Raw genomic sequence first — 57,671 nt, 5'->3', positions numbered from 1 at the left:
AGTTGTCCCAGTTGCCGTTGGGACAGGCGCTGCGGCTGAAGACGGACCAGTCGGCGTTCCTACCCGAGAGTTCACCCGGATTACCCGCCGGCGAGTAACCGGCGTTCGGCCAGAAGCAGAAATTGCCCGAACCGCATCCGGAAGGTGCCGCGGCGACCTTCACCGACTTGAATGCCGTCGCGGTCACCTGATTCCGCTCCTCGGAACTGTTCGCCGAGTTGTTCGCGGAACTGGCCGCCGAGGTGCCGGCCATAGCGCCGAGCAGGAGAACCACTCCCGCGATCATGGCCAATATGCGTCTCATCTTTCCCCTTTACCGCTCGATTTGGTCTCCTTCACTATTGCCACCGCCCGTCCCGCCTGGCCATGCTGTGTCGCCAGGAGGAAAAAGCCGTGGTCGCAAGGGGGAACGGCGTGCTCCGAATTCACTTCACAGATGCCGACCTGGCGAGAACCCGGATGGCCACGGCACCTGACGCGCTCTGGGAGGTGGCCGCGAGTCTGCACCGCTTTCAGACCCGCGCGGGCCGTTGGGCATATGCCGGGTGGTACCGGACCACCCACGCCCGACTACGTGAGCAGAGACTCGACCGCGTCGTGCGCGAAGTGCTTCTGCCACTGTTTCCGAGAGCCCGGTACTTTCCTGATTTCCTGACGCCCGACCGGTCGAGCTGTGCCGACGAGGGACTGGACGCCGCACTCGACGCCATCGTGTCCACACCCTCCGGCCGGGTGAACTGTGAACTGGCCATGCTCTACCGGCACGTCCGAGCTCCGGCGTGGGTGCGACGGCTGACCGACACACAGGAACGCCGGGACTTCGTGGCCACGATCCGCTCGTACCACGAGGTCGCCGTACGCCCGTTCGCCGACCAGATCCATGCCCACCTGGAAGCGGGGCGGTCGTCGTCCTGCCGCGAACTGCTCCATGGAGGTATCCAGGGGATGCTGGCCGGACTCGGACCGGCCATGCGCTGGCAGCCCCCGGTCCTCCATGTCCGCTACGCCGTGGACCGGGACCTGCACCTGGGCGGCCGGGGCATCCGGCTCGTACCGTCCTACTTCTGCTGGGACAACCCGGTCAGCCTGGCCGACCCCCGGCTGCCGCCCGTGCTGATCTACCCCTTGCTGCACGAACCGGTCGCGGCGACCCCGTCCACCTCGCCCACCCCGTTGACCGCACTGCTCGGACGCACCCGGACGACCGTGCTGCGCGTCGCGGCGTCGGGAGCGGGCGCCACCACCGGGGAGATCGCCCGCGCGACGGGGATCTCCCCGTCCTCCGTCAGCAAACACACCGGGGTACTACGCGGCGCGGGCCTGCTGATCAGCAGCCGACACGGCGGAAACGTCCTGCACACCCTCACCCCGGCCGGCGCGTCCATGCTCCGCACCGACAGCTGAGCCTCAACGCGTCCATGAACTCCGGTCGCCATGCCCCGGATCCGCAGGAGTCTGCCGGATCAGACGACCACCGCCCCGAACAGGCATTCTCTTCTACCCCTTCCGTGAGACGGAAGAGGTGTTGCGCCCCGGTGGCGCCCTTCCGGACGATGTCGCCATCGCCCAACGACGGGAGCCGCAAAGATGCCGCACACCACCGCCTTCGCCAGGAACCAGTGGTACGTAGCCGCCTACGCCCATGAGGTCGGGCGGGAGTTGTTCGGGCGGACCGTGCTCGGTGAACCGCTCGTCTTCTATCGGACCGAGGACGACGGGCGGCCCGTCGCGTTGCACGACCGGTGTGTGCACCGCCGTTATCCGCTGTCCGCCAGCGGGCTCGACGGCGACCGGATCGTCTGCGGGTACCACGGGTTCACGTACGACACGACGGGTGCCTGCGTGTACGTGCCGGGTCAGAAACGGGTGCCGCGTACCGCCCGGGTCGCCTCCTACCCGGTGGTCGAGCAGGACTCCCTGATCTGGGTGTGGATAGGTGACCCCGCCCTCGCCGACCCGGAGGTCATTCCGCGGGCCAGGCATCTCGACTCCCCCGGCTGGGTCACCGTCAGCGGGATGGAGCCGATCGACGCCGACTACGGCCTCCTCGTGGACAACCTCCTCGACCTGTCCCACGAGACGTATCTGCACGGCGGTTACATCGGTACCCCCGAGGTCGCCGAGACACCCATCACCACCGAGGTCGACGAGGGCGCGGGCATCGTGCGGGTGAGCCGGCACATGGACGACGCCGAGTGCCCGCCCTTCTACGCCAGGTCGACCGGTATCGAGGGCCGGATCACCCGCTGGCAGGACATCGAGTACCACGCCCCGTGTCTGTATCTGCTGCACAGCCGGATCGCGCCGGTCGGTGTCGTGCCCGAGCCGGACGGCAGCGACCCGAACGGCTTCCACACGGAGATCACGTACGCCATCACCCCGTCCGCCGACGGCGCGGTGTACGACTTCTGGATGGTCTCGCGCGACTGGGCGACCGACGACGCCGAGGTGACGGAGTTCCTGCGGGCCAACAACCACACGGTCGTGATGCAGGACGTCGACGCGCTCAACCTGCTGCAGCGCACGCTCGGCACGGAGCGCAGCGGCTACCAGGAGCTGAGCATCAACATCGACACCGGTGGTCTGGCCGCCCGCCGCATCCTCGCCCGGCTGGTCGAGGAGGGCGAGAAGCCCGTGGAGAAGGTCCTGTGAGCAGCTCCACCGGTGAGGTCTACCGCATCGACTGGCTGCCGGGCACCGACGTGCTCCACGGCACCTGTCACTGCGGGGCCGAGCACACCGCCGAGGACCCGGTCGAGATGTGGGAGTGGATGCTCGGTCACCCCGAAGGACACACACCTCAGGGACACCGCTCATGAGCACGTACGAAGCCGAACTCGTCGTCGCGCACAGGGACTTGGCTGCCGATGGCGTACTCGCGCTCACTCTCCGCCATCCGCTCGGCGACGCGCTGCCCGGCTGGGCGCCCGGGGCCCATGTCGATGTGGTCCTGGGGCCGGGTCTGGAGCGGCAGTACTCGCTGTGCGGCGATCCGGCCGACCTGCGCGAGTGGCGTGTCGCGGTGCTGCGGGAGCCCGAGGGCCGCGGCGGATCCGCCCATGTGCACGGGCAGTTGGAGGTGGGCGACAAGGTCCGCGTGCGCGGTCCGCGCAATCACTTCGCCCTCCTGCCGTCGCCCCGCTATCTGTTCGTCGCGGGCGGTATCGGCATCACCCCGATCCTGCCGATGCTGGCCGCGGCCGAGGCGGCGGGCGCGGACTGGACCCTGTTGTACGGGGGCCGGACGCGCGAATCCATGGCGTTCAAGGAGGAGTTGGCGGCGTACGGGGAGAAGGTCCGGCTCGTCCCGCAGGACGAGTGCGGGCTGCTCGACCTCGCCTCCGCACTCGGCACCCCGCGACCGGACACCCTCGTCTACTGCTGTGGGCCCGGTCCGCTGCTGGACGCCGTGGAGGAGCGGTGCGCGCGGTGGCCGAGCGGCGCGCTGCACGTCGAGCGCTTCCAGCCCAAGGCGCCGGACGTCCAGGACCCGGGCGGGGAAGGGGAGTTCGAGGTGGTGCTGGAGCGGTCGGGACGCACCCTCACCGTGCCCGCCGACGCCACCGTGCTCGACACCGTGCGCGCGGCGGGTGTCGAGGTGCTCTTCTCCTGCACCGAGGGCACCTGCGGGACCTGTGAGACGGACGTCCTCGACGGCACGCCCGACCACCGGGACTCGGTGCTCACGGACGAGGAGCGGGAGGCCGGCGAGACCATGCTCATCTGTGTGTCCCGGTGCCTCGGGAAGCGCCTCGTGCTCGACCTGTGATCCGCAGGTCCGCCTCGATCCGGGCGACCGTGGCCAGCAGATGGGGCAGCAGGTCACGGCGTACGGACTCCACCGAGTTGCGGCTGGCGTGCACGGGGACGTTGACCGCCGCCACCACCTCGCCGTCCCGGTCCCGCACCGGGACGGCGACCGAGCGCAGTCCCTCCTCCAGTTCCTGGTCGACGATCGCGTACCCCTGACGGCGTACCCGGCGCAGTTCGGTGCGCAGCAGTTCGGCCGAGACGATCGTGCGGGCCGTCAGGGGGATCAGGTCCGCGCGGGACAGCCGGGTGTCGATCTCCTCGTCGGGCAGCTGGGCGAGCAACACCCGTCCCACCGAAGTGACATGGGCCGGAAAGCGGCTGCCGACGGTGATGGTCGCGGTCATGATGCGGTGCGTCGGTACGCGGGCGGCGTACACGATGTCGTCGCCGTCGAGGACGCACAGGGACGACGACTCCCTTATCTGCGTGACGAGTTGCTCCAGATGCGGCTCGGCGATCTCCGGCAGGGTGAAACTGGACAGGTAGGAGTATCCGAGTTCCAGGACGCGCGGGGTGAGCCGGAACATCCGGCCGTCCGTCTGCACGTATCCCAGGTCGAAGAGCGTCAGCAGGAAGCGGCGGGCCGCCGCGCGGGTCAGGTCGGTGACCCGCGCCACCTCGCTGAGCGTCAGCTCCGGATGGTCGGCGTCGAACGCGCGGATGACGGCGAGGCCGCGCTCGAAGGAACGGACGAAATGCGGTTCGCGGGCTCCAGCAGGCATCGTCGCCTCCACGGGACGCACGGGGGTGCGCTCTGCGCACGCTAGGAGCACACTTCGGCAACTGTCAACGACCTTGCGCGTCAAGGGCATTGACCTGTTCCACGGCCAGGTTCTACGTTCCCGCTGAGCACTTCTGTGCGGTCTGCGCACAGCCTGTCGAAGAACTGTCCCAAAAGTTTCCATAGGGGGAGTGATGCGTCGTCTGCTCATCGGCCTCGTGACCGGCGCAACGTTCGTCGCCGCGACGGCCTGCGGTTCGTCCGACTCCCCCGGGTCGGACGACAACGACAAGGCTTCCGGCGGTACCACCACGGTCAAGGTCGGCGTCATCCCCATCATCGACGTCGCCCCCATGTACCTGGGCCAGAAGAAGGGCTTCTACAGCGAGCGGGGCATCAAGTTGTCCCTGACGAGCGCGCAGGGCGGTGCGGCGATCGTGCCCGGTGTGGTCTCGGGCCAGTTCGACTTCGGCTTCAGTAACATGACGTCCCTGCTGGTCGCCCAGTCCAAGAACGTACCGGTCGAGGCCGTGGTGAACGGTGTCGCGTCCACCGGCAAGAAGGGCGCCGACTTCGCCGAGCTCGCCGTGAAGAAGGGCAGCCCCCTGAAGTCCGCCAAGGACGTCGAGGGCAAGAAGGTCGCCGCCAACACGCTCAACAACATCTGCGACACCTCGACCAGGGAGTCGGTCCGCAAGGACGGCGGCGACCCGTCCAAGGTGAAGTTCGTGGAGATGCCCTTCGACCAGATGCCGGCCGCGCTCGAAGGCGGTCAGGTGGACGCGGCCTGTGTCGTGGAACCGGCGCTCGCGAGCATCAAGGCGCAGGGCGGCACCTCCATCGCGTCACTCTTCGTCGACGTGTCACCCGACCTGACCGTGGCCATGTTCTTCTCCTCGCAGAGTTACGTGCAGAAGAACCCGGAGCTGGTGAAGAAGTTCCAGGCGGCGACCATCGAGTCCCTGGAGTACGCGGACAGCCACCCGGAGGAGGTCCGCGACATCATCACCACCTACACGAAGATCCCGCAGCCGCTGGTGGAGTCGCTGGTCCTGCCGCGGTGGCCCGCCGAGCCGGACCGTCGCTCCATCGAGAGGCTGGCCGAACTGGGCCAGCAGGACGGCCTGTTCGAGAAGGAGCCGGACCTGGACAAGCTGCTGCCGTGAAAGCCGCGACAGCAGAGAAGGCCGAGAAGGCGAGAAGGCCGTGACAGCCGTGAAGGGCACCAACGCCCTGCTGGGCGCCTGCGGGCTCGCGGCCTTCCTCGCCCTGGGCGAGGTGGTGCCGCGGCTCGGTCTCGTCGACGAGGACTACTTCCCGCCGACCAGCCGCATCGCCGACGCGCTCGCCACCGAGCTGGCCGACGACGCGTTCTGGACCGCGCTCGGGGACACCCTCACCGGCTGGGCGATCGGCCTCGTGATCGCCGTGAGCGCGGGCATCGTCGCGGGCGTCCTGATCTCGGTCACGCCGTACCTCCGGGAGGCGACCGCCTCGACGATCGAGTTCCTGCGCCCGATCCCGTCGGTCGCGCTGATCCCGCTCGCCGTGCTGCTGTACGGCACCGAACTGCGCTCGGTGCTCGTGCTGGTCGTCTACGCGTCGTTCTGGCAGGTCCTCGTACAGGTCATGTACGGCGTCCAGGACGTCGACCCGGTCGCCGAGGAGACCGCCCGCTCGTACGGCCTCGGCACCTGGGCGCGGGTCCGCCATGTGCTGTGGCCCACGGCCCTCCCGTACGTCATGACGGGGGTGCGGCTGGCCGCGGCGGTGGCGCTGATCCTCGCCGTGACGGCCGAACTCGTGATCGGCGCACCGGGGTTGGGCGCGCGGATCGCCGTCGCCCAGACCTCCCAGGCGGTACCGGAGATGTACGCGCTCGTGGTGGTCACCGGTGTGCTCGGGCTGCTCATCAACGTGGGCGCGCGGACCGTCGAACGGCGGGCGCTGGCCTGGCACCAGTCCGTGCGCGGGGAGGTGGCGGTGTGAAGGACCTGGAACGTGCCCTGCTGCGGCTGTTCCTCGTCGTGGCGCTGCCCGCGCTGCTCGTCGTGGCGTGGTGGTACGCGTCGGACGGCAGCACGGACATCTACTGGCCGCCGCTGCGCACCATCCTCACCACGTTCCCGGACGTGTGGACCGGTGAGCGGCTGCGCGAGGACGTCCTGCCGAGTGTGCTGCGGCTGAGCGCCGGCTACGCGTGCGCGGCCGTCGCGGGCGTGGCGCTGGGCACGGTGATCGGCTCGTACCGCCGGGTGCGGGCGGTGTGCGAACCGGTCCTCGAGTTCCTGCGGGCGGTACCGCCGCCCGTGCTCGTCCCGGTCATCATGCTGTTCGCGGGCATCGGCGACACCATGAAGATCGCGGTGATCGCGAGCGGCTGCGTCTGGCCGATCCTGCTCAACACCGTCGAAGGCGTACGGGCGGTCGACTCGGTGATGTCCGAGACGGCCCGCTCCTACGGCATCACGGGCGTCGCGCGGCTGCGGCACCTGGTGCTGCCCGCGGCGAGCCCGCAGATCTTCGCGGGGCTGCGCCAGGCCCTGTCCATCGGGATCATCCTGATGGTCATCAGCGAGATGTTCGCCGCCAGCAACGGGCTCGGTTTCACCATCGTCCAGTTCCAGCGCGGCTTCGCCATCCCCGACATGTGGACCGGGATCCTGCTGCTCGGTCTGCTCGGGTTCGTCCTGTCGGTTGTCTTCCGGCTCGTCGAGCGCCGTGCGCTCGGCTGGTACCACGGTGCGCGCGACGCTTCCCGGCGGTCGTCGTGAACCTCGCGAAAGGGCGGTCCATGCTCGACGTACGCGGCCTGAAGAAGGTCTACGAGGGATCGGGCCGGCGGGTGGAGGCGGTGCGCGACCTCACCTTCACGGTGGACGCCGGTGAACTGGTCTGCCTGGTCGGGCCGTCCGGCTGCGGCAAGACGACCCTGCTGAAGTGCGTGGGCGGCCTGCTCACACCCACAGCGGGCGAGGTGCTGGTAGGGGGCCGCCGGGTGACCGGTCCGCCACCGGACATGGCGGTCGTCTTCCAGGAGTACGGGCGCAGCCTGTTCCCCTGGATGAGGGTGCGCGAGAACGTCGAACTGCCGCTCAAGCAGAAGAAGTCGAGCAGCGCCAGGCGGCGTGAGCTGGTCGCCGACGCGCTGGCTTCCGTGGGTCTCACTGACGCGGCCGGCGCGTACCCGTGGCAGTTGTCCGGCGGTATGCAGCAGCGGGTGGCGATCGCCCGCGCCCTCGCGTACGAGCCGGACGTGCTGCTGATGGACGAGCCGTTCGCGGCGGTGGACGCCCAGACCCGGGCCGATCTGGAGGATCTGGTGCGCGGGCTGTGGCGGCAGCGGGGCATCACGATCCTGTTCGTGACGCACGACATCGACGAGGCCGTCTATCTCGGCGAGCGGGTGCTGATCCTGTCCTCCTCGCCGACCGTCGTCCAGGAACAGCTGAAAATCGATCTTCCCGCCGACCGGGACCAGTTGCACACCCGGGTGGCCCCGCGCTTCGCCGAACTGCGCACGCATGTGTACGAGCAGATCCAGGCGGCGAAGCGGGGCACCCCGGTCGCCGACCGCCTGGTGAAGGACCTCACCGACACGCCTCCACCCAGTAAGCCCCAGTAGGCCCCAGCAAGCCCCAGTAGGCCCCGGCTGGGCGGCGCACGCACGTGTCACCGGCGGTCGGCGAAGGTCCTCATGCCTCCGTCGCGGGCACCACGCTGAGGTGGCTCGCCGCGCGCCGCCCGCGGCCGGTCCTGCTCGTCCGGCGCGTCGCCGGCGCCGGACGGCGGGCCTCACGCAGGACCAGCGTCAGCCGCGTGTACCCCATGTCATGCAGGGTCTTGGGCGTCTCACCGACGATCCGGCAGGTGCTCCCCCACCGCGGATCGGGGTGCAGCAGCGGCCGTACCGCGCCGTCGTGCTCGACCGCGTGCGAGCCGACCGAGCGGATCCAGTGCGGCAGGCCGTGCCGGTAGGCGGCGTCCATGATCGGGTCCTGGGCGATGTCCCGCAGGATCGACTGGAGTCCGTGGTCGTGGCCGTGCCGCTCCACGGCGGCGGCGAAGTGCGCCAGCATCGGCAGGCACCAGCTCGACTCGTGCTCGGCGAGGACCGTGGCCGCGTCCGGGTGGAAGAGGACGAACCTGAGGAAGTTGTCGCCGGGCATCGCGGTGGGGTGCGGGCCGACCGCGCGGAAAAGTGTCTCGAACGCGTCGTTGGCGAGGACGACGTCCCAGCGGTGGTCGACGACGACGGACGGAAAGGTGACGGCGTCCAGAAGTGCTGCGTAGTCCTGGAGATACGCCTGGGCCTCAAGACTGTCGGGGACGGGCCGCGGCTGCGGCCGGGGCCCTCCTGCCTGGTATGCCATCGGGAGGTCCACCCCTCTTGCCTATGCGGGCTTCACGCGGCGTCGTGATCCTGCTACCCCGTCCGGAGCGGTGTCAACTATCGTGGCATTTGGCGCCCGTTGACGGCTGAATCCCGCCACAGTTGTGGCGAGACCTGGATGCGGGTTCGACCGAAGGGCTACTCTCCGGTCTTCGGGCAGTTCACGCTGCACAACACGGATCCCCACAGGGACTTCACGTCCGAGGGGTCCGGTTCCCCCACAGCGGTCGGTCGATTGAGACGTAGGAGAACTGTCGGTGACGGATGGCTTCGAGGTTCCGGGCGCCACGGCGACGGGTCTGCTGCCGGCCGTCGTGGCCCGAGTCGCCTCTCTGGCGGACCGGCTCGGCGCACCGCACAGCGAGGTGTTCGACGTCCGCCGGCTGTCCGCCGCGTCGGGTGTCCCCGAGGTCGTGGTCGCGTCCCTGCTGAACGGCCGGTCGGCGGGCGAGCCCGACCTCCAGGCCCGGTTCCTCCAGCGCCTGGACCTGCTGCGCCGTACCCGCCTGAAGCCCAACGGCCGCCGCTACACCCAGCAGGAGATCGCCGACGGGGCGGGCATGTCGCGCCAGCAGGCGGGCGCGCTCATCAACGGCGACCGGCGCCCCACCATGGAGCACTGCGACGCCATCCAGCGCTTCTTCCGCGTGCACGCCGGTTTCCTGTCCGCCGAGGACCCCGAGGCACTCGCCGGCGCCCTGCAGCGCACCGAGCAGGATCTGCTCCAGCGGCTCGCCGACCGGGAACGGCAGGCCGACCCTGCGATTGCGGACGACCCGCTGGAGCGGCTTCTGCAGGACCACGGGGTGCGCGGTATCGCCTGGCGGGCCGCGCAGCTGCCCACCGATCAGCACCGGGACAAGGTCGCCGAGTGGCTGGACATGCTCCTGGAGAGCGTCAAGCGGCCCGAGTCGTGATCCGGGGGACTGCCGTGGGTGTCGGAAGGGAGATGCGCCGTCTGTGCGGCGAGCTGGTCGACGAGCTGTCGCTGCCGGCACCCGCACAACCCGGGGACCTGTACGCGGCGCTGTGCGCGGCCATGAGCAGCAGGCGCGGCCGACCGGTCCGCTTCCGCACGGCCCCCTTCCCGCCGGGCACCGCCAGCGGGCTCTGGCTCGACATGGCGGACTGGGACCTCGTGGTCGTCGAGGAGCGCACCGCCCCCGACCACCAGCTGGTGATTCTCGGCCACGAGCTGTGGCACATGAGCGCGGGCCACCGCGGCCACCATGTCGAGGGCGCGGCCGTCGCCGCCCGGCTGCTGTCCGACGACGCCGACCTGCGGGCGACCGTCCTGAAGGTCGCGGCGCGTACCCGGTTCGACCTGGCCGACGAGAAGGACGCCGAGAGCTTCGGTCTGCTGCTGGCCAGCAGGTGCCGGGGGTGGCTGGCCGGTTCGGGGACGCGCGGGCCCGTACGGCGCGAAGGGCTCGCGGGCCGCATCGAGGCGTCCCTCGGCTACCGCGGGCCGCAGGGCTGAGAGCGCCGGCACACCGTGGACGGGACCAGCTACTACCTGCCCGCCGTCGCCATGGCGGCCGTCCTGGCCGTCAAGTCCCCCTCGCTGCGACGCTCCTGGCGCGATCCGCTGCTGCGGTCGGTGTGCGCGCTGCTGGCGCTGACAGGGCTGGTGTTCTTCTTCGCGGCGCCGCCGACCATCGCCGAGGTCAACGACATCATCGGCGTCACGAACGTCTCCGCGCCGCTCGTCTACTGTCTGCTCAGCGCGTTCAGCGCGGCCTGTCTGGTGCTGATCGTCAACTGGCGCGGCGGCCCGCCCGAACGGACCCGGCGGATGTCACGGCGCTGGATCACCGGGTACGGCGTCGTGATCGTGGCGCTGGTCGTGCTGTTCGCCCTCGGTGACACCCCGGTCGAGCGGCTGCGGGACTTCGACACGTACTACGCCGACGAGCCGTTCGTCCGCGAGATGATCGTGCTCTATCTCGGCGCGCTGGCCGTGGCGGGTGTCGCGATGAACGTGATGTGCGGTCGCTGGGCCCTCCAGGTCCACGGCCGGCTCCGCGCCGGGCTGCTGATCATCGTGGCGGGCTACGTGTGCAACATCGCCTATCTGACCGCCAAGTTCACCGCGGTGGTGGCGCGCTGGAACGGCGGGAACCTCGACCACCTCAGCACCGATGTGGCTCCGGTGCTCGCCTCGGCCGGGGCGCAGATCAGCGCGGTCGGCTTCTGTCTTCCGCTGGCCTGTCAGCGGGCCGGCGACACCTGGTCGACCTGGTGCACGTACCGCCGCCTGGGGCCGTTGTGGCGGGAACTGGCACCGGTCTCGCCGCACGCGGGCCGCGCGCCCCGGATGTCCTGGTGGTCCCCCGCCGAACTCCAGGTCACCCAGCGGGAGTCGGACATCCACGACGGCCTGCTCAGCCTCTACCCCTACTTCGACACCGGGTTACGGGCCCGCGCCCACGCGGCGGCACTCGCGACGGGCTCCGACCCGGACCAGGCCCGCGCCGAGGCGGACGCGGCGATGGTGGCGGCGGCGGTACGGGCCCGGACCACCGAACCGGAAGCCAGACCCACCGACTCCACGGAGCCGGCCGAGGGCCCCCGCGACCTGGTCCGCATGTCCCTGGCCCTACGCCACTCCCCGGTGGTCAGGGCCACCCGCAGCACACCCCCGGCTTGAGGGCAGCGCAGCCCCGTCAGGGGCGCGAGGAACTGCGCGACCACGCCCCCACCGGGCCCCGTCAGGGGCGCGGGGAACTGCGCACCCAGCCCTCACCGGCCCCAGCCGGACAACTCACCTTGCAGGGGCGCGGGGAACGGCGCGACCAGCCCTCACCGGGCCCGCGGACGACCCGCACCGCACGCGCACGCGTACGCGCACACCCGGCGGCGCAGCGCGCAGCGCATCACGTCGCACTCCGCTCGCTCGCCTCGCGAAGATCCCGCTCCAGCGCACGACTGCGCACCACGTCCGCCCGCCCCGCCGCGGTACCCGGCCGCCCCGCCCGCAGCAGCGCGCTCCACCGCTCACGGCTCCAGTCGGCGGGACTCGTCCCCCCGACGAACTCCTGGACGAGGGCGAGAAACCGCGCCGGTTCGGCGTGGAACGGAAAGTGCCCGGCGCCCTCGAAGATCTCCAGCCGGCTCCCCGGCATCGCCTCGTGCGCCCCGTACGCGTGCCGCACCGGCACCACGCCGTCACGGTCGCCCCACACCAGCAGCGTGGGCATGCCCTCGGTGAGGTAGCAGCGGTCGAGCATGGTCACCACCTGGCCGCGCCAGTCGACCACCGCCCGCAGGGTGCGGATGAACGCGCTGCGCGAGGTCGCGTCCGGCAGCGCGTCCACGAGGGTGAGCAACTCGGGCGCGTCCTGCCCGAGATCGGTGTCGAGCAGCCGGATCAGGTGCGCGAACAGCCGGGCCTGGAACGCCATGCCGGGCAGGCGCAGCGCGGACAGCGCGAGATGGGCACCGGGCAGGGACACCGCCCGCAGTACGGGGTTCACCTCGCGGCCCACACCGCCCGCGCCGACCAGGATCAGCCGCTCGGTGCGCTCGGGGAACTGGTAGGCGAACTGCATGGCGACCCCGCCGCCGAACGAGTGCCCGACCAGCGTGGCCTGTTCGACGCCGAGCGTGGCGAGCAGATCGCGCAGGCCGTTGGCGTACGCGGCCACCGAGTAGTCGGCCCGTGGCTTGTCCGAGGCGCCGTGGCCCAGCAGGTCGGGTGCGATCACCGTGTGGGTGCGGGCGAGGCCGGGGATGAGCCCGGCCCAGGTCGCCGAGGAGTCGCCGATACCGTGGATCAGGACGAGGGCCGGTCCCTCGCCGGTCATCCGGTAGGCGCGTCGGTAGCCGTGCACCACGCGGTGCCGCAGCCGCAGTTCGCCGTCGCCCACGGGCCGCAGCCGCATGGCCCCGCGCGGGCGCCGTCGTGGGATGTCGACCACCGGCTCGTCTCCCCTCCTCGGGTCCTTCGCCGAGCCGCCGGGAGTACGGCCCCGGGCCTCTGTTCCAGCGTAAGCCCCTTGTCCGACAAGGGGTTTCCGTGAGGTTTCCCCTCGGCTAACCGGGCGAACGAACACGCACGGAAAGGGCATTGTCAGTGGCGGACGGCAAGCTGGACCCAGCGCCACCGCTGTGCGGCGGCGCGAGCAGGACCGAAGAGCGGAAGCCGAGCCGAACCGGGAGAGCCGTCCGATGCCGACAGCCGTACTGACCGATCACGAACGCACCGCCGTGCAGGCCTATCTGCGCCTGCTGCAGACCGTACGAGCCGCGATGGACGCCCCGTCCGGTTCGGGCCGACCGGTGGTCGTGCCGCCCGCCGCCCTCGCGGAGGCGGAGCGCGCACTGGCCGCGGCGGGTCTCGAGGGCAACGAGGAGGCGTTCTTCCGCCTGCTGCACACCTGGTGCCCGGAGGTGTGATGAACCACCGTCAGCCCTTCGGCCGGTCCTTCGGCCCGTTCTCCGACGGGAGGGGGACGGCGGCCCGGCACCCGGCCGCCGCGCTCAGCCCTGCCCGTACGGCACGGTCACCGAGGTCGCCACGAGGCCCCGGCTCACCGTCCAGCGTCCTTCGAAGCGGCCGATGCGACGGCCGTCCACCACCGGGCCGGGTACGAGGAGTCCGGCGCTCAGGCCGCCGGACGTGGTGTGTCCGGGATCCATGAAGACCTCGATGTCGGCCTCGGAGAAGTCGAGCCATTTCCCGGTGAGGGGGAACCACGCCTTGTAGACCGACTCCTTGGCGCTGAACAGGAGCCGGTCCCAGTGGATCCGCGGATGGTGTCCGGCGAGCTCGCCCAGCCGCCGGACCTCGTCGGGCAGCGCGACCGAGGGCAGCACGTCGGCGGGGAGCGGCAGATGGGGCTCCGCGTCGATGCCGAGCGAGGCGAGGTCGGTGGCCCGGGCCAGCGCGGCGGCGGCGTAGCCGTCGCAGTGCGTCATGCTGCCGATCAGCCCGTCGGGCCACCGCGGGGCTCCCCGGTCGCCGCTGAGGACGGCCTGCGGGGGCACGCCGAGCTTCTCCATGGCGCGTCGGGCGCACCCGCGTACCACGGTGAACTCGCGGCGCCGCTTCTCGACGGCGCGTGCGATCAGCGCCTCTTCCTCGGGATACAGCTCGGGGTACGGCGTCGGGGCCCTGGTGCCCTCGGCGTGGTCGTCAGCGTGTGCCTCCACGGCCACGACCGACTCCGGGAGCAGTTCCTCGATCACCGGATCCGACCTCCATCGGCAGAATGCGGCGCAGCTTGCCCGGCGGTTCCGAGCGCTTGCGCCACTCGCGGGGGTAACCCACCGACACCTCTTCGAAGCGGACGCCGTCGAGCCAGGTGGTGCGGGGAATGTGCAGGTGGCCGTAGACCATGACGGCCACGCGGTGGGTGCGGTGCCAGTCCGAGGTGAGCCGGGTGCCGCACCACATGGCGAACTCCGGGTACCAGAGGACTTCCGTGGGGTGCCGGTCCAGCGGGTAGTGGTTGACGAGCACCGTGGGCAGGTCCGCGGGGATCTCCGCGAGCCTGCGTTCGGTCTCCGCGACCCGGGCCCGGCACCAGGCCTCGCGGCTGGGGTACGGGTCGGGGTGCAGCACGTGCTCGTCCGTGCAGACGATGCCGGTCCCGTGGGCGTACGCGAGGCCCTCTTCCTTGGTCGCGCAGCCCGCGGGCAGGAACGAGTAGTCGTAGAGGAGGAAGAGCGGGGCCACGGCGACGGGGCCCTCGGGGCCCTCCCACACGGGGTACGGGTCCTCGGGGGTGAGCACGCCCAGCTCTCGGCAGAGCTCCACGAGGTATTCGTAGCGGGCCACTCCGCGCAGGGTGACGGTGTCCTTGGGGTGGGTCCACAGTTCGTGGTTGCCGGGGGCCCAGATCACTTTCCGGAAGCGCCGGCTGAGCGTTTCGAGGGCCCAGCGGATGTCGGCGACCGTCTCCGCGACGTCGCCGGCCACGAGGAGCCAGTCGTCATCGGTCTCGGGGCGCATCTCCTCGACGAGGGCGCGGTTCTCGGCGTATCCGACGTGCAGGTCGCTGATGGCCAGCAGCCGGCCCTGACGGTCAGCCGTCGTCACCCTCGCTCCCCTCCCCGTGCCGGGACGCCTCACGGCCACCCGGATGAGAACACAAGAACACACGCGCCCGGCCCGGTACAAGACCGACTCCGCGCGGGCTTGGACCCCGCACCCCAAGCGACCGCGCACCGTCCACACGCGCACGCCGACACGCACTGCGGCCCGCCCGCGCGGACGGCGCCCAAGCGGCGCCCCTCATGCGCCCGACACGCACGCCCGGCCACCCGGCCTACGGACGTGCCGGGCACCGGGCGCCCGCCATCTTGCCGATCCGACGGCCCGCGCTTCGGCGGCCCGTCGCCGGGAGGCCCGGCCTGGCGGCCGCCGGCGGACCGGGCCGGTGATCGGGCGCGGGTGTCGCCCGATTCGCCGAGTGCGTGGTGGTGATCTGGAGCACCGGTGGGCGTCCGGGCGGGCCCGGTGGTCACCGGTGCGCGCCGATGTGGTGCAGGCCTCTGACCTGGCGCGCGAGCCTCGGCGGGCCCGTCGGGCAAAGCCGTGCGGCGGAGTCGTCGGGGGATTCCGTAACACGCCCGTAGCAGCAGCACTGCTCAGGAACCCCTATGATCGGCCATACACAACCGCCACGAACTCCCGTTTTCGAACGGCGGTTTTGTGTACCCACCTAACCTCTTGCCGAGCACGGCCTGATTTGACGTGCCCGCAAACCCTGAAAGGCGGCCTGCATGGTCTCTCGCGTACGCGTCTGGCTCAACCGCACGTACGCGGAGAACGTGTTCTTCATGGATCAGCTGCGGCGAAATCCGTGTGGCCGCGCGGTCGAGATCCACGCCACCCACGGCGACCCCGACTCCCCGATCCTGGCCGCCGCGGACATCGCCGCGATGGAGCCGGAGGGGCTGTCCCCGGCCGCCTACGTCGAGTACGCGCTCGACCAGTGCGCCCGGCACTCGATCGACGTGTTCGTACCCGTCCTGCACCAGACCGCCCTCGCCGGGCACCGCGAGGAGTTCGCCGCGGTCGGCACCGCGCTGCTCGCGCCGCCCGCCGAGGCCGTGCACACCTTCCAGGACAAGGTCGTCGCGTACGAGGCCGTCGAGAAGCTCGGCGTGCCGGTGCCGCCGTGGTGGCGGGTGCGCACCGCGGACGAGCTGATCGCCGCGGTCGACGAGCTGGAGGCCGCCGGCTACAAGGCGTGCTTCAAGCCCGCCTCCGGAGCGGGTGGCGTCGGCTTCCGCATCATCACGCGCACCCCCTTCTCGCTCATGCACCTGAGCGGCTTCCCCAGCCCGTACATGCCGCTGGACCTGGTCGTCCAGGCGCTGCAACAGGCGGACGAGCCCGTGGACTGGCTTGTCATGCCCCTTCTGGGTGAGCCGGAGGTGTCCGTGGACTGCCTCACCGGTCCGGACGGACGGGTGCGGATGGCCGTGGGCCGTACGAAGAACGGGCGGCGGCGCGGCTTCACGCTCGACCCGTCGTTCATCGAGCCGGCGCGCGTCCTCGCGGAAGGCTTCGGGCTGCACTACCTGACGAACATCCAGTTCCGGATGCTCGGTGACAAGCCGGTCCTGATGGACGTCAACACGCGCCCGGCGGGCGGTCTGCACCAGCTCTCGCAGTGCGGGATCAACGCCCCGTGGGCCGCCGTGCGCCTCGCGCTCGGCGAGGAGCCCGGCGATGTCGTCCCGCCGTTCCTCGGCTCGGACTACGCGGTGGTCTCCGGACCGCGCGCGGTGCGTCCCGTCTCGGCGCCGGAGACCGCCCCCGAAGCGCAGCCTGTCCAGCTGGCTCAGGAAGCCCAGCCGGCGCAGGAGGCCCATACGGCTCAGGCGACCCGTTCGGCTCAGCCGGGCCACAAGGCCCATACGGCTCAGGCTGCGCAGTCTTCGGACAGGCCCTTGACAGTCTGATTGGTCCATACCAATTTGGTGCACGTGTCACCTCCCGCACCCCCGCGACCAGCAGGAGCTGACCCCGCCGGCGACCTGGACGCAGATCCGCGACTGGGCGAACTCGCGTCACATCGTGGCGGGGGGGCGCCCGGTCAGGAGACCGGGTATCCCCACGCCCTCGCCAACTCGGCGAGCCGCGGCGGCAGTTCGGCCTTCGGGTCGGCCGGGCGGGCCGGCTGGACACGGCCCGACCTGATGGTGGGGCTCCAGTCGCCGAGCTGCGGCCGGAAGGTGCCGTGGTCCTTCGTCCCGTAGTCGAGCATCGCGCTCTCCCACGGCACGTCCAGGTACTCGCACAGCCCGCGCGTGGTCCCCTCGGGATCGGCGGTGAGGTCCTCGTACGTCATCACATGGGCGTCGAGGGCGCGGCGGGCCTCGTCGAGCCGTACGCCGTAGTCGAGGACCTCGGCGCGGATCTGTTCGTGGTCGGGGTCGGTGCGGCGGTCGGTGAGGGAGGCGACCACCGCGCCGGGGTGGCGGAGCAGCACGATGTAGCGGGCGTTGGGCCAACATCGTTGCAGGCGCGGCCAGATGAGGGTGTTCGGCGGGGTCTTGTCGACGATGATCTGCTTGCCGCTGCGGGCGAGTTCCAGGTGCATCACCCGGTCCCACAGCGTGTGCTCCAGTTCCTCCTTGTCCAGTTCGAGCGCCCGCATGGCGTCGGCGGTGAAGTCGCGGGACAGATGGACGTGCAGGGTGCGCAAGTGCATCTCGTGCGGGGCGCGGATGCTGCTGTGGCTGTTCAGCAGGACCCTCAGGAGGGTCGAGCCCGAGCGGACGCAGGACAGGACGAAGACCGGCGAGTCCACCAGACGCGGGGCGCGGGGCGCCACGTAACCGTCCGCGCGGGAACCCTCGGCGGCACGGGGGCCGGGTGCGGCGTCGAGGCCGCGGCGCGGCGGGCTCACCGCCTGGGCCATCAGTCTGCCGCGGCGCCTCAACCCTTTGCCGATCGCGGACATGCGCGGGTCTCGCACGGTGACACCTTTCTCTCGCACTGCCCCCCATCGCACTCATCACAGGGGCGCCGGGCGAACCGCAGATGTCGTCCAGGGAACGCGCACTGGTCACGGCGGGTGGGGGACCTCCCCCGCCCCTACCGTGACCAGGCCGTTCATCGCTTCCTTAATTGTTCATGGGAAACGGGGTCACCGCTTCCGCATGAGCGTGTCCGTCACTTCCGCACGGCCAGTCGCAGCGTCTGGATCTCGAAGGGACGCAGGGTGACGGGGACGCCGTTCCCGTCCGTGTCCGCCGTCGACAGCGGGCGCTCCAGCAGGTCGGCGATCTCGGCACCGGCCAGCGGGAAGCTCGTGCGCAGGATGCCCTGCGCCCGGCCGCCGCGTGACTCGTAGAGGCGTACGACGACATCGCCCGAGGTGTCGTCGGCGAGCTTGACGGCCTCGATGGTCACGCCCTCGCCGTCCACGGAGACGACCGGTTCGGCGGTGCCCGCCGAGTCCGCGACCCGCAGGGGGAGGTTGAGCGCGTAGCCCTCGGCGACCGCGTCCGCGATGGTCGCGCCGGGCAGCAGCGCGTAGGTGAAGTGGTGCCTGCCCTGGTCGGCCGCCGGGTCCGGGATGCGCGGGGCGCGGACCAGGCTGAGCCGGACCGTGGTCGTCGTACCGCCGTCCTCGCGCACTGTGCGGGAGACGTCGTGGCCGTATGTGGAGTCGTTGATGACCGCGACGCCGTAGCCGGGTTCGCCGAGGTGGACCCAGCGGTGGCCGGAGACCTCGAAGCGGGCCGACTCCCAGGTGGTGTTGGTGTGCGTGGGCCGCTGGATGTGGCCGAACGCGATCTCGGCCGACGAGTGCGCCGCCCGGATGTCGACCGGGAAGCCCGCCTTGAGGAACTTCTCGGCCTCGTGCCAGTCGATGTCCGTCTCGAAGTCGATCCGGGGGCTGCCGGCGCGCAGGCTGATGGTCTGCGTGATGCGTGAGCCGTTGCCGAAGGAGCGCTCGACGCGGATCGACCCCAGCAGCGGGTCGTCCTCGACGACCGTCACGGACTCGGCGTCCAGCAGGTCCGTGTAGCGGTTCTTGTAGTGCTTGTCGACGTCCCAGGCGTCCCAGTAGTTGGGCAGGTCCGTGTGCAGCCGGAGCAGGTTGCCCTGGTCCGCCAGGACCTCCCGGCCACCGGCGCGCAGATCGCGTACGGAGGACAGGGTGCCGTCCTCGGCGATCTCCACGCGCACCAGACCGTTGTCGAGGACACGGCCCTCGACCGTCACAGGGCTCGGCGCCTCGCCGGTACCGGTACCGAGGGGCGCGCTGCCGTTGGCCGGGACGACCGTGTGGGCCAGGGAGCCGTCGGCGGTCCGTACGACCTCCCGGCGCTCGGCGGGGCTCGTGTTGAAGACGCGGGCGCCGCCCGTGCCGAGTGCCGCGACCGCCTCGGCGGTCAGTGCCTCGACCTCCTCGGCGACACGCGCGTACTCGGCCTCCGCCTCGCGGTGCACCCAGGCGATCGAGGAGCCCGGCAGGATGTCGTGGAACTGGTGGAGCAGGACCGTCTTCCAGAGCCGGTCGAGCTTGTCGTGCGGGTAGGCGTAGCCGGGCGCGTGCAGCGCGGCCGTCGTGGCCCACAACTCGGCCTCGCGGAGCTTGTGTTCGCTGCGGCGGTTGCCCTGCTTGGTGCGGGCCTGCGAGGTGTAGGTGGCCCGGTGCAGCTCCAGGTAGAGCTCGCCGACCCAGACCGGGGCGTCGGGGTACTCCTCGCGGGCCTTGGCGAAGAACTCGTCGGGGTGCTCGACGACGACCTTCGGCGAGCCCTCCAGGTCGGCGAGGCGGCGCGCCCGCTCCATGATCTCGCGGGTGGGGCCGCCGCCGCCGTCGCCCCAGCCGAAGGGGGCCAGCGAGCGGGTGCCGACGCCCTTCTCCTGGTAGTTGCGGGTGGCGCGGGCCATCTCCTCGCCGCTGAACCGGGCGTTGTAGGTGTCGACGGGCGGGAAGTGCGTGAAGATCCGCGTGCCGTCGATGCCCTCCCACCAGAAGGTGTGGTGGGGGAACTTGTTGGTCTGGTTCCAGGAGATCTTCTGGGTGAGGAACCACTCGTTGCCGGCCAGCTTGGCGAGCTGCGGGTAGGACGCGGTGTAGCCGAAGGAGTCCGGCAGCCACACGCCCTTGGTCTCGACGCCGAAGTGCTCGATGAAGAACCGCTTGCCGTGCACGAACTGGCGGGCGACGGCCTCGCCGCCGGGCAGGTTGCCGTCGGCCTCGACCCACATGCCGCCGACCGGCGCCCACTGGCCCTTCTTGACGGACTCCTGGATGCGGGCCCAGACCTTGGGGTAGTTGTCGCGCACCCACTCGTACTGCTGGGCCTGCGAGCAGGCGAAGATGAAGTCCTCGTACTCGTCGGCGAGCGAGGTGACGTTCGAGAAGGTGCGGGACGTCTTGCGCTTGGTCTCGCGGATCGGCCACAGCCAGGCGGAGTCGATGTGCGCGTGGCCGACGCCGGAGACGATGTGGGCGCTGGCGTTGGCGGGCTTGGACAGCGCGGGCTTCAGCGCGGCCCGTACGTCGGCGGCCGAACCGGCGATGTCGTCGAGGTCCAGCAGGTCCAGGGCCCGGTCCAGGGCGTGGGTGATCTCGTGCCGGCGGGGGTCGTGCTCGCCCAGCTCCAGCATCAGCTCGCGCAGGACCTGGATGTCGAGGTCGAGGTGCCAGACCTCCTCGTCGAGGACGGCGAGGTCCGCGCGGCGGAAGGTGTAGAGGGGCTTGTCGCCCGCGGTGCGGATGTCACCCATCGGCGTGATCTTGGAGAAGTCGTCGGCGAGGATGTCCGGGTTGGAGGCCGCCTCGACCAGGTAGTCGATCTCCTCCCCGCCGACGGCGGGGTTGGCGATCGCCACGTACTGGTTGAGCGGGTTGACCGCCTTCAGCGGGGTGCCGTCCGTGAGGTGGACGAGGGCCTCGGCCTGGTTGCCGGGCCAGTCGCCGACGAAGCCGAGGTCGATGACGGCCTCGACGCGCCGGCCCGCCCACTCGGCGGGCACCCGCCCACGCATCCGGAACCACGTCGTGCCCCAGGGCGGGCCCCACGGGGTGCCCATCTCGAAGGGCGCGTACGAGGCGGCGGCGGCCTCTTCGAAGGGGACGGGCTCCCCCGGGGCCTGCCAGGCCTCGATCTCGAAGGGCACGGCGGCGGCGTAGATCGCGGCCTTGATGCGCTGGTCGTGAAGGCGCTGGACGCGCTCCTCGATTCGCCGGCGTTCGTCGTGCATGAAAGTCTCCAGGTAACGAGCGGGGAAAGCGCTTACTTGAGGTAGGCGAGACCAGGATGGACCGCGGTGTATCCGTCCACCAGATTCCGGGCCACATTCACCGAGTCGACCAGCGGGTGCAGGGCGAAGGCCTTCACGGCCGTCGCGCGCGAACCCGACGCGGCGGCGGCCAGCACCTCCCGCTCCACGGCCTTCACCGCGCACACCAGGCCGGTGGCGTGGTCGGGCAGCGGGGCCACGGCGACCGGGTGCGCGCCGTTGGCGTCGACGAGGCAGGGCACCTCGATGACGGCGTCCGCGTCGAGGGCCGTCAGGGTGCCCTGGTTGCGGACGTTGAGGATGAGCGTGGTCCGCTCGTCACGGGCGATGGCCCGCATCAGGGCGAGGGCCACCTTCTCGTACCCGCCGGAGAGGTCGTCGGCGTCGCGCTCGCCCGCGCCGGCGCTCTCCCGGTTCTCGGACATGTACGTGGCCTCGCGCTCGGCCCGCGTACGGTCCCAGGCGGTGAGGGCGGCGCTGTCCGGGCGGCTCATCTCCTCGTAGAAGCCCGCCTGCTGGTCACGGAGGAACGCGCCGCGGGTCTTCTCGGCCTGGCTGTAGGCGCGGACGGCCTCGCGGTTGAAGTAGTAGTAGTGCAGATACTCGTTCGGAATGGCGCCGAGCGACTGGAGCCAGTCGGTGCCGAAGAGCTTGCCCTCCTCGAAGGAGCCGAGCAGGTCGGTGTCGGCGAGCAGCCGCGGGAGTTCGTCGCGTCCGGCGACGTGGAGTCCGCGGACCCAGCCGAGGTGGTTGAGGCCGACGTAGTCGATCCAGGCCTCGCGCGGGTTGGCGCCCAGCACGCGGGCGATACGGCGGCCGAGGCCGACCGGGGAGTCGCAGATGCCGATGACGCGGTCGCCGAGGTGGCGGGACATGGCCTCGGTGACGAGTCCCGCCGGGTTGGTGAAGTTGATGAGCCAGGCGTCGGGGGCGAGGCGGGCCACCCGCTGGGCGATGTCGACGGCCACGGGGACCGTGCGCAGGCCGTAGGCGATGCCTCCGGCGCCGACCGTCTCCTGTCCGAGGACGCCCTGGTCGAGGGCGACCCGTTCGTCGGCGGCGCGGCCTTCGAGGCCGCCGACCCGGATCGCGGAGAAGATGAAGTCGGCGCCGCGCAGGGCGTCGTCGAGATCCGTGGTGGCGGTCACGGTCGGTGCGTCCGGGTGAGCCGCGGCCTGCTCGGCGAGGACCCGGGCGACGGCGGAGAGCCGTCCCTGGTCCAGGTCGTGCAGCACGACGTCGGTGACGCGGCCCTCGCCACGGTCTCCGAGGAGCGCCCCGTACACGAGCGGCACGCGGAATCCGCCACCGCCCAGAATCGTCAGCTTCACGCAACTGCCCTTTCGCTGTTCCTCGGGGTCATCAGGGGTGGTGGGGCCGGCGGGGCCGCGGGCTCTGCTGGTCCCACCAGGGCCACCAGGGCCACGCGTGGCGCCAGGACCGCCGGGGCCGCTGGTGCCACCGGAGCGGCCGGAGCCGCCGATGCCTCCGGTGCCACCAAGGCCGCCGGGGCCCCGGTACTGCCAGGGCCGCCCCTGTGGTCGGGGCCACCGGTGTCACCGGGGCTACCGGTGCTACGCGTGGCGCCAGGACCGCCGGGGCCGCCGGTGCCCGCCAGGGACCCCAGTGTCACAGGGGCCTCCGGCGCCACAGGAGCCGCCGGTGCCACCGGGGCCCCGGCCGTGCCCGTCACGTGAGCACCACGCGTACGTCCGCCTCTTCCAGGGCGGTTCGCGTTCCGGGGTCCGCCGGGGCGTTGGTCACCACGATGTCCAGGTCCTCGGGGCCGCAGACCTTCGCCATCCCCGTGCCCGGGAACTTGGCGCGGTCGGCGAGCAGGACGACCCGGTCGGCCGCCTTGATCATGGCGCGCTTCACCGGTACCTCGACGACGGTCGTGTCCATCACCTGCCCTCCCGGCCGTACTCCGCTAGTTCCCAGGAACAGCCAGTCCGCATGCAGCTGGCGCAGGTTGTCCTCGGTGAGGAAGCCGACCAGTGAGCGGTACTCGCGGCGGACCATGCCCCCGAGCAGCACGAGCTCTATGGCCTCGTCGTCCACCAGTTCCTCGTAGACCACGAGGTTGCTGGTGATCACGGTGATCCGGCGGCCGTGCAGCTGCCGGGCCAGCCGGTAGGCGGTGGTCCCGATGTCGAGCAGCACGGACTGGCCGTCCTCGACGAGGGCCGCCGCGCGCGCCGCTATGGCGTCCTTCTCGGCCACGCGCACCTCGGCGACCTCGGCGAAGGGCTGGTCGCCCTCCTCGGCGACCGCTCCGCCGTGCACGCGGGTGAGCAGGCCCTCCTCCTCCAGCTTGAGCAGGTCGCGCCGCACGGTGGCGGGGCTCACGCCGAGCTGCTCCGAGAGATCGGTCACGGCCGCGGGGCCGCCGGAGCGCAGGGCCCGCAGGATGAGTTGATGTCGTCTCTCTGCCAGCACGAGCTGAACAATAGTCTTCATCCGCCATCATTTCTATGCTCTGTTCTGCTCAACTCTTGCCAAATTGGCTGGAGACGCGCACGATCCTGTCCACCGAAACACGATCCGGTGCACCGAAAATGAAGAGTTTTGACGAGAGGATGCGCTCGTGGGTGAGACACGGCCCGACGCGCGGCCCGATGTGCTGCTGACCGGGCTGCTCTTCTACGACCTCGTCCTGACCGGTCTGGGCAAGCCGCCGACCCCCGGCGAGGAGATCTGGACCGACGGGATGGGCACGAGCCCGGGCGGGATCGCGAACCTGGCCGTGGCAGCGGCCCGCTACGGCCTCACCACCTCCCTGGCCACGGTGTTCGGCGACGACTACTACGGCGCGTACTGCCGTGAGGTCCTCGCGGGGCAGGAGCACATCGACCTCTCGCTCTCCCGTACGGCGGACGGCTGGCACACCCCGGTCACCGTCTCGATCGCGTACGGCCACGACCGGGCCCTGGTCACCCACGGCCAGGAGCCCCCGTACTCGCAGGACGCGCTGATGGGCGACCCGCCCGCCGCGCGTACGGCCCTCGTGCACATCGAGGCCGAACCCCGCGAGTGGATCGCCAAGGCCGCCGCGAACGGCACGAAGATCTACGCGGACGTCGGCTGGGACCCCACCCAGCAGTGGTCCTCGGACCTCCTCGACCAGCTCGCCCTGTGCCATGCCTTCGTCCCGAACGACACCGAGGCGATGGCGTACACCCGTACCGACACCGCGGCCGACGCGCTCTCCCGGCTCTCCGAGCTGGTGCCGGTGGCCGTGGTCACCCGCGGCCGGGACGGCGCGATCGCCGTCGACCAGACCACGGGCGAGCACGCCGACGTGCCCGCCCTCGCCACCGGCGTCCTGGACGCGACGGGTGCCGGAGACGTCTTCGGCGCGAGTTTCGTCGCGGCCTCGCTGGAGGGCTGGCCCCTGGAGGAGCGGCTGCGCTTCGCGGTGCTGGCCGCCGGACTCTCCGTACAGCGGCACGGCGGGGCGCTGGCCGCGCCCGGCTGGTACGGGATCCACCAGTGGTGGCGCTCCCTCGAAGACCCCGAACTGCGGCGCGCGTACGGCTTCCTGACGGACCGTATGCCCGCCGATCCCGGACCCCCGGTCCCCCACGCCCCGGTGACTCCGCCTGCCCCCACGGCATTCCCGATCTCCCCCGACACATCCGCGGCGACGCATCCCTTCTGATGCCTCACCTCTGATGCGTCTTCCTTGCTGCGAAGACCGAACACATGCGAAAGGCGGTGGGAGCTGTGCGGCTCTCACGAAGGGGCCTGCTCCGCGCGGGACTGGCCGGTACGGCCGCGACCGCGCTCGGCGGCCTGGCGTCCGGCTGCGCCGTACCGACCGGCTCGACGGGCCGGAACATGGTGCTGTGGTACTGGAGCGGTGGCCTGAGCGACACCGTCGTCAAGAAGGCCAAGGCGCGCTACGACAGCGCCGTCGACCTGGACGCGATCCAGATCGGCGGCTACTACCGCTCCAAGCTCATCACCACGATGACCGGCCAGGCCCATGTCCCCGACATCGCGGGGCTCAAGGGCGAGGACATGGCGTCGTACCTGCCGAACGCCGACCAGTTCGTGGATCTGCGCACACTCGGCGCGGAGAAGCTCAAGAGCCAGTACCTGGACTGGAAGTGGCAGCAGGGTGTGGCCCCCGACGGCAGCCTCGTCGGCTTCCCCATCGACGTGGGCCCCGTCGTGCAGTACTACCAGCCGGCCGTCTACAAGAAGGCCGGGCTCGCGTACGAACCGGAGGACGTCTCCAGGGAGATGGGCACCTGGGAGCAGTTCTTCGCGGCGGGTGAGCAGCTGAAGAAGCGGGTGCGCGGGGCGTTCATCCTGACCGATGTCGGCAGCGTCTTCGAGATGTCGATCGGACAGGGCACCGAGCGGTTCGTCGACAAGGAAAAGCACTTCATCGGCGACCAGGAGCATGTGCGTATCTGCTGGGACCGTGCCGTGGAGGCCAAGCGGCGCGGGCTGGTGTCGAGCCTGGTGACGGGTACGCCCGACTCGATCTCCGCCACCGAGCGGGGCCAGTTGCCCAGCCAGCTCAACGCCTCGTGGGCCGCGGGCGACCTCAAGCTCCAGTACCCGAAGACCAAGGGCAGATGGCGGGTCGCGAACTGTCCCGGCGGCCCCTCGAACGTCGGCGGTTCGTTCCTGGCGATCACCAAGGCGTGCCGTGAACCCGAGAAGGCCTTCGAGATCATCACCTGGCTGCTCAACGCGGACAACCAGGCCCAGGGCTTCATGGACGCCGGACTCTTCCCGTCCACACCGGCCTCGTACGGGCTGAAGAAGCTCCGCGAGCACGACCCGTTCTTCGGTGACCAGATCACGATGGATGTGTACGGGCCGGCCGCGGAGAAGATCCCGGTCGCCTTCAACAGCCCGTACGACATCGCGCTCGGGCAGCCGATCAGGGACGAGATCAAGAACGTCGGCGTCCTCGGCAAGGACCCGGAAAAGGCCTGGAAGGACGCCATGAGCAAGTGCCGGCGTATCGCCGACCACCTGGGGGTGAGCTACTGATGGCCACCACCCCCCTGACCGCCCCTCCGGTCGAGAAGCCCCCGGCGCCCGCCGCCGGACCGCCCGCCGCCAACCCCAAGAAGGGCGTCCTGAGTTACTGGCGGCTGTACGCCGCCATCTCCCCCTTCTACCTCCTCTTCCTCGCCTTCGGGCTGATCCCGGTCGGCTTCTCGCTCTATCTGTCGTTCCACCGGTGGGACGGCCTCGGCTCGATGGAGTACGCGGGCCTGTCGCAGTACCGCTATCTGCTGAGCGACACCGACTTCTGGAGCTCGATCGGCAACACGCTGATCATCTGGGCGCTGGCCACCTTCCCCATGATCTTCCTCGCGATGATCACGGCGGTGATGCTCAACTCGGCGGTCCGTTTCAAGAACGTCTACCGCTTCGCGTACTTCCTGCCCAACGTCACCTCGGTCGTCGCCGTCGCGATCATCTTCGGCTCGGTCTTCTCCACCAACTTCGGCCTGGTGAACGCCCTGTTGCAGGCTGTCGGCCTCGACCAGATCGCCTGGCTCAACACCCCGTGGGGCATCAAGGTCGCCATCGCCACCCTGATGACCTGGCAGTGGACCGGCTACAACGCGATCATCTTCCTCGCCGGACTCCAGACGATCCCCGGCGAGCTGTACGAGGCGGCGCGCATGGACGGCGCCGGACCCGTGCAGACCTTCTTCCGGATCACCCTGCCGCTGATGCGGCCCGTGCTGCTGTTCGTGCTCGTCATCTCGACCGTCACCGGACTGCAGAGCTTCTCCGAACCTCAGGTGCTGCTGCAGTCCACCGCCAACGAGTCGACGTTCTCGGGCGGCCCCGACCACGCGGGCCGGACGATGGTCCTCTACTTCTTCCAGCAGACCTTCGACAACAACGACTTCGGTTACGGCGCCGCCGTGGCCTGGGGCATCTTCCTCGTCGTCGTCATCTTCTCGATCGTCAACTGGCGCCTGGTGCAGCGCCGGGGCGAAGACTAGGGAGGCCCGTCACCATGGCTGTCACCACACAGACCGAGCCCGCCCCCACCGAGCCGCCGCGCGCCGAGCCCACCAAGGGCACACGTATCCGGGGTACCCAGCGCAGGGGCATCGCGCTCCACGTGTCCCTCTTCGTCGGGGTGCTGCTCTCCGCGTTCCCGTTCTACTGGGCCGTGATCATGTCGACGCACACGTCGACCGAGATCTTCTCCTACCCGCCGAAGCTGCTGCCCGGCTCGCACTTCGGCGACAACCTCAGCAAGCTGTTCGACAGCATCGATTTCTTCGGGTCGATGTTCAACTCGCTGCTCGTCGCCGTCTCGGTGACGTTCCTCGTGCTGTTCTTCGACTCGCTGGCCGCGTTCGTCTTCGCCAAGTTCCACTTCCCGGGCCGCCGGGTGCTGTTCGCGATGATGATGGCGATCTTCATGGTGCCGGCGCAGCTCGCGGCCATCCCGCAGTTCGTGATCATGGCGAAGCTGGGCTGGATCGGCTCGATGACCTCGCTGATCGTGCCGGCCGCCGCGAACGCCTTCGGCATCTTCTGGATGCGGCAGTACATGAAGAGCGCGATCCACGACGAGCTGCTGGACGCCTCGAAGATCGACGGGGCAAGCTTCCTGCGCCAGTACTGGCACGTGGCGCTGCCCGTGGTCCGTCCCGGGCTCGCCTTCCTCGGCATCTTCACGTTCATGGGCCAGTGGAACGACTACGCCTGGCCGTTGATCGCCCTCACCAACCCGGACAACGTGACCCTCCAGGTCGCCCTGTCCCAGCTCAACGGCGTCCACGGCACCACGGACTACGGAATGGTCATGACAGGTGCGGTCCTGGCCCTGATCCCCCTGCTGATCGTCTTCGCGATCGGCGCCAAGCAGATCATCGCCGACCTCGGCAAGGGAGCGATCCGCTGATGCGACGCGACCACCTGCTCGCCCTGCGGCCCTGGGAGTCACCGGAGACGACCTCCTGGCAGCGGCTGCCGATGAACGCGGTGGACCGGCGCTCCGGCGCGCTGTCCCTGGACGGCTCCTGGCACTTCCAGCTGCTGCCCTCGCCGACCGGCGCGTCGGGCGAGTGGACTCTCGCCGACGTGCCGGGCGTGTGGACCATGCAGAGCGCCGACGACCTGCCCCAGTACACGAACGTCCGGATGCCGTTCGGCGACTTCCCGCCGCATGTGCCCGCCGCGAACCCGACGGGCGTCTACGAGCGGTCCGTGGACATCCCCGCCGAGTGGGCGGGGCGCCGGATCGTCCTCCAGGTCGGCGCGGCCGAGAGCGTGCTCCTCGTCCATGTGAACGGCCGGCCGGTCGGTGTCTCCAAGGACTCCCACCTGGCGGCGGAGTTCGACCTCTCCGACGTCGTACGCCCCGGCGACCCGGCGACCGTACGGCTCACCGTCGTCAAGTGGTCCGACGCCTCGCACATCGAGGACCAGGACCAGTGGTGGCACGCGGGCATCACCCGCTCGGTGCTCCTGTACGCCATCGACCCGCTGCACCTCGCGGACGTGACCGTGCGCGCGCCGCTGGACGGGCACCTGCTGGTCGACTGCAAGGTGCGGGACACGGCGGGACCGCTCCCGGAGGGCTGGTACGTCACGGCGGCCCTGGACGGTCAACTCCTTTCCCAGGACACGGAGTTCGACCGTCTCAACGCCGAGGACATGCGGGTGTCCGACTTCTACGGCGAGGCGCGGCTGCGGACCGTCGTCAGGGACGTACGCCCGTGGACGGCCGAGACACCCGAGCTGTACGACCTGGACGTGCGGCTGCACCGCGCCGACGGCTCCATCGCGGACACCTCGCACCACCGGGTCGGTTTCCGGGATGTCGAGATCGTCGGCCGGGACCTGCTGGTCAACGGCGAGCGCGTCTTCATCCGGGGCGCGAACCGGCACGACTTCCACCCGCTGACCGGCCGCACGGTCACCGCGGACGACATGCGCGCCGACCTGGTCGTCCTCAAACGGTTCGGCTTCAACGCGGTCCGCACCTCCCACTACCCGAACGACCCGACGCTGTACGACCTCGCCGACGAGCTGGGCCTGTACGTGGTGGACGAGGCGAACATCGAGTCGCACGACCACGCCCACGAGATCGCCGACGATCCGCGCTATCTGCCCGCGTTCGTGGACCGCGTCTCCCGTATGGTCCTGCGGGACAAGAACCACCCGTCGATCATCATCTGGTCCCTGGGCAACGAGTCCGACTACGGCGCCAACCACGACGCGGCGGCGGGCTGGGTGCGGCGCCACGACCCGACCCGGCCGATCCAGTACGAGGGAGCCGCCAAGATCGACTGGGCGGACGAGAAACTGGCCTCGGACATCGCCTGTCCCATGTACGCGCCCATCGAGGACTGCGTGGCACACGCCCTGTCGGGCAGGCAGACCAAGCCGCTCATCCAGTGCGAGTACTCGCACGCCATGGGCAACAGCAACGGCACGCTCGCCGACACCTGGGCCGCCATCGAGTCCACCCCGGGTCTTCAGGGCGGCTTCATCTGGGAGTTCTGGGACCACGGCATCCTCCAGCGTGTGAACGACGGACGACCGGCCGGCCGAGGTGGCGTGGGCCTGTACGACAACGGTGTCACCGCACCCGGCCACCGCTGGGCGTACGGCGGCGACTTCGACGAGGCGATCCACGACGGGGCCTTCATCGCCGACGGCGTGGTGTTCCCCGACCGCACCCCCAAGCCCGTGATGTACGAGCACCGGGAGATCGCGGGTCCGGTCCGGCTGACGTACGACGAGGGGGTGCTCCGGATCCACAACCGGCAGCACTTCCGGGGTCTGGAGTGGCTGGCGGCCGAGTGGCTGCTGGTGGGCGCCGACGGGACGACGCTTCGGGCGTCGGCCTCTTTGCCGGAGGTATCGCCGGGCGGGTCGGCGGAGGTGCCGCTGCCGTTCGCGCCGCCGGAACCCGCCGCCGGTGAGACCTGGCTGACCCTGCGGGTCACGACCGCGGACGACGAGGCATGGGCGCCGCTCGGCACGGAGGTGTGCGTGCCGCAGGTCCGGCTGAACGCCCCGGCCGCCGACGCGCCGCCGGAGCCCGTGGACGGTCCGGCCGTCACGCTGGACGAGGACGCACTGCTGGTCCACCCCTTGCTGACGTCGGCGCCGCGGCTCTCGCTCTGGCGGGCGCCCACCGACAACGACGAACTGGGCGGCATGGCGGCCCGCTGGCACGACTGGGGCCTCGACGCGCTCGTACGCAAGGTCGTGGACGTGCGCGAGGAGGGCCCCCGGGTCGTCGTACTCAGCGAGTACGCGACCGGGGCCGGGCCCGTCCGCCATGAGCAGGTGCTCACCCCGGTCACCGGTGGCATCCGGGTCGAGGAGTCGGCCGAACTCCCGGCGGGGCTCGACGACGTGGCCAGGGTCGGCACGGTCTTCGAGACGGTTCCCGGACTCGATGTCCTGGACTGGTACGGGCAGGGCCCCTGGGAGTCGTACCCGGACCGCAGCGCGGGCGCAGCCGTGGGGCACCACTCGCTGCCGGTGGACGAGCTGTTCACCCCGTATCTGCGGCCCCAGGAGAGCGGCGGGCGGCACGGGGTGCGGCGGTTCACGCTGTCGGCGCCGGACGCCACGGGGCTGGCCGTGGAGCTGGGGACGCCGGGGCAGGTCTCCGTCAACCGGTACCGGGCCGAGGACCTGGCGGGCGCCGCGCACCACGACGAGCTGGTGGCTCGGCCGGGCTGTGTCGTGCACCTGGACGCGGCGCACCGGGGACTGGGCACGGCGTCGTGCGGGCCGGACACGTCCGCGGAGTATCTCGTGGCGGCGGGCACGCATCGGTGGGAGTGGACGCTGCGCGTGCTGTGACCCGCAGCTGCCCTGAACGCGTTTTTGGCCTTACCCCCGTTGTCGAACCGCTGACCCATCGAGCCCAGAGGGACTCTTCCAACCATGACCGAGCAGCAGTTGCCCGACTGGGCCGACCCTTCCGTCTCCCCCGCCTCGCTCGACGCGCAGGGTGTCTCCCGTCGTGGGCTCCTGCGCCAGGCGGGGCTGTTCGGGGCGGCCTTCGGTACCGCCCTCGCGGCCGGTCCGCTCGCGACGCCCGCGGCGGCGGCCTCCCAGGGCCGGGACCAGGAGCGGGACCGGGGCCGGGGTCTTGGTGGCGACGATCCTCGGCTGGCCTACCTGGTCGGCGACCACCACGTGCACTCCGTCTACAGCCATGACGCGAAGTACACGTTCGACCAGGTCGCCCGGGCCGGTGCGAAGTACGGCCTGGACTGGATGGTGTTCAACGAGCACTCGAACGTCGGGCACGCCAAGTACGGGGCCGCACTGGAGCACCAGGAGATCCTCAAGGCGCGCGCCGCCAACCCGCGTCAGCTGATCTTCCAGGGCCTGGAGTGGTACATCCCCGGCGCCGAGCACTGCACGATCTTCGCGGCGCCGGGCCGCCACGAGGTGGACCTGCTCACGCGGTTCGAGCTGGCGTACGACGGCAAGCTGCTCGGCTACACAGCCGGCGGGCCCACCCATCCGGACACCCCGCGCAACGAGGCGCACGCCGTCGCGGCCATCAAGTGGCTTGCCGCGCAACGGCGTTCGGGGTACGTGGACGACGTACTGGTCTTCGCCAACCACCCCTCGCGGCTCGGCATCGACTCCCCGCACGAGATACGGGGCTGGCGGGACGCGGCCCCCGAGATCATGATCGGCATGGAGGGCGCGCCCGGCGCCCAGGGCGGTGCCATCCCCGGCTGGCGCGGTCCGACGTCCATCCGCGGCGAGTACGAGAACAAGCCCTCGGCGGATTCCTGGCCGGGCTATCCGGCGGACGCGTATGTCACCTACGGCGGGTTCGACTGGATGACGGCCACCGTCGGCGGCATGTGGGACGCCATGCTCGCCGAGGGCAAGCTGTTCACCATCACCACCAACTCCGATGTGCACCGGGTGGTGTTCGACACCTGGAAGAACGGGGCCTGGCCGGCCGGGCAGAACTTCGACAACACGGGCCGGCTGCCCGACCCGGTGAACACGGGCGAGCCGCAGCCCGGCGGTGACTTCTGGCCCGGCCAGTTCAGCCGCACGCATGTCGGTGTCACCCGTTACGGCTACCGCGCGGTGATGGCGGGGCTGCGCGCGGGCCGGGTCTGGCTCGACCACGGGCATCTGCTGGACGGTCTCGACGTACGGCTGAAGCGGGACCGTGACGGCGGGCGGGGGGTCACTCTGGGCGGGCGCCTGCGGGTCCGCGCGGGTGACCGGCTCACGCTGCAGATCACCGTGACGACGGCCTCGCGCGCCAACCCGCACGGCATCGTGCCCGAACTGGCCCATGTCGATGTGATCCGCGGGGCGGTACGGGGGCCGGCCGGCGACCGGGATGCCTGGCGGGCGCCCGACACGAAGGTCGTCCATACGGCGGACGTGTCCGGACGCAAGGGGACGTACACCTTGCGGGTTCCGGTGGTCGCCGGGGACGAGTCCTTCTATGTGCGGTTGCGCGGGAGTGACGGGAATCGGCACGGGGCGGGGTACCTGGGCGCGTCCGTGGACCCGCACGGGCCGGTGGCGCACGCGCCGGGGGACGGGGATCCGTGGGTCGACACGTGGTTCTACTCGAACCCGGTGTTCGTGGAGGTGGTCGGGGGGCGGTGACGCCGCCGGGGCGGGGCCCTGGGGTGTGTTGTCGGGTGCGGGTGCGGGTGCGGGTGCGCTGCGGCTGGCCGCGCAGTTCCCCGCGCCCCTGAAAGGCAAAAGATCGCGCCGTTCCCCGCGCCCCTGAGGGGCGCAAGATTGCACCGTTGCCCGCGCCCCTGGACAGGCGAAAGACTGGGCCGTTCCCCGCGCCCCCAAAAAGGACACGGGCCCGGTGCCAGGGCGGCCGTCGGGGTGTACTACCTGGTCGTGGGCTGATCGGCGGGCGTACCGTGGGGCGGGTGACCAGTGACGAGGTGCTGCGGCCCCAGTCCCTCATGTTGTCCTTTCTCGGCGATCAGGTGCTCGGCCGGGACGTCTGCGTGTATTCGGGGAGCGTCATCGACGTCTTCGGGCGCGCGGGCGTCGGCGAGCACGCGACCCGTTCCACGCTGACGCGCATGGTCGGCCGCGACCTGCTGCGGCGGCAGCGCGAGGGACGCCGGATGTACTTCGGACTGACCGAGCGTTCCGAGGCCGTGCTGCGGGACGGGGAGCAGCGGATCTGGGAGGAGGGGGCCGTCAACCGCCGGTGGGACGGCACCTGGACCCTGCTGGGCTTCTCACTGCCCGAGTCCTGGCAGCGCCAACGGCACGACCTGCGGGCCCAGTTGACGTGGAACGGCTTCGGTCCGCTGTTCGGCGGGCTGTGGATCGCGCCCGGCGAGACCGATGTCTCCGGACTCGTCGCCGAGCTCGGCCTGTCGGCCCACGTGAAGATCTTCCGCGCCCACGCGGACGCCGGTATGGACATCGGCGCGATGATCGAGGAGACCTGGGAACTGGACGAACTCGCCACGCGCTACGAGGCGTTCGTCCACCGCTGGCAGCGCTGGGAGACGGCGGAGCCCGACACCGACGAGGCCCTCGCGCTACGGCTGCGCCTGTCGACGCAGTGGCTCCAGGTCGTCCGCCGCGACCCACGCCTACCGGTCAAACACCTCCCGGACAACTGGCCCGCCGACCGGGCCGAGAGAACGTTCCGGACGGTGTACGCCCGCCTGACCCCCCTTGCCCAGCAGTCGGCGGACCACCTCCTGGACCTGGTCCCGGTACGGCAGCCGCGCTAGCGGCGCCCGCCAGGGACGCGGGGAACTGCGCGCCCAGCCACAGCGCACCCGCACCGAACACCCCCCCTCAGACGTAGAACCGCGACAAGCTCTGCAGTACCGCGGCCGGTTTCTGGGTGCCCTCTATCTCGATCGTGCCGTTGACCGTGATCTGTACTCCGCCCGGTACGTCCTCGACCGCCGCCAGGCTTGCGGACAGGCGGATTCGGGAGCCGGCTCGGACCGGGGCGGGGAACCGCACCTTGTTCAGGCCGTAGTTGACCTTTGTGGTCACGCCTTGGACGTCCAGCAGTTCGGTGAAGAGCGGGATGAAGAGTGACAGGGTGAGATAGCCGTGCGCGATGGGCGCCCCGAACGGGCCCTCCGCGGCCTTCTCCGCGTCCACGTGGATCCACTGGTGGTCGCCCGTGGCATCGGCGAAGGTGTTGATCCGTTCCTGGGTGACCTCGATCCACTCGCTGGTGCCGAGGTCACCGCCCGCGAGCTTCCTGAGTTCGTCGACACCGTTCACGGTCATGGTCATGTGGCTGTCCTTCAGTAGACGTGCTCGGGAGGTGTTGTCAGGAGTCCGTGCCGTAGTGCTTGCGGACCTGGGACTTGAGGAGTTTTCCCGAGGCCGTGCGCGGGAGTTCGTCCGCGAGTACCACCGACTTCGGGATCTTGTACTTGGCGAGGTGTCCGGTGAGGGACGCGAGGACTTCGTCGGGGTCCAGTTCGACGCCCTCGCGCGGCACGACGACCGCGCGCGGCACCTCCCCCCACTTCTCGTCGGGCACGCCGATGACCGCGCACTCGGCGATGCCGGGGTGGGTGAGGAGCCGGTCCTCGATCTCGGCGGGATAGACGTTCTCGCCGCCCGAGATGATCATGTCCTTGATGCGGTCGACGACGGTGACGTAACCGTCCTCGTCGATCCGGGCGGCGTCCCCGCTGCGGAACCACCCGTCGCTGAACACCGCCGCCGTCTCGTCGGGCAACCCCCAGTAGCCGGGCATGACATGGGGCCCGCGCACGACGATCTCACCGGTCTCGCCGACGTCGGCGACCTCGTTCGGGGCGGGGCCGGGCCGTACGACGCGTACGTCGCTGAAGAAGTGCGGCACGCCCGCCGAGCCCGCCTTGGTCACCGCGTGCTCGGCGTCCAGGAAGAGCACGCCCGGCGAGGCCTCGGTCATGCCGTAGCCCTGGAGGAAGGTGAGGCCCCGCTCCTGGTAGGCGGCGATGAGCGGGGTCGGTACGGGTGAGCCCCCGCAGCTGAGCATCCGCAGCGAGGACAGGTCGGCCTCGGCCCAGCGCGGCTGGCGGGCCACCTGTTCGAACATGGTGGGCACGCCGAACATGAAGGTGATCCGGTGCCGTTCGACCAGGTCGAGCGTGGCCGCCGGGTCGAAGGCCTCGACGAGGACGCAGGTACCCCCCTTGAGGAGGACGGGGAGCGTCAGCATGTTCAGTCCGGCCGTGTGGAACAACGGGGCCGACACCAGCGCGCGTTCGTCCGCGATCAGGTCCTGGTCGACGAGGACGTTGACGGCGTTCCACGTCAGATTGCCGTGGGTGAGCATCGCGCCCTTGGGCCGGCCCGTCGTACCCGAGGTGTACATGATGACGCACGTGTCGTCGGCCGTGACGGGTTCGTCGATCGCCTCGCCGGAGGCCGACGCGAGCAACTGGTCGTACTCTGCGCCCACTTCGACGTACGTACGCACATCGCAGTTGCCCGGCAGCCCGGCGACCAGCCCCTCGAACGCCGCCCCGTACACGAGGGCCTTCGCGCCGGAGTCGATGAGCTGGTAGGCGATCTCGGGCCCGGCGAGGCGGGTGTTGAGCGGGACGAAGACCGCGCCGAGCGTGCCGGCCGCGAACAGGGTCTCCAGGTAGGAGGGGTGGTTCGGGCCGAGGTAGGCGATCCGGTCACCGCGGCGCACCCCGCGGGCGCGCAGGGCATGGGCGAGGCGGGTGGTGCGCTCGTACAGGCCCTCGTACGTGAGTGCCGTGCCGTGCTCGATCAGGGCGGTGTCTTGATGGATGGAGGTGGTGTCGTGGTGGATCAGGGCGGTGCGGTGGGGGGTCTTGCGTGCCCGGCGGGCGGGCCACGACCCCAGTCCCTCGTTGCGCATGCCATACCCCTTACGGCTCGGTGAGTCCGGTCATGGCTTGGTGAGGCCGAGCAGCCGGGCCGCGTTCTCCTTGAGGATCTTCGGCCGGACCTCGTCCTTGACAGGCAGCTTCGCGAAGTCGGCGAGCCACCGGTCCGGGGTGAGGACCGGGTAGTCGGAGCCGAACAGCACCTTGTCCTTGAGCAGGGTGTTCGCGTACTGCACGAGCTGCGGAGGGAAGTACTTGGGCGACCAGCCGGACAGGTCGATATGGACCCCGGGCTTGTGCGTGGCGACCGCGAGGGCCTCGTCCTGCCAGGGGAAGGACGGATGCGCCAGGATGATCTTCAGATGCGGGAAGTCCGCCGCCACGTCGTCGACGTGCAGCGGATTGGAGTACTTGAGCCGGATGCCACCCCCGCCGGGCACACCCGCGCCGATGCCGGTCTGGCCGGTGTGGAAGAGGGCGATGGCGCCGGTCTCCTCGATGACCTCGTACAACTCGTACGCCACGGAACGGTCGTTGGGGAAGAAGCCCTGGACGCTGGGATGGAACTTGAAGCCCTTCACCCCGTACTCCTCGACCAGCCGGCGGGCCCGCTTCACGCCCGCCCTCCCGCGGAAGGGGTCGATGGAGGCGAACGGGATCAGTACGTCCGGGTTGGCGGCGGCGGCCTCGGCGACCTCCTCGTTCGGGACGGGTGCGGTGCCGGTCGCGGACTCGGCGTCGACCGTGAAGATCACGGCGGCCATCCGCCGCTCCCGGTAGTACGCGGCCGTCTCCTCCAGGGTCGGCTTCCGCTTGCCCTCGACCTTGAAGTAGGCGCTGGACGCCGCGTGCAGGTCGTCGTCGAGCGAGGACGTGCCCTTGGAGGAGACCTCGGCGTGGGTGTGGACGTCGATGGCGACCAGGTCGTCGACATTCATCGAGAGGGTCATGACGCCTCCGGAGCCTTGGGCGCGGGGATGCCGACCGTCTGCGGTTCGGCGCCGACCGAGGTGTGCCAGACGTCGGCCAGTGCCTCGGGGGTCCAGCCGCCGTCGGCGTACGCGGCCCTGATCTCCTGGGGGTGGGACCACAGGGCCACCCGGTCGCCGCCGATGCCGATGGCCTGGCCGGTCACTCCGCGGGCGGCCTCGGAGGCCAGGAACGGGACGAGGGCGGCGCAGTCCTCGGGGGTGCCGAAGCCCTCGCCCCTGCGCAGGAAGTCCGGCAGCGGTGCGCCTTGCCGCATGGCCTCGATGTAGGGGGCGAAGGCCGGAATGGTCTCGGTCATCGCGGTCGCGGCCACCGGCACGATCGCGTTGACGGTGATGCCGGCCCGGGCCAGCTCCATCGACCACGTACGGGCCATGGCGGCGATACCGGCCTTGGCGGCGGAGTAGTTGGTCTGGCCGAAGTTGCCGCGCTGCCCGGCGGGCGAGCCGACGAGGATCAGCGTGCCGCCCCCGCCCTGCTCCCGCATGCGTACGGCGGCGGCGCGGGCGCAGGTGAAGGTGCCCTTCAGATGGGTGGTGATCACCGCGTCGAAGTCGTCGTCCGTCATCTTCCACAGGACCTTGTCGCGCAGGATGCCCGCGTTGGTGACGAGGACGTCGAGGCGGCCGAACTCCTCGACCGCGCGGCCCACCAGACGGTCCGCGGCCTCGGCGGTGCCGACCGCGACCACCTCGGCCACGGCGGTGCCGCCCGCGCCGGTGATCGCCTCGACCGCCTGCTCGGCGACGGTCTCGTCCACGTCGTTGACGACCACGGAGGCACCGGCGGCGGCGAGGGCGTGCGCGTAGGCCAGGCCGAGGCCACGGCCGGAGCCGGTGACCACGGCGACCTTGCCGGTGAGATCGATGCTGGACACGGGGGGTCCTTTCGGGAAACGGAACGGCCGGCACGGCCGGGGCGGCCGGGCGGCTGAATGGTTGACGGGGCCGTCGGTGGGCCAGTCGGCGGTGAACGAGATCGAAGCTAAGGACAATAATTGTTGACGTCAATAGTGTTGCTGCCCGATCTGTGCGCCATGCTGGTCCCGTACGGACGCAGTACCGAGCCCCTCCCGGGGCCACGACCAGGGAGCCCGCCATCGCCCGCCAGCCGCATGTCACCGACCGCTCGCCCATGGACGCCGCGCCGATCGACGCCCAGGAACCGTGGATGCGCGGACTGCACGCGGACACCGGCTACCTCCTGTACCGGATGGGCCTGCGCTCGGGGCAGATGTTCAACTCGTTCCTGCAGGAGTCGGGGCTGCGGCTGCGGCACTACGCGCTGCTGCGTTTCCTGGCCACCTCCGAAGGCGCACTCCAGCGGGAACTCAGCTCGCGACTCGGCTACGACCCGAGCGCGATCGTCGGCCTGGTCGACGACCTGGAGAAGCTCGGGTTCGCCGAACGCCGCCCCTCCCCCGACGACCGCCGCAGCCGCACCGTCGTCCTGACCGCCGACGGGCGCGCCTTCCTGCGCGACACCGACGAAGCGGGACTGCGCGTGACGGACGACCTGCTCGGACCTCTCGACCCCGCCGAGCGGGAACTCCTGCACACGCTGCTGCGACGCATCGCCGAGACCGAGCTCGACTCCGGCTCGTAGAGCGGCGCGGCCCATGACCTCCCTGTCCGCGCCCGACCGCCTGCTGGCCGTGCTCGCCGCCTTCGACCACGACCACCCGGCGCTCACCCTCACGGACATCAGCCGCCGGGCCGGGCTCTCCCTCACCACCGCACACCGGCTCGTGGGCGCGCTCACCGACTGGGGCGCCCTGGAACGCGACGCGGACGGGATCTACCACGTGGGTCTTCGGATGTGGGAACTCGCGGCGCTGTCCCCGCGCGGGCTCGCCCTGCGGCAGATCGCGCTGCCATACCTGGAGGACCTCTACGAAGCCACGCACGAGAACGTGCAGTTGGCCGTCCGCGACGGCTCCGAGGTCGTCTACATCGAGTGGATCTCCGGCCGTTCGGCCGTCGGCGTGAGGATCCAGGTGGGCGCGCGCTGGCCGCTGCACGCGACCGGGGTGGGACTCGCGCTGCTCGCCCACTGCGAACCGGCGTTCCAGGAGACGTACTGCGGCGGTCCGCTCGCCGCCTTCACCCCGCACACCATCACGGACCCGGCCGCCCTGCGCCGCGTACTCGCCGAAGTCCGGCGCTCCGGCGTGGCGGTGAGTGTCCGTCAGATCACCGAGGACGCGCTGTCGGTGGCGGCTCCGGTACGCGGCCCGGGCGGCCCGGTGACCGCGGCGGTGTCGGTCGTGGTACCCGAGCGGGGCGCGCAGACACCGGCGTTGATACCCGCCGTACGGCTCGCGGCGCGCGGTATCTCCCGGGCCCTCGGCTGGCAGCCGGAGCCGTCGGGAGGGTGAGGACCGCGCGCCCCGGGTGGGAGCCGATCGATATCCCCCGCACCGGTGAGGACGCGGCCCCGGACCCGCGCCGATACTGGCACGGCCCCTGCCCCGAGGAGCCGCCCATGCCTGCCTCGCCCACCCCGCCCGCCTCCCCCGCCTCGCCCTGGATCACACCTGCCGTCGCCCGGCTGCGGACGGCCAACCCGTACGTCGTCGACACCGCGCTCGCCGTACTCGTGCTGTTCGCCGCGTCGCTGCAGTGGATGTTTCCCGACGAGGGCGACGACCGCCTGACCTGGCAGGGGTTCCTGCTGGGGGCCGGTACGGCGCTGCCGCTGGTGTGGCGGCGCCGGGCGCCGTTCCTCGCGGCCTGCGGGGTCTCGGTGTTCACCCCCGCCATGGCCGTCTACCACGCACCGCCGCCGGACATCATGTACGGCGGTCTGGTCGTCCTCTACACGATGGCCGCGGTCGGCCGACCCTGGCAGCGGCGCTTCATGCTGGTGGGGTGGCTGGCCGGCGTCTCGCTGACCATGACGCACAAGGAGGACGCGCAACCCTTCGAGTACGCCTTCCAGTTGCTGAGCTGCGTCAGCGCCTACGGCTTCGGCGTACTGTCCCGTCTCCAGCGGGCGTACACGGCGGCGCTGGAGGACCGGGCGCGCCGCCTAGAGCGCGAACGGGCCGCCGACACCGCGCGGGCCGCCGCCAGGGAACGGGCCGGTATCGCCCGGGACATGCACGACGTCCTGGCCCACGCGGTGAGCCTGATGGTGGTGCAGGCCGAGGCCGGACCCGTGGTCGTGCGCAGCGATCCCGAGCGTGCGGAGGGGGCGTTCGACGCCATCGCCGGCGCCGGGCGCGACGCGATGGTCCAGCTGCGGCGGATCCTCGGCGTCCTCAAGGAGGAGCCGCTGAACGGCGGTTCGGACCGGCTGCCGCAGCCGGGGGTCGCGGCCCTGACGGGCCTGGTCCGCCAGGTCGGCGACACGACCGGTCTGCGGGTCGAGCTCCGGTGCACCGGGGAGCCGCGCCCGCTGCACCGGGACACCGAGGTCGCCGTGTACCGCGTGGTCCAGGAAGCCCTGACCAACACCGTCAAGCACGCGTACGCTTCCTGCGCGCGGGTCGAACTCGACTGGACGGAGACCGAGTTGACGCTCACGGTGACGGACGACGGGCGGGGCCCCGCGAACACCGGCCGGGGCGGGGGCGGTCACGGGCTGATCGGCATCCGTGAGCGGGCCGCGGCCTGCGGGGGCACCGCTCGTACGGAGCCAGGCCGTGACGGCGGTTTCCGCGTGGTCGTAAGCCTGCCCGTGGCGGCCGGCCGGCAGGTGGCGCCGGGGTGAGCATCCGGGTGGTGGTCGCCGACGACCAGGAGCTGGTCCGCAGCGGCTTCAGCATGATCCTTGAGGCGCAGCCCGACATCGACGTCGTCGCGGAGGCGGGGGACGGCGTGGAGGCGGTGGCCGCCGTGCAGCGGCACACGCCCGATGTGCTGCTGCTCGACATCCGGATGCCACGGATGGACGGGCTGGAGGCCGCGCGGCTGGTGTGCGCGCAGTCCGCGTGCCGGGTGGTCATGCTGACGACGTTCGACCTCGACGAGTACGTGTACGAGGCGCTGTACGCGGGGGCGAGCGGGTTCCTGCTCAAGGATGTGCGCCGGGACGATCTGGTGCATGCCGTGCGGGTGGTGGCGGCGGGGGACTCGTTGCTCGCGCCGTCGGTGACGCGGCGGCTGGTCGCCGACATCATCCGGCGGCGCCGGGCCGAGGCGGCGCCGCCCTCCTCCTCGGCGCGGCTCGATGTCCTCACGGCGCGCGAGGAGGAGACGTTGCGGCTGCTGGCGCGGGGGCTGTCCAACGCGGAGATCGCGCGGACGCTGTTCGTCAGCGAGCACACGGTGAAGACGCACGTCAGCAACGTGCTCAGCAAGCTGGGGTTGCGGGACCGGGTCCAGGCGGTCATCTGCGCGTACGAGTCGGGCGTGGTGACCCCGGGCACCCCCTGACGACGACCGGGCTCCCACCTGGCGTCCGGTGGGGGGCCGTCCGCGCAGTTCCCCGCGCCCCTGGGGGGTTGGGGCTGGACCGGTTGTGTCCTGCGGGCCAACTTGAGCTGACCGCGCAGTTCCCCGCGCCCCTAGGCGAGTCGGGGCTAAGGCCGGATGCACTCTGCGGGCCGACTTGAGCTGAGCGCGCCGTTCCCCGCGCCCCTAGGCAGGGCGGGGCTGGGGCCGATGGTCGACTGCGGGTGGGTGAGGGCTTGTCGCGCCGTTCCCCGCGCCCCCAAAGAGACGGCGCTGCACCCCGACCCACCCAGGGGCGCGGGGAACGGCGCGGCCAACCCCCACCACCCGCAGAACACAACCCGCCCAACCCCAACCCACCCAGGGGCGCGGGGAACTGCGCGGCCAACCCCCACCACCCGCAGAACACAACCCGCCCAACCCCAACCCACCCAGGGGCGCGGGGAACGGCGCAGGCAACCCCCGTCGACCCGCACCCGCGCATCCCTCGTACGGCGGAGCCGCCCCGCCCCCTCCCCCGTGCGGGGGAGCCCCCGAAACCCCTCCCCCCGGCGATCCGCCGAGGACCCCCGCGCGGTGAGTCTGGCCGCAACCGGAAAACCCCGCCAACCCGCCGGGAGGCACCCCGTGCTCAACAGGATCGCCACGGCGTCGACGCGCCGGCCGTTGACCGTGATCGGCCTCTGGCTGGTCTTCCTGCTGCTCGGCTTCGGCCTCGGAACAGGCGTCTTCGCACGGCTCAGCGACTCCGTGCCAGACGTACCCGGCACCGAGTCGGACCGCGCGTCGGAGTACCTCGACGGCATCGACCCGGCCGGCGAGTCGATCACCGCGGTGGTCGCGGGTACGGCCGTCTCGGACACCGGACTCCGCGCCCAGGTCGAGGCCGCCGTCGCCGACCTCCGCGACATCGCGAACATCGCCGCCGTACAGGACCCGTACGCCACCGAAGGTCTCCTCGCGGAGGACGGGCGGGCCCTCGTCGTCCCGGTGACCCTCCAGGGCGGTCTCGACGACGACGCCGAGGAGCAGGTCCTGGATGCCGCTAGTGACCGTATCCACCAGATCAGGGCACCCGACGTCCACGTGAGCGGCGGCCCGCTGCTCGGGCAGCAACTCGGTGAACGCGCCCAGGAGGACGTGGCACGCGCGGAGATCATCTCCCTCCCCGTGGTCCTCGTCCTGCTGCTCCTGATCTTCGGCGGATTCCGCGCCGCCGGGCTGCCGCTGGTGGTCGCGGTCAGCGGCGTCGCGGGCGCGTTCCTCGCCCTGTTCGGCTTCAGCCAGTTCACCGACATCTCCGTGTACGCGATCCAGGTCACCACGATGCTCGGCCTCGGACTCGCAGTGGACTACGCCCTGTTGATGGTGGTCCGCTTCCGCGAGGAACGCCGCAACACCGACGACGTCGTCGAAGCCGTGCACCGCACGGTGGCCGGCGCCGGACGCACGGTCCTGTTCTCCGGTCTGACCGTGGCCGTGAGCCTGACCGGCCTGCTGGTGTTCCCGAGCGTCTTCCTGCGCAGCATGGGCTTCGCCGTGGCCGCCGTCGTGGTCGTCGACATGCTGGCCGCGCTCACCCTGCTGCCCGCCCTGCTGGCCCGCTTCGGCGGAAGGATCGCCCCCGCCCGCACCAGGCCAGCCGGTGAGGAGGGGCGTGTCTTCGCCCGGCTGGCCCGGTTCGCCATCGGCCGTCCGGTCGTCGTCACCGTCACCTCCGTCGCCGCCCTGCTGGTCCTGGCCCTGCCCGCCACCGGCATGCGGATCAACATCGGGGACGCCCAGCAGTTGCCGACCAGCACGGAGGCACGCCGGCTGGACGACACGATCGGCGCCCACTTCCCACCCGGCACCGGCGTCTCGAAGGTGACCGTGGTCCTGAAACCGGGCACCGACACCGCGACGGCCGAACGGATCAGGGCGCTCTCCCCCGGCACCGAGTCGCGCGACCTGCCGGGCGGCACGACCGTGCTGAGCATGCAGCCGAGCGGCAGCGCGGACGGGAAGGCGGCGACCGACCTGGTCCAGCGGGTACGGGACGTACGCGGCGACGAGCCCGTCCAGGTCACCGGTGTCGCGGCCCGCCTCGTGGACTTCCGGGCGATGCTCGGCGACCGGGCGCCCTGGGCCGCCGTCACCGTCCTCGCCGGGATCTTCCTCCTGCTCTTCGCCTTCACCGGCTCGGTCCTGATCCCGCTGCGTACGATCCTCACGACCCTGCTCAGCCTGGGTGCCGCGCTCGGCGTGGTGGTCTGGGTCTTCCAGGACGGCCATCTGGCCTCGGCACTGGGCTCCCAGGAACTCGGCGCGCTGAGCCTGACGGCACCTCCGCTGATCATCGCGATCGCCTTCGGACTCGCCATGGACTACGAGCTGTTCATCCTCGCCCGGATGCGCGAGACATGGCTGCGCACGGGCGACGCGCAGGACGCCGTCGTCACCGGTCTGCGCCGCTCCGGCCGGGTGGTGAGCTGCGCGGCGCTGCTGCTCGCGGTCGTCTTCGGCGCCTTCATGACGGGCGGCTTCGCCCCCATCCTGCAGATCGGCCTCGGGCTGACGCTCGCGGTACTGATCGACGCGACGCTGGTACGGATGCTGCTCGTCCCGGCGACCATGGCACTGCTGGGCAAGCGCGCGTGGTGGGCGCCGCAGCGACTGCGGCGCGCACACGAACGGTTCGGCCTGCGCGAGGAGGCCCCACCCGCCGCACCCGAACTCACCAGCCGGCGTTGACCGTCGGCCCCGGCGCGAGGAGCGCCGGGGCCCCGCCCCGCTTCCCCCGTACAGGCATCGCACCCGCATCGCACCCATGCCCGGCCTCGTCCAGGTGTCGGGTGCCGTCCCGCGGCTACTGGTAGGGGATGGGAGACACACTCGTCGGCACGTGTTCGTGGACGGATCCGAAGCTGGTTGCCAGCGGCTGGTACCCGCCGGGGCGACGGGACGCGGAGGGCAGGCTGCGGTACTACGCGGAGCGGTTTCCCGTCGTGGAGGTGGACTCCACGTACTACGGTCTGCCGAGCGAGCGCAACAGCCTCCTGTGGGCCGAACGGACGCCGGACGGTTTCCTCTTCGACGTGAAGGCCTTCTCCCTCTTCACCGGCCACCCCACCCGGGCCGCCGCCCTGCCCGCCGATCTGCGGGCCCTCCACGGCCGGTGCCCGGACGATCCGGGACTGCTGGACGAGTTGTGGCGACGGTTCACCACGGCGCTCGACCCACTGCGGCGGACCGGCAGGCTCGGCACCTTGCTGTTCCAGTTCCCTCCGTGGTTCGGACCCGGCGACCGGTCCGTAGCCGTCCTCCAAGGGTGGTCGCGGCGGGCCGCCGGATGGCCGCTCGCCGTGGAGTTCCGGCATCCGGACTGGTGGCGGCCGGACCTGCGGCAGGAATCCGCCGACCTGCTCACGCGGCTGGGGATGAGCGCGGTCAGCGTGGACATGGCCCAGTCCGTCGCCGACGCCGTCCCCCCGGTCGACGTGGTCAGCACGCCCCGGCTGGCGGTCGTCCGCTTCCACGGGCGCAGCCCGGCATGGGGGTCCGGGAGCAAGGAGGACCGCTTTCGGCACACCTACACGGCGGACGAGTTGACCGGCTGGCTGCCGCGGTTGCGTGCGATGGCCGAGCGCTCCGACGAGCTCCACGTGCTCTTCAACAACTGCTGCGCCGATGCCGCCGTACGCGCCGCGGAGACCATGAGCGGCCTCCTCGCCGCCCCGGCCGCACCCCCGCCCGCCCACCAACCGTCGCTGCCCCTCACCGGAATCTAAGCCGGGACCCCACCCCCTCACAGCACAAACCCATACAGGAGGAGCAGGCTGCACACACATCGGTGGTCACAGCAGGAAGGCATCTCGTGGGCGTCTCGCACATATCCGACGGGCCGGAGACATGGTCCCGGCGGGGCGTTCTCGCCGTGCTCGGGGCCGTACCGGCCGCCGTGCTCACGGGCTGCGGCTCCCGGGCCGGCGCCTCGGACACCACCGGCCCCGGCGCCGGCGCCACCGCCCCAACAGCCTCCGCCGACTCCGCCGCCTCCACGGCAGAGGTGTCCGCCCTCACCCTCACCCCCGCCGACGGCAGTCGGAACGCCGGCTTCACCAGCCCGGTCCAGGTCACCGCGTCCTCCGGCACCCTCTCCCGCGTGCGGGTCACGGCCGACGACGGCTCCGCCCTCTCCGGCACCTTCGACGACACGCGTACGACGTGGACCTCCGACCGCAATCCCTACTCCGGCACCGCGTACACGGTCACGGCCGAGGCGGAGGGGGCCACCGAAGAGACCCTCTCCTTCAGCACCGAAGCGGCCGCGGACACCTTCGTCGGACGGTTCACACCCGAGGCGGGGTCCACCTCAGGCGTCGGCATGCCGGTGTCCGTCACCTTCACGCACGCCGTGACGGACCGCGCCGCCGTCGAGAAGGCGATCACGGTGACCGCGGACCCGCAGGTCGAGGTCGTGGGGCACTGGTTCAGCGACACCCGGCTCGACTTCCGGCCCGAGGAGTACTGGGCGGCGGGCACGAAGATCACCCTGGCCCTGCGGCTGAGGGACGTCGAGGGTGCGGCCGGCGTCTACGGCACCCAGTCCAAGGACGTCACCTTCCACATCGGCCGCGAGCAGATCAGTACGGTCGACCTGGCGAAGAAGACGATGACGGTACGCCGGGACGGGCGGACCCTCGCCACGTATCCCGTGTCGGGCGGTGACGCCGAGCACACCACCTGGTCCGGGGTCATGGTGATCAGCGAGCGGTTCGAGAAGACCCGGATGGAGTCGTCCACGGTCGGGCTCGGCGACGAGTACGACATCGACGACGTGCCGCACGCACAGCGCCTGACCACGTCGGGCACGTTCATCCACGGCAACTACTGGGCGTCGTCGTCGATCTTCGGCGGCAGCAACACCACGCACGGCTGCATCGGGCTGCGCGACGCCAAGGGCGGGGGCGACACCTCCGAGCCCGGGTACGCGTTCTACAAGAGCTCCATGCTCGGAGACGTGGTCGTGGTGAAGAACTCGGGCGAGGACACGGTGGATCCGGCGAACGGCCTCAACGGGTGGAACATGTCCTGGAGCAACTGGCGCGCGGGAAGCGCTTTCTGACGTCCCGTCCGATCCGCCCCTTCTTCACGGAGTGAACTCCCAGCCCTCCTCACCGCTTTCTCTGTTGCACCTCTTGACGACCGGAGTGCCGAAGAGCACATTGGCCGCGCAGCTGCGTTGAGAGCGCTCTCAACGCTCTCGGAACCATCCGCGCACCCCCACTCCGTACCCGAAGAGGCACCCATGAGGGAAACTTCCGGCACACCTTCAAGACCTGGCCGAATACGGCGCTCGGTCATCGCGCTGGTCGGCGTGCTGAGCCTGGCGGCGGCCGGGGCCTCGGCGGCGCAGGCGGACGCGCCCACGCCGCCCAGCGGCTGGACCCAGGTCTTCGTCGACGACTTCAACGGCGCCGCGGGCACCGGCGTCAACACCGCGAACTGGCAGTACGCGACCGGCCACGGCTACCCGGGCGGGCCCGCCAACTGGGGCACGGGCGAGATCGAGAACATGACGTCCAGCACCAACAACGTGGCGCTGGACGGCGCGGGTAACCTCCGCATCACCCCGCGGCGCGACGCCTCGGGCAACTGGACCTCGGGCCGCATCGAGACCAACCGCACCGACTTCCAGCCGCCCGCCGGGGGCAAGCTGCGCGTGCAGTCCCGGATCCAGATGCCCAACGTGACGGGCGCCGCCGCCCGCGGGTACTGGCCGGCGTTCTGGATGCTGGGCGCGCCCTACCGCGGCAACTACCAGAACTGGCCGAGCGTCGGCGAGCTGGACATCATGGAGAACGTCCAGGGCCTCAACACCGTGTGGTCCACGATGCACTGCGGCACCAACCCGGGCGGCCCGTGCAACGAGACGACCGGCATCGGCGGCTCCATCGCGTGTCCCGGCACGACCTGTCAGGCGGGCTTCCACACGTACGGCCTGGAGTGGGACCGCTCGACGAGCGTGGAGGAGATCCGCTTCTATGTCGACGGCGTCAACTACCACACCGTACGGGCCAATCAGGTCGACACGACGACCTGGGCGAACGCCACGAACCACGGGTACTTCATCATCCTGAACGTGGCGATGGGCGGCGGTTTCGTGGACGCCTTCGGCGGTGGCCCGGACGGTGCCACGGTGCCGGGCAACCCGATGGTCGTGGACTACGTCCAGGTGCTCACGTCGGGCGGTGGCACCACCCCTCCGCCGACCGGCAACCGTGACGCGTACAGCGCGATCCAGGCCGAGTCGTTCGACGGCCAGAGCGGCACGATCACCGAGACCACCACCGACTCGGGCGGCGGCCAGAACATCGGCGCCCTCGCGAACGGCGACTGGGTGCAGTACAAGGGCGTCAACTTCGGCTCCTCGGCGGCCAGACAGTTCGTCGCCCGGGTCGCGAGCGGCGCGGGCAACGCCGTCAGCGGTCTGGTCGAGGTCCGCCTCGACAGCCGTACGAGCACGCCCATCGGCAGCTTCGCGCTGGCCAACACCGGTGGCTGGCAGAGCTGGCGTACCGTACCCGCGAACATCAGCAACGTCACCGGCACGCACGACGTCTATCTGACCTTCACGAGCGGCCAGCCGGCGGACTTCGTGAACGTGAACTGGTTCAACTTCGGTCGCTGAGGGCGGAGTCGCGACAGTCACGCGCAGGTGGAGGGGCCGCCCGGACGGGCCGCCCCTCCACCTGCGTACCGGCACCTGCGTACCAGCGCGGTCACGGCGTCTCAGCGCAGTTCCGCCCGGAACGCCACCGGTGTCGTGCCCGTGTGCTGGGTGAAGAACTTGGAGAAGTTGGCCGCGTCCGGGAAGCCCACGACGGCGCCGATGCGGCCGATCGGCATGTCCGTGTGGGCCAGCAGGCGCTTCGCCTCCAGGACGACCCGCTTGTCGATGAAGCCCTTGGGGGTCTCGCCGGTCGCGGCGCGGACCGCGCGGACGAGGGTGCGCCGGGAGTAGCCGAGCGCGTCGGCGTAGGCGCTGACGCTGTGGTTGGTGACGAAGCCCTTCTCGACGGCCTCGCGGAACCGGGTGAAGGTGCTGTCGGCCCGCGCGTGGGCCGCGTCGGCCGCGCCGGCCGCCAGATGGGCCAGCCGCAGCAGGAACGCGCTGAGGGTGTGCCGCAGCACGGCGGTGTGCAGGCTGAGCGGCAGGGTGCCCGTGTCGACGTACTCGCGCTCCAGCTGGGCGAGAGAGTTCTCCAGCGCGGTGAGCTGGTCCCGGTCGGGGCGCAGCAGCGGGGGCAGGTCGTAGCGGTAGAGGCCGGTCGCCTCGACGGTGGCGCGGGGCAGGAAGCCCGGCTGCATGATCAGGGCGGTGCCGCGGTAGTCCGCCGCCGAGGAGAAGCGGTGCACCTGACCGGGCCGGATCCACAGGATCTCGCCGTCACCGGCCTCGTACTCGTCGAAGTCGATCATGTGCCGCACGGGGCCGCCCCGGAAGAGCAGGACCACGTGGAAGTCGATGCGGTGGACGCGCTCGATCTGTTCACCCGAATGCCAGCTGCGGCCTGCTTCCATCGGGCCCACCTGCATGCCCACGCCGAGGACGCTGAGGTCGACGGGGAAGGGGAAAGTCCTGATCCCGGTCCGGCTGTGCCCCTGTCCGCCTGCTCCGTCTTCGTATTGGGTGCTTGTGTCCTTCATGTCCTTCTCATACCGGCTCGGCCCCGTGGTCGTTGTCCCACTTTCACCAAAGGCTGACACAGGGGCACCTTCCCCAGTAAAAGTCTGACTTTTAAGGTTGAAGGCATCAGAGCAGTTATCGGGCTTCCGGTGAGGATTTGTTGAAGATGAGCGCGCATACAGCTGACGGCTTTGAGTGGACCGATCTGGACCGGCGAGCCGTCGACACGGCCCGTCTGCTGGCGGCGGACGCCGTGCAGAAGGTCGGCAACGGCCACCCCGGCACCGCGATGAGTCTGGCCCCGGCCGCGTACACCCTCTTTCAGAAGGTGATGCGTCACGACCCCGCCGACCCTGAGTGGACCGGCCGCGACCGCTTCGTCCTCTCCCCCGGCCACACCTCGCTGACGCTGTACACCCAGCTCTTCCTCTCCGGCTACGAGCTGGAGCTGGACGACCTGAAGGCGTTCCGCACCCACGGCTCGAAGACGCCGGGACACCCCGAGTACGGCCACACGGCCGGCGTAGAGACCACCACGGGACCGCTCGGCCAGGGCCTCGCCAACGCGGTGGGCATGGCGATGGCCGCCCGCTACGAGCGCGGCCTCTTCGACCCGGACGCCCCCGAGGGCGAGTCCCCCTTCGACCACACCATCTGGGGCATCGTCTCCGACGGCGACCTGGAGGAGGGCATCTCCGCCGAGGCGTCCTCGCTGGCCGGTCACCAGAAGCTCGGCAACCTCGTCTTCCTCTACGACGACAACCACATCTCGATCGAGGGCGACACCGCCACGGCCTTCTCCGAGGACGTGCTGAAGCGGTACGAGGCGTACGGCTGGCACGTACAGCGGATCGAGCCCTCGACGGACGGCGACACGGCCGGTGACATCGACGTGCACGCGCTGTACGAGGCCCTGACCGCCGCCAGGAACGAGACCGGGCGTCCCTCGATCATCGCGATGCGCACGATCATCGCCTGGCCCGCCCCGAACGCGCGGAACACCGAGGCCTCGCACGGCTCGGCGCTCGGCGCGGAGGAGATCGCGGCCACCAAGCGGCTGCTGGGCTTCGACCCCGAGCAGTCCTTCGCGGTGTCGGACGAGGTCCTGAACCACGCCCGCCGCGCCCTCGACCGCGGCGCGGACGCGCACGCCGAGTGGAACAAGCGGCTCGCCGAGTGGCGTGCCGCGCAGCCGGAGCACGCGAAGCTCTTCGACCGGATCGTGGCCGGACAGCTGCCCGAGGGCTGGGAGAGCGCGCTGCCGGTGTTCGAGGCCGGCACGTCCGTGGCGACCCGCGCGGCCTCCGGCAAGGTCCTCCAGGCCCTCGGCGGCGTACTCCCCGAGCTGTGGGGCGGCTCGGCCGACCTGGCCGGTTCGAACAACACGACGATCGACAAGACATCGTCGTTCCTCCCCAAGGGCAACCCGCTCCCCGAGGCGGACCCGTACGGGCGCACGATCCACTTCGGTATCCGCGAGCACTCCATGGCCGCGGAGATGAACGGCATCGCGCTGCACGGCAACACCCGTATCTACGGCGGCACCTTCCTGGTGTTCTCCGACTACATGCGCAACGCCGTCCGCCTGTCCGCCCTCATGCAGCTCCCCGTGACCTACGTGTGGACGCACGACTCCATCGGTCTCGGCGAGGACGGCCCGACCCACCAGCCGGTCGAGCACCTCGCCTCGCTGCGTGCCATCCCCGGACTGAACATCGTGCGCCCGGCCGACGCCAACGAGACCGCGGTCGCCTGGGCCGAGATCACCCGGCGGCACGCGGTGAACCCGGCCCCGCACGGCCTGGCCCTCACCCGTCAGGGTGTACCGACGTACGAGGCCAACGCCGACGCGGCCAAGGGCGGTTACGTTCTGCGCGACTCCTCCACCGAGGTGCCCGACGTGATCCTCATCGCGACCGGCTCCGAGGTGCAGCTCGCCGTGGCGGCACGCGAGCAGTTGGAAGCCGAGGGAGTGGGCACCCGTGTGGTGTCGATGCCGTCCGTGGAGTGGTTCGAGGAGCAGTCCGCCGAGTACCGGGAGAGTGTCCTGCCGACAGCCGTGAAGGCCCGCGTGGCGGTCGAGGCGGGCATCGGGCTCACCTGGTACCGGTACGTCGGCGACGCCGGACGCATCGTCTCCCTGGAGCACTTCGGCGCCTCCGCCGACGCCAAGATCCTGTTCGCCGAGTACGGCTTCACCGCCGAGAACGTCGCCGCGTCCGCGCGGGCCGCTCTCCGGTCGACCGATGGCCCGACCGCGTTCCGCGGTTGATTCCCCCGCATCAAGGAAGATGATCACTGTGACCCAGACAATCACCACCGCGGAACCGTTGAAGACCCTCTCCGGCGAAGGCGTCTCCATCTGGCTCGACGACCTGTCCCGTAAGCGCATCACGTCCGGCAACCTCGCCGAACTCATCGAGACCCGGCACGTCGTCGGCGTCACCACCAACCCCTCCATCTTCCAGGCGGCGATCGGCTCGGGCGAGGGGTACGAGGAGCAGCTCGCCGACCTCGCGGCCCGCCGCGTCACGGTCGACGAGGCCGTCCGGATGATGACCACCGCAGACGTCCGCGCCGCCGCCGACATACTGCGGCCCGTGTACGACGGGACCGGCGGCCGGGACGGGCGGGTCTCCATCGAGGTCGACCCGCGCCTGGCCCACGACACGAAGGCGACGGTCGCCGAGGCCAAGCAGCTCGCCTGGCTGGTCGACCGCCCGAACGTCATGATCAAGATCCCGGCGACCAAGGCCGGGCTGCCCGCGATCACCGAGGTCATCGGCCTCGGCATCAGCGTCAACGTCACGCTGATCTTCTCGCTGGAGCGCTACCGCGAGGTCATGGACGCCTACCTGGCCGGCCTGGAGAAGGCCCGGGCCAAGGGCCTCGACCTCGCCACCATCCACTCCGTCGCCTCCTTCTTCGTCTCCCGCGTCGACAGCGAGATCGACAAGCGGCTGACGAAGCTCGGCACGGACGAGGCCCTCGCCCTCAAGGGCAAGGCGGCGCTCGCCAACGCGCGGCTCGCGTACGAGGCGTACGAGCAGGTCTTCGACGGTGAGCGCTGGAACGCCCTCGATGGCGCCCGCGCCAACAAGCAGCGCCCGCTGTGGGCCTCGACCGGCGTCAAGGACCCGTCCTACAAGGACACGCTGTACGTCGACGAGCTGGTCGCCCCCGGCACGGTCAACACGATGCCCGAGGGCACGCTGAACGCCACCGCCGACCACGGCGAGATCCGCGGCGACACGGTGAGCGGCGGCTACGCCCAGGCCCGCGCGGACCTGGACGCCGTCGAGAAGCAGGGCATCTCGTACGACGAGGTCGTCGGGCAGCTGGAGACCGAGGGTGTCGCGAAGTTCGCGGTGGCCTGGGACGAGCTGCTGGACGCGGTCACGGTCTCGCTCAACAGCAAGGGAGTTGACGGCGAATGAGCAAGAACCCTCCCGAGGGAACCCCGACGGAGACGCCGGCGCCGGACACGGCCCCGGCGGCCTCCGCCCCGGCCGGAAGGCGCAAGAAGGCGGCGACGCCGCCCGCCAAGAAGACGGCGGGCGCGACGAAGGCCACGGGCGCCAAGAAGACGGCGGGTGCGGTGAAGTCTGCGGGCGCGGCGAAGGCCACGGGCGCCACCAAGTCGGCCGGCGCCACGAAGTCCGCGGGCGCGAGTAAGACCGCGGGTGCTTCGAAGGCCGCGGGTTCGAGTAGGGCTGCTGCCTCGAAGGCCGCCGGTGCCAAGAAGGCAGCCGGTGCTGCCAAGAGCACGGGTGCCACGAAGGCGGCGGGTACCGCCGGCGCCGCCGGGGCCAAGAAGGCCGCTCCGGTGCGTGCCGAGGCCGCCGCTGCGGGCAGCTCGGCCGCGGTGGCGGACGTTGCCGTGGACGCCACCGCCGCCGATCTCGCGCCTCAGTCGCTCGTCGAGGTGCTGGAGCATGGTGACGGGTGGGTCAATCCCCTTCGTGATCCTCAGGACCGGCGGCTGCCGAAGATCGCCGGGCCCTCCGGGCTCGTCATCTTCGGTGTGACGGGTGACCTGTCGCGCAAGAAGCTCATGCCGGCCGTCTACGACCTGGCCAACCGCGGTCTGCTGCCGCCCGGCTTCTCCCTCGTCGGGTTCGCCCGGCGTGACTGGGAGGACGAGGACTTCGCCCAGATCGTGCACGACTCGGTCCGCGACCACGCGCGCACCGAGTTCCGCGAGGAGGTCTGGCAGCAGCTCGCCGAGGGCATGCGGTTCATCCCGGGTGACTTCGACGACGACCAGGCGTTCGAGCAACTGCGCGCCGCGGTCGACGAGTTGGACAAGTCCCGGGGCACCAGCGGCAACTACGCCTTCTACCTCTCCGTACCGCCGAAGTTCTTCCCCAAGGTGGTCAAGCAGCTCAAGAAGCACGGGCTCGCCGAGGCTCCCGCGGGTTCCTGGCGGCGCGGGGTGATCGAGAAGCCGTTCGGCCGCGACCTGAAGAGCGCGCGCGAGCTGAACCGCGTGGTGCACGAGGTGTTCGACCCGGAGCAGGTGTTCCGGATCGACCACTACCTCGGCAAGGAGACCGTCCAGAACATCCTGGCGCTCCGCTTCGCCAATCAGATGTACGAGCCCATCTGGAACCGGTCGTACGTCGACCACGTACAGATCACGATGGCCGAGGACATCGGCATCGGAGGCCGCGCGGGCTACTACGACGGCATCGGGTCCGCCCGTGACGTCATCCAGAACCACCTGCTGCAGCTGATGGCGCTGACCGCGATGGAGGAACCCATCGCCTTCGACGCCGACTCGCTGCTCACGGAGAAGCTCAAGGTCCTCAAGTCGGTCAAGCTGCCGGAGAACCTGGGCGAGCACACGGTCCGCGGCCAGTACGCGACCGGCTGGCAGGGCGGCGAGAAGGTGCAGGGATACCTCGACGAGGACGGCATCGACCCCGGTTCGACGACCGACACGTACGCGGCCGTCAAGCTGGAGGTCGACAACCGCCGCTGGGCGGGCGTCCCCTTCTATCTGCGCACCGGCAAGCGCCTGGGCCGCCGCGTCACCGAGATCGCCGTCGTCTTCCAGCGCGCCCCGCACTCCCCCTTCGACTCCACCGCCACCGAGGAACTCGGCGCGAACGCGATCGTCATCCGCGTCCAGCCCGACGAGGGCATGACGGTGCGCTTCGGATCGAAGGTGCCGGGTACGTCGATGGAGATCCGGGACGTGTCGATGGACTTCGCGTACGGCGAGTCGTTCACGGAGTCCAGCCCGGAGGCGTACGAACGCCTGATCCTGGATGTACTGCTCGGCGACGCCAACCTCTTCCCCCGCCACCAGGAGGTGGAAGAGTCCTGGAAGATCCTCGACCCGATCGAGGACTACTGGGACACGCACGGCAAACCCGCGCAGTACGCCTCGGGCACCTGGGGTCCCGGGGAAGCCGACGAGATGCTCGCACGAGACGGACGGAGCTGGCGCAGGCCATGAAGATCGACCTGACCGACACCACGGCAAGCAAGATCAACAAGGCCCTCGTGCAGGGTCGCCGCGCCATCGGCACGCCAGCCGTGGGCATGGTCCTGACGATGGTCATCGTGACGGACGAGGAGAACGCGTACGACTCGATCAAGGCGGCCGAGGAGGCCTCGCACGAGCACCCCTCGCGCACCCTGGTCGTCATCAAGCGGCACGCCCGCACCCCGCGCGACCGCACGAACTCCCACCTCGACGCCGAGGTACGGGTCGGCGCGGACGCCGGTACGGGTGAGACGGTCATCCTGCGGCTGTACGGCGAGGTGTCCGACCACGCCGACTCGGTGGTCCTGCCGCTGCTGCTCCCGGACGCGCCCGTCGTGGTCTGGTGGCCGGTGGACGCGCCGGAGGTCCCGGTGAAGGACCCGCTGGGCGCCCTCGCACAGCGCCGGATCACCGACATGTACGCCGTGGAGACCCCGCTGGACGCCCTGGAGGCGCGTGCCGCCGCGTACGCGCCGGGCGACACGGACCTGGCCTGGACCCGGCTGACGCCGTGGCGTTCCATGCTCGCCGCCGCTCTCGACCAGGCCCGCACGAAGATCATCTCGGCTGCTGTCGAGAGTGAGGCCGAGAACCCGAGCGCCGAACTGCTGGCCCGCTGGCTGGAGGCCCGCCTCGGCGTCTCGGTCGACCGGGTCGTCACCGAGGGGCCCGTGGTCACCGCCGTGAAGCTCGGCACCGAGAACGGCGAGATCGTCATCGACCGCCCCGAGGGCCCCCTCGCGACGCTGTCCCTGCCGGGCCAGCCGCCGCGCACCCTCGCGCTGAAGGTCCGCAGCACCTCCGAGCTGATCGCCGAGGAACTGCGGCGGCTCGACGCGGACGAGATGTACGCCGTCGCCCTGCACGGGGACGACGCCCAGAGGGAGAGCCGTGTCTGACTCACCGAAGCTCACCCGCCGCCCCGAGTGGACCGCTCTGGAGGACCACCGGGCCGGCCCCTTCCTGCACGCGCGGTTGCGTGAGCTGTTCGCCACGGACCCGGAGCGCGCCGAGCGTTACACCGTGCGCGTGGGCGACCTGCACATCGACTACTCGAAGCACCTGATCACCGACGAGACGCTCGCGCTGCTCCAGGAACTCGCCACCGCCACCGACGTGTTCGGACTGCGTGACGCGATGTTCCGCGGGGAGCGCATCAACGTCACCGAGGACCGGGCCGTCCTGCACACCGCGCTGCGCGCCCCGCGTGACGCGGTCGTGGAGGTCGACGGCGAGAACGTCGTGCCGAAGGTGCACGCCGTGCTCGACCGGATGGCCGGCTTCGCCGAGCAGGTCCGCTCCGGCAAGTGGACCGGCCACACGGGCAAGCGCATCAAGAACGTCGTCAACATCGGCATCGGCGGCTCCGACCTGGGCCCGGCGATGGCGTACGACGCGCTGCGCGCGTTCACCGACCGGGATCTGACGGTCCGGTTCGTGTCGAACGTCGACGGGGCCGACCTGCACGAGGCGGTGCGGGACCTGGACCCGGCCGAGACGCTGTTCATCGTCGCCTCGAAGACGTTCACCACCATCGAGACGATCACCAACGCGACCTCGGCGCGGTCCTGGCTGCTCGCCGGGCTCGGCGATGAACCGGCGGCCGTGGCGAAGCACTTCGTGGCGCTGTCGACGAACGCGGAGAAGGTCGCCGGCTTCGGTATCGACACGGCGAACATGTTCGAGTTCTGGGACTGGGTCGGCGGACGGTACTCGTTCGACTCGGCGATCGGCCTGTCGCTGATGATCGCGATCGGCCCTGACCGCTTCCGGGAGCTGCTCGACGGCTTCCACCTCGTCGACGAGCACTTCAGGACGGCTCCCGCCGAGGCCAACGCCCCGCTGCTCCTTGGCCTGTTGGGTGTCTGGTACGGCAACTTCTTCGACGCGCAGTCGCACGCGGTGCTGCCGTACTCGCACTACCTGTCCAAGTTCACGGCGTACCTGCAGCAGTTGGACATGGAGTCCAACGGCAAGTCCGTGGACCGGGACGGACACCCCGTCGAGTGGCAGACGGGCCCGGTCGTGTGGGGCACGCCCGGCACCAACGGGCAGCACGCGTACTACCAGTTGATCCACCAGGGCACGAAGACGATCCCGGCCGACCTGATCGGCTTCGTCAACCCGGTCGCCGAACTGGGCGGCGAACTCGCGGCCCAGCACGACCTGTTGATGGCGAACCTCTTCGCCCAGGGCCAGGCGCTGGCCTTCGGCAGGACGTCGGAGGAGGTGCGGGCGGAGGGAGTGCCCGAGGAGCTGGTGGCGCACAAGACGTTCAAGGGCAACCACCCGACGACGACGATCCTCGCCCGCGAGCTGACCCCCTCGGTCCTCGGCCAGCTCATCGCCCTCTACGAGCACAAGGTGTTCGTGCAGGGCGCGATCTGGAACATCGACTCCTTCGACCAGTGGGGCGTCGAACTCGGCAAGGTCCTCGCCAAGCGCGTCGAACCCGCCCTCACCGAGGGCGCCGACGTCCCCGGCCTCGACTCCTCCACCAGCGCCCTCGTGGCCACGTACCGCACTCTCCGGAAGAAGTGAACTGACATGACTGCGATGCAGCTTGGTCTCATCGGCCTCGGCAAGATGGGCGGCAACATGCGCGAGCGCATCCGCCGCGCGGGCCACACCGTCATCGGCTACGACCGCAACCCGGAGCTCGCCGACGTGAGCAGCCTGAGCGAGCTGGTGGGCAAGCTCGAAGCGCCGCGTGTGGTGTGGGTGATGGTCCCGGCCGGTGCCGCGACGCAGTCCACCGTGGATGAGCTCGGCGAGCTGCTGGAGCCCGGTGACGTGGTCGTGGACGGCGGCAACTCGCGCTGGACGGACGACGAGAAGCACTCCGAGGAGCTGAAGGCGAAGGGCATCGGCTTCGTCGACGCCGGCGTCTCAGGGGGCGTGTGGGGCCTGCAGAACGGCTATGCGCTGATGGTCGGCGGCGACGCCGAGCACATCGCCAAGGTGCAGCCGATTTTCGACGCGCTCAAGCCGGAGGGTGACGCCGGGTTCGTGCACGCCGGGAAGGTCGGCGCCGGGCACTTCTCCAAGATGGTCCACAACGGCATCGAGTACGCCATGATGCAGGCTTACGCCGAGGGCTGGGAGCTGCTTCAGGCGGTCGACTCCGTCACCGATGTGCGCGAGGTCTT

At 70.7% G+C, this 57,671-nt stretch carries 49 protein-coding genes (1 of these 49 running past the window's edge); 34 read left to right on the top strand and 15 right to left on the bottom strand.

Annotated elements, in window-relative coordinates; all coding sequences use genetic code 11:
- A protein-coding gene (locus IE278_RS13865; protein WP_189772148.1) for a peptidase inhibitor family I36 protein crosses the window boundary here: on the bottom strand, nucleotides 1-304 show its 5' portion. The gene continues 200 nt to the left of window position 1, outside the view; only the first 304 of its 504 coding nucleotides appear in the window; the start codon lies at nucleotides 302-304; the stop codon falls past the left edge of the window.
- 293 nt (nucleotides 305-597) lie between these two features.
- Here IE278_RS13865 and IE278_RS13860 point away from each other — a divergent pair, with 293 nt between their 5' ends.
- From IE278_RS13860 to IE278_RS13845, 4 genes are all read left to right on the top strand, one after another.
- Complete coding sequence (locus tag IE278_RS13860; RefSeq protein ID WP_308434898.1) at nucleotides 598-1,404, top strand: ArsR/SmtB family transcription factor; 807 nt, start codon at nucleotides 598-600, stop codon at nucleotides 1,402-1,404.
- A 183-nt stretch (nucleotides 1,405-1,587) separates the two neighbouring features.
- Complete coding sequence (locus IE278_RS13855; protein WP_189772143.1) at nucleotides 1,588-2,652, top strand: Rieske 2Fe-2S domain-containing protein; 1,065 nt, start codon at nucleotides 1,588-1,590, stop codon at nucleotides 2,650-2,652.
- Nucleotides 2,649-2,819 (top strand): hypothetical protein, encoded by a 171-nt coding sequence (locus tag IE278_RS13850; RefSeq protein WP_189772141.1) that lies wholly within the window; start codon nucleotides 2,649-2,651, stop codon nucleotides 2,817-2,819. The genes IE278_RS13855 and IE278_RS13850 overlap by 4 nt, the downstream gene beginning before the upstream one ends.
- Nucleotides 2,816-3,769: a PDR/VanB family oxidoreductase gene (locus IE278_RS13845; protein ID WP_189772139.1), complete on the top strand. Its 954-nt coding sequence runs from the start codon at nucleotides 2,816-2,818 to the stop codon at nucleotides 3,767-3,769. The genes IE278_RS13850 and IE278_RS13845 overlap by 4 nt, the downstream gene beginning before the upstream one ends.
- On the opposite strand, the gene IE278_RS13840 is transcribed toward IE278_RS13845, so the two are convergent.
- Nucleotides 3,720-4,535: an IclR family transcriptional regulator domain-containing protein gene (locus IE278_RS13840; protein WP_189772137.1), complete on the bottom strand. Its 816-nt coding sequence runs from the start codon at nucleotides 4,533-4,535 to the stop codon at nucleotides 3,720-3,722. The two genes, IE278_RS13845 and IE278_RS13840, sit on opposite strands and share 50 nt — an antisense overlap.
- Nucleotides 4,536-4,728: 193 nt before the next feature.
- Between IE278_RS13840 and IE278_RS13835 the strand changes: the two genes are divergently transcribed.
- From IE278_RS13835 to IE278_RS13820, 4 genes are read left to right on the top strand one after another with little or no spacing between them, the layout of a single operon-like run.
- Nucleotides 4,729-5,700 carry an ABC transporter substrate-binding protein gene (locus IE278_RS13835; protein ID WP_189772135.1) on the top strand — a complete coding sequence of 324 codons (972 nt, stop codon included), beginning with the start codon at nucleotides 4,729-4,731 and terminating at the stop codon, nucleotides 5,698-5,700.
- 49 nt (nucleotides 5,701-5,749) lie between these two features.
- Nucleotides 5,750-6,523, top strand: coding sequence for an ABC transporter permease (locus IE278_RS13830; protein ID WP_189772425.1), 774 nt, complete (start codon nucleotides 5,750-5,752; stop codon nucleotides 6,521-6,523).
- Between the two features lie 5 nt (nucleotides 6,524-6,528).
- Entirely contained in the window at nucleotides 6,529-7,308 is a 780-nt protein-coding gene (locus IE278_RS13825) for an ABC transporter permease (protein WP_189772421.1), read from the top strand.
- A 20-nt stretch (nucleotides 7,309-7,328) separates the two neighbouring features.
- Complete coding sequence (locus IE278_RS13820) at nucleotides 7,329-8,159, top strand: ABC transporter ATP-binding protein (RefSeq protein WP_189772423.1); 831 nt, start codon at nucleotides 7,329-7,331, stop codon at nucleotides 8,157-8,159.
- Nucleotides 8,160-8,229: 70 nt separating this feature from the next.
- On the opposite strand, the gene IE278_RS13815 is transcribed toward IE278_RS13820, so the two are convergent.
- Nucleotides 8,230-8,907, bottom strand: coding sequence for an MmyB family transcriptional regulator (locus IE278_RS13815; RefSeq protein ID WP_189772133.1), 678 nt, complete (start codon nucleotides 8,905-8,907; stop codon nucleotides 8,230-8,232).
- 277 nt (nucleotides 8,908-9,184) lie between these two features.
- Between IE278_RS13815 and IE278_RS13810 the strand changes: the two genes are divergently transcribed.
- The 3 genes from IE278_RS13810 to IE278_RS13800 are packed head-to-tail and all read left to right on the top strand — an operon-like array spanning nucleotide 9,185 to nucleotide 11,577.
- Nucleotides 9,185-9,844, top strand: a complete 660-nt coding sequence (locus IE278_RS13810; RefSeq protein ID WP_189772131.1) for a helix-turn-helix domain-containing protein — start codon at nucleotides 9,185-9,187, stop codon at nucleotides 9,842-9,844.
- Between the two features lie 32 nt (nucleotides 9,845-9,876).
- Complete coding sequence (locus tag IE278_RS13805) at nucleotides 9,877-10,407, top strand: toxin-antitoxin system, toxin component (RefSeq protein ID WP_189772419.1); 531 nt, start codon at nucleotides 9,877-9,879, stop codon at nucleotides 10,405-10,407.
- A gap of 15 nt (nucleotides 10,408-10,422) precedes the next feature.
- A complete protein-coding gene (locus IE278_RS13800) occupies nucleotides 10,423-11,577 on the top strand; it encodes an MAB_1171c family putative transporter (protein ID WP_189772129.1) in 1,155 nt (384 codons plus the stop codon).
- A gap of 226 nt (nucleotides 11,578-11,803) precedes the next feature.
- On the opposite strand, the gene IE278_RS13795 is transcribed toward IE278_RS13800, so the two are convergent.
- Nucleotides 11,804-12,847, bottom strand: coding sequence for an alpha/beta fold hydrolase (locus IE278_RS13795; RefSeq protein ID WP_189772127.1), 1,044 nt, complete (start codon nucleotides 12,845-12,847; stop codon nucleotides 11,804-11,806).
- A 250-nt stretch (nucleotides 12,848-13,097) separates the two neighbouring features.
- On the opposite strand from IE278_RS13795, the gene IE278_RS13790 reads away from it, so the two are divergent.
- Nucleotides 13,098-13,325 (top strand): hypothetical protein, encoded by a 228-nt coding sequence (locus IE278_RS13790; protein ID WP_189772126.1) that lies wholly within the window; start codon nucleotides 13,098-13,100, stop codon nucleotides 13,323-13,325.
- A gap of 84 nt (nucleotides 13,326-13,409) precedes the next feature.
- Here the strand turns inward: IE278_RS13790 and IE278_RS13785 are convergent, their stop codons facing one another.
- Nucleotides 13,410-14,117 carry a 4'-phosphopantetheinyl transferase family protein gene (locus IE278_RS13785; protein WP_189772124.1) on the bottom strand — a complete coding sequence of 236 codons (708 nt, stop codon included), beginning with the start codon at nucleotides 14,115-14,117 and terminating at the stop codon, nucleotides 13,410-13,412.
- Nucleotides 14,065-14,970, bottom strand: a complete 906-nt coding sequence (locus tag IE278_RS13780; protein WP_189772122.1) for a metallophosphoesterase family protein — start codon at nucleotides 14,968-14,970, stop codon at nucleotides 14,065-14,067. Before IE278_RS13780 ends, IE278_RS13785 begins: the two co-directional genes overlap by 53 nt.
- A 686-nt stretch (nucleotides 14,971-15,656) precedes the next feature.
- Between IE278_RS13780 and IE278_RS13775 the strand changes: the two genes are divergently transcribed.
- On the top strand, nucleotides 15,657-16,844 hold the full coding sequence (locus IE278_RS13775; RefSeq protein ID WP_189772119.1) for an ATP-grasp domain-containing protein: 1,188 nt from the start codon (nucleotides 15,657-15,659) through the stop codon (nucleotides 16,842-16,844).
- 134 nt (nucleotides 16,845-16,978) lie between these two features.
- Here IE278_RS13775 and IE278_RS13770 read toward each other — a convergent pair whose 3' ends face one another.
- From IE278_RS13770 to IE278_RS13755, 4 genes are all read right to left on the bottom strand, one after another.
- Complete coding sequence (locus IE278_RS13770; protein ID WP_246570305.1) at nucleotides 16,979-17,863, bottom strand: sulfotransferase family protein; 885 nt, start codon at nucleotides 17,861-17,863, stop codon at nucleotides 16,979-16,981.
- 197 nt (nucleotides 17,864-18,060) lie between these two features.
- The gene (locus tag IE278_RS13765) at nucleotides 18,061-21,114 is read right to left on the bottom strand and encodes an alpha-mannosidase (RefSeq protein ID WP_189772117.1); all 3,054 of its coding nucleotides are present in this window, start codon (nucleotides 21,112-21,114) and stop codon (nucleotides 18,061-18,063) included.
- A 32-nt stretch (nucleotides 21,115-21,146) separates the two neighbouring features.
- Nucleotides 21,147-22,484 carry a 6-phospho-beta-glucosidase gene (locus IE278_RS13760; RefSeq protein ID WP_189772115.1) on the bottom strand — a complete coding sequence of 446 codons (1,338 nt, stop codon included), beginning with the start codon at nucleotides 22,482-22,484 and terminating at the stop codon, nucleotides 21,147-21,149.
- A gap of 358 nt (nucleotides 22,485-22,842) precedes the next feature.
- Nucleotides 22,843-23,592 (bottom strand): DeoR/GlpR family DNA-binding transcription regulator, encoded by a 750-nt coding sequence (locus IE278_RS13755; RefSeq protein ID WP_189772113.1) that lies wholly within the window; start codon nucleotides 23,590-23,592, stop codon nucleotides 22,843-22,845.
- A gap of 148 nt (nucleotides 23,593-23,740) precedes the next feature.
- On the opposite strand from IE278_RS13755, the gene IE278_RS13750 reads away from it, so the two are divergent.
- From IE278_RS13750 to IE278_RS13720, 7 genes are all read left to right on the top strand, one after another.
- A complete protein-coding gene (locus IE278_RS13750) occupies nucleotides 23,741-24,814 on the top strand; it encodes a carbohydrate kinase family protein (protein WP_189772111.1) in 1,074 nt (357 codons plus the stop codon).
- Nucleotides 24,815-24,879: 65 nt separating this feature from the next.
- On the top strand, nucleotides 24,880-26,166 hold the full coding sequence (locus tag IE278_RS13745) for an extracellular solute-binding protein (RefSeq protein ID WP_189772108.1): 1,287 nt from the start codon (nucleotides 24,880-24,882) through the stop codon (nucleotides 26,164-26,166).
- The gene (locus IE278_RS13740; protein ID WP_189772106.1) at nucleotides 26,166-27,140 is read left to right on the top strand and encodes a carbohydrate ABC transporter permease; all 975 of its coding nucleotides are present in this window, start codon (nucleotides 26,166-26,168) and stop codon (nucleotides 27,138-27,140) included. The genes IE278_RS13745 and IE278_RS13740 overlap by 1 nt, the downstream gene beginning before the upstream one ends.
- Before the next feature lie 14 nt (nucleotides 27,141-27,154).
- Nucleotides 27,155-28,054, top strand: a complete 900-nt coding sequence (locus IE278_RS13735; protein WP_189772104.1) for a carbohydrate ABC transporter permease — start codon at nucleotides 27,155-27,157, stop codon at nucleotides 28,052-28,054.
- Entirely contained in the window at nucleotides 28,054-30,978 is a 2,925-nt protein-coding gene (locus IE278_RS13730; RefSeq protein WP_189772102.1) for a glycoside hydrolase family 2 TIM barrel-domain containing protein, read from the top strand. Before IE278_RS13735 ends, IE278_RS13730 begins: the two co-directional genes overlap by 1 nt.
- Nucleotides 30,979-31,062: 84 nt before the next feature.
- Nucleotides 31,063-32,775 carry a PHP domain-containing protein gene (locus tag IE278_RS13725; protein WP_189772100.1) on the top strand — a complete coding sequence of 571 codons (1,713 nt, stop codon included), beginning with the start codon at nucleotides 31,063-31,065 and terminating at the stop codon, nucleotides 32,773-32,775.
- A gap of 281 nt (nucleotides 32,776-33,056) precedes the next feature.
- Nucleotides 33,057-33,884 carry a PaaX family transcriptional regulator gene (locus IE278_RS13720; RefSeq protein ID WP_246570304.1) on the top strand — a complete coding sequence of 276 codons (828 nt, stop codon included), beginning with the start codon at nucleotides 33,057-33,059 and terminating at the stop codon, nucleotides 33,882-33,884.
- 67 nt (nucleotides 33,885-33,951) lie between these two features.
- On the opposite strand, the gene IE278_RS13715 is transcribed toward IE278_RS13720, so the two are convergent.
- Genes IE278_RS13715 through IE278_RS13700 form a run of 4 tightly spaced genes read right to left on the bottom strand, consistent with a single transcriptional unit; the run spans nucleotide 33,952 to nucleotide 37,836 of the window.
- Entirely contained in the window at nucleotides 33,952-34,407 is a 456-nt protein-coding gene (locus IE278_RS13715) for a MaoC family dehydratase (RefSeq protein ID WP_189772098.1), read from the bottom strand.
- A 37-nt stretch (nucleotides 34,408-34,444) separates the two neighbouring features.
- Entirely contained in the window at nucleotides 34,445-36,001 is a 1,557-nt protein-coding gene (menE, locus tag IE278_RS13710) for an o-succinylbenzoate--CoA ligase (RefSeq protein ID WP_189772096.1), read from the bottom strand.
- 30 nt (nucleotides 36,002-36,031) lie between these two features.
- Nucleotides 36,032-36,907 carry an amidohydrolase family protein gene (locus IE278_RS13705; RefSeq protein ID WP_189772413.1) on the bottom strand — a complete coding sequence of 292 codons (876 nt, stop codon included), beginning with the start codon at nucleotides 36,905-36,907 and terminating at the stop codon, nucleotides 36,032-36,034.
- A gap of 8 nt (nucleotides 36,908-36,915) precedes the next feature.
- A complete protein-coding gene (locus IE278_RS13700; RefSeq protein ID WP_281403167.1) occupies nucleotides 36,916-37,836 on the bottom strand; it encodes an SDR family oxidoreductase in 921 nt (306 codons plus the stop codon).
- Between the two features lie 257 nt (nucleotides 37,837-38,093).
- Between IE278_RS13700 and IE278_RS13695 the strand changes: the two genes are divergently transcribed.
- From IE278_RS13695 to IE278_RS13660, 8 genes are all read left to right on the top strand, one after another.
- Nucleotides 38,094-38,564: a MarR family winged helix-turn-helix transcriptional regulator gene (locus IE278_RS13695; protein ID WP_189772094.1), complete on the top strand. Its 471-nt coding sequence runs from the start codon at nucleotides 38,094-38,096 to the stop codon at nucleotides 38,562-38,564.
- A 13-nt stretch (nucleotides 38,565-38,577) separates the two neighbouring features.
- Complete coding sequence (locus tag IE278_RS13690) at nucleotides 38,578-39,336, top strand: IclR family transcriptional regulator (RefSeq protein WP_189772092.1); 759 nt, start codon at nucleotides 38,578-38,580, stop codon at nucleotides 39,334-39,336.
- 107 nt (nucleotides 39,337-39,443) lie between these two features.
- The gene (locus IE278_RS13685) at nucleotides 39,444-40,673 is read left to right on the top strand and encodes a sensor histidine kinase (RefSeq protein ID WP_189772090.1); all 1,230 of its coding nucleotides are present in this window, start codon (nucleotides 39,444-39,446) and stop codon (nucleotides 40,671-40,673) included.
- Nucleotides 40,670-41,338 (top strand): response regulator, encoded by a 669-nt coding sequence (locus tag IE278_RS13680; protein WP_189772088.1) that lies wholly within the window; start codon nucleotides 40,670-40,672, stop codon nucleotides 41,336-41,338. Before IE278_RS13685 ends, IE278_RS13680 begins: the two co-directional genes overlap by 4 nt.
- Before the next feature lie 645 nt (nucleotides 41,339-41,983).
- The gene (locus IE278_RS13675) at nucleotides 41,984-44,089 is read left to right on the top strand and encodes an MMPL family transporter (RefSeq protein ID WP_189772086.1); all 2,106 of its coding nucleotides are present in this window, start codon (nucleotides 41,984-41,986) and stop codon (nucleotides 44,087-44,089) included.
- Nucleotides 44,090-44,217: 128 nt separating this feature from the next.
- Nucleotides 44,218-45,126, top strand: a complete 909-nt coding sequence (locus IE278_RS13670) for a DUF72 domain-containing protein (protein WP_189772084.1) — start codon at nucleotides 44,218-44,220, stop codon at nucleotides 45,124-45,126.
- An 86-nt stretch (nucleotides 45,127-45,212) separates the two neighbouring features.
- A complete protein-coding gene (locus IE278_RS13665; protein ID WP_189772082.1) occupies nucleotides 45,213-46,463 on the top strand; it encodes a L,D-transpeptidase in 1,251 nt (416 codons plus the stop codon).
- 183 nt (nucleotides 46,464-46,646) lie between these two features.
- Nucleotides 46,647-48,029, top strand: coding sequence for a glycoside hydrolase family 16 protein (locus IE278_RS13660; protein ID WP_189772080.1), 1,383 nt, complete (start codon nucleotides 46,647-46,649; stop codon nucleotides 48,027-48,029).
- A gap of 101 nt (nucleotides 48,030-48,130) precedes the next feature.
- On the opposite strand, the gene IE278_RS13655 is transcribed toward IE278_RS13660, so the two are convergent.
- Nucleotides 48,131-49,048 carry a helix-turn-helix domain-containing protein gene (locus tag IE278_RS13655; RefSeq protein ID WP_189772078.1) on the bottom strand — a complete coding sequence of 306 codons (918 nt, stop codon included), beginning with the start codon at nucleotides 49,046-49,048 and terminating at the stop codon, nucleotides 48,131-48,133.
- A gap of 146 nt (nucleotides 49,049-49,194) precedes the next feature.
- Between IE278_RS13655 and tkt the strand changes: the two genes are divergently transcribed.
- From tkt to IE278_RS13625, 6 genes are all read left to right on the top strand, one after another.
- Complete coding sequence (gene tkt, locus IE278_RS13650) at nucleotides 49,195-51,300, top strand: transketolase (RefSeq protein ID WP_189772076.1); 2,106 nt, start codon at nucleotides 49,195-49,197, stop codon at nucleotides 51,298-51,300.
- Between the two features lie 19 nt (nucleotides 51,301-51,319).
- Nucleotides 51,320-52,465 (top strand): transaldolase, encoded by a 1,146-nt coding sequence (tal, locus tag IE278_RS13645; protein WP_189772074.1) that lies wholly within the window; start codon nucleotides 51,320-51,322, stop codon nucleotides 52,463-52,465.
- Nucleotides 52,462-54,492, top strand: a complete 2,031-nt coding sequence (gene zwf, locus IE278_RS13640) for a glucose-6-phosphate dehydrogenase (protein WP_246570303.1) — start codon at nucleotides 52,462-52,464, stop codon at nucleotides 54,490-54,492. The genes tal and zwf overlap by 4 nt, the downstream gene beginning before the upstream one ends.
- Nucleotides 54,489-55,421, top strand: a complete 933-nt coding sequence (gene opcA, locus IE278_RS13635; protein WP_189772072.1) for a glucose-6-phosphate dehydrogenase assembly protein OpcA — start codon at nucleotides 54,489-54,491, stop codon at nucleotides 55,419-55,421. Before zwf ends, opcA begins: the two co-directional genes overlap by 4 nt.
- A complete protein-coding gene (pgi, locus tag IE278_RS13630) occupies nucleotides 55,414-57,063 on the top strand; it encodes a glucose-6-phosphate isomerase (protein ID WP_189772070.1) in 1,650 nt (549 codons plus the stop codon). The genes opcA and pgi overlap by 8 nt, the downstream gene beginning before the upstream one ends.
- Before the next feature lie 15 nt (nucleotides 57,064-57,078).
- A partial coding sequence (locus IE278_RS13625) for an NADP-dependent phosphogluconate dehydrogenase (protein ID WP_189772407.1) occupies nucleotides 57,079-57,671 on the top strand: 593 nt, incomplete at its 3' end.

The organism is Streptomyces tauricus, assembly GCF_014650955.1.
Taxonomy (GTDB): domain Bacteria; phylum Actinomycetota; class Actinomycetes; order Streptomycetales; family Streptomycetaceae; genus Streptomyces; species Streptomyces tauricus.
This window is presented reverse-complemented; position numbering and strand designations above follow the sequence as displayed.

Coding starts and splice junctions, on each gene's coding strand:
- IE278_RS13855 (WP_189772143.1), top strand. CDS start 1,588: ATGCCGCACACCACCGCCTTCGCCAGGAACCAGTGGTACGTAGCCGCC.
- IE278_RS13845 (WP_189772139.1), top strand. CDS start 2,816: ATGAGCACGTACGAAGCCGAACTCGTCGTCGCGCACAGGGACTTGGCT.
- IE278_RS13840 (WP_189772137.1), bottom strand. CDS start 4,535: ATGCCTGCTGGAGCCCGCGAACCGCATTTCGTCCGTTCCTTCGAGCGC.
- IE278_RS13835 (WP_189772135.1), top strand. CDS start 4,729: ATGCGTCGTCTGCTCATCGGCCTCGTGACCGGCGCAACGTTCGTCGCC.
- IE278_RS13820 (WP_189772423.1), top strand. CDS start 7,329: ATGCTCGACGTACGCGGCCTGAAGAAGGTCTACGAGGGATCGGGCCGG.
- IE278_RS13815 (WP_189772133.1), bottom strand. CDS start 8,907: ATGGCATACCAGGCAGGAGGGCCCCGGCCGCAGCCGCGGCCCGTCCCC.
- IE278_RS13805 (WP_189772419.1), top strand. CDS start 9,877: ATGCGCCGTCTGTGCGGCGAGCTGGTCGACGAGCTGTCGCTGCCGGCA.
- IE278_RS13790 (WP_189772126.1), top strand. CDS start 13,098: ATGCCGACAGCCGTACTGACCGATCACGAACGCACCGCCGTGCAGGCC.
- IE278_RS13775 (WP_189772119.1), top strand. CDS start 15,657: ATGGTCTCTCGCGTACGCGTCTGGCTCAACCGCACGTACGCGGAGAAC.
- IE278_RS13765 (WP_189772117.1), bottom strand. CDS start 21,114: ATGCACGACGAACGCCGGCGAATCGAGGAGCGCGTCCAGCGCCTTCAC.
- IE278_RS13740 (WP_189772106.1), top strand. CDS start 26,166: ATGGCCACCACCCCCCTGACCGCCCCTCCGGTCGAGAAGCCCCCGGCG.
- IE278_RS13735 (WP_189772104.1), top strand. CDS start 27,155: ATGGCTGTCACCACACAGACCGAGCCCGCCCCCACCGAGCCGCCGCGC.
- IE278_RS13730 (WP_189772102.1), top strand. CDS start 28,054: ATGCGACGCGACCACCTGCTCGCCCTGCGGCCCTGGGAGTCACCGGAG.
- IE278_RS13725 (WP_189772100.1), top strand. CDS start 31,063: ATGACCGAGCAGCAGTTGCCCGACTGGGCCGACCCTTCCGTCTCCCCC.
- IE278_RS13715 (WP_189772098.1), bottom strand. CDS start 34,407: ATGACCATGACCGTGAACGGTGTCGACGAACTCAGGAAGCTCGCGGGC.
- menE (WP_189772096.1), bottom strand. CDS start 36,001: ATGCGCAACGAGGGACTGGGGTCGTGGCCCGCCCGCCGGGCACGCAAG.
- IE278_RS13705 (WP_189772413.1), bottom strand. CDS start 36,907: ATGAATGTCGACGACCTGGTCGCCATCGACGTCCACACCCACGCCGAG.
- IE278_RS13695 (WP_189772094.1), top strand. CDS start 38,094: ATGGACGCCGCGCCGATCGACGCCCAGGAACCGTGGATGCGCGGACTG.
- IE278_RS13690 (WP_189772092.1), top strand. CDS start 38,578: ATGACCTCCCTGTCCGCGCCCGACCGCCTGCTGGCCGTGCTCGCCGCC.
- IE278_RS13685 (WP_189772090.1), top strand. CDS start 39,444: ATGCCTGCCTCGCCCACCCCGCCCGCCTCCCCCGCCTCGCCCTGGATC.
- IE278_RS13670 (WP_189772084.1), top strand. CDS start 44,218: ATGGGAGACACACTCGTCGGCACGTGTTCGTGGACGGATCCGAAGCTG.
- IE278_RS13660 (WP_189772080.1), top strand. CDS start 46,647: ATGAGGGAAACTTCCGGCACACCTTCAAGACCTGGCCGAATACGGCGC.
- IE278_RS13655 (WP_189772078.1), bottom strand. CDS start 49,048: ATGAAGGACACAAGCACCCAATACGAAGACGGAGCAGGCGGACAGGGG.
- tkt (WP_189772076.1), top strand. CDS start 49,195: ATGAGCGCGCATACAGCTGACGGCTTTGAGTGGACCGATCTGGACCGG.
- tal (WP_189772074.1), top strand. CDS start 51,320: ATGATCACTGTGACCCAGACAATCACCACCGCGGAACCGTTGAAGACC.
- zwf (WP_246570303.1), top strand. CDS start 52,462: ATGAGCAAGAACCCTCCCGAGGGAACCCCGACGGAGACGCCGGCGCCG.
- opcA (WP_189772072.1), top strand. CDS start 54,489: ATGAAGATCGACCTGACCGACACCACGGCAAGCAAGATCAACAAGGCC.